At 64.4% G+C, this 54,726-nt stretch carries 56 protein-coding genes and 2 pseudogenes (1 of these 58 cut by a window edge); 24 read left to right on the top strand and 34 right to left on the bottom strand.

What is annotated here, in order from left to right; all coding sequences use genetic code 11:
• Positions 1–48: 48 nt before the first annotated feature.
• Positions 49–450 carry a hypothetical protein gene (locus tag MNBBLIKP_RS16195; protein ID WP_088311301.1) on the bottom strand — a complete coding sequence of 134 codons (402 nt, stop codon included), beginning with the start codon at positions 448–450 and terminating at the stop codon, positions 49–51.
• A gap of 176 nt (positions 451–626) precedes the next feature.
• Between MNBBLIKP_RS16195 and MNBBLIKP_RS16190 the strand changes: the two genes are divergently transcribed.
• Genes MNBBLIKP_RS16190 through MNBBLIKP_RS16180 form a run of 3 tightly spaced genes read left to right on the top strand, consistent with a single transcriptional unit; the run spans position 627 to position 4,064 of the window.
• Complete coding sequence (locus tag MNBBLIKP_RS16190; RefSeq protein ID WP_088311300.1) at positions 627–1,988, top strand: flavin-containing monooxygenase; 1,362 nt, start codon at positions 627–629, stop codon at positions 1,986–1,988.
• A 2-nt stretch (positions 1,989–1,990) separates the two neighbouring features.
• Complete coding sequence (locus tag MNBBLIKP_RS16185) at positions 1,991–3,202, top strand: cytochrome P450 (RefSeq protein WP_088311299.1); 1,212 nt, start codon at positions 1,991–1,993, stop codon at positions 3,200–3,202.
• A gap of 1 nt (position 3,203) precedes the next feature.
• Positions 3,204–4,064: an enoyl-CoA hydratase-related protein gene (locus tag MNBBLIKP_RS16180; protein WP_088311298.1), complete on the top strand. Its 861-nt coding sequence runs from the start codon at positions 3,204–3,206 to the stop codon at positions 4,062–4,064.
• Here MNBBLIKP_RS16180 and MNBBLIKP_RS16175 read toward each other — a convergent pair.
• A complete protein-coding gene (locus MNBBLIKP_RS16175) occupies positions 4,061–4,906 on the bottom strand; it encodes a MipA/OmpV family protein (RefSeq protein WP_088311297.1) in 846 nt (281 codons plus the stop codon). The two genes, MNBBLIKP_RS16180 and MNBBLIKP_RS16175, sit on opposite strands and share 4 nt — an antisense overlap.
• A gap of 92 nt (positions 4,907–4,998) precedes the next feature.
• Here MNBBLIKP_RS16175 and MNBBLIKP_RS16170 point away from each other — a divergent pair, with 92 nt between their 5' ends.
• Complete coding sequence (locus MNBBLIKP_RS16170; RefSeq protein ID WP_088311296.1) at positions 4,999–5,982, top strand: glutathione S-transferase N-terminal domain-containing protein; 984 nt, start codon at positions 4,999–5,001, stop codon at positions 5,980–5,982.
• Between the two features lie 3 nt (positions 5,983–5,985).
• On the opposite strand, the gene MNBBLIKP_RS16165 is transcribed toward MNBBLIKP_RS16170, so the two are convergent.
• Both MNBBLIKP_RS16165 and MNBBLIKP_RS16160 read right to left on the bottom strand, forming a co-directional pair.
• Positions 5,986–7,809 carry a DUF885 domain-containing protein gene (locus MNBBLIKP_RS16165; RefSeq protein ID WP_088311295.1) on the bottom strand — a complete coding sequence of 608 codons (1,824 nt, stop codon included), beginning with the start codon at positions 7,807–7,809 and terminating at the stop codon, positions 5,986–5,988.
• Between the two features lie 144 nt (positions 7,810–7,953).
• Positions 7,954–8,496, bottom strand: coding sequence for a DUF3558 family protein (locus MNBBLIKP_RS16160; protein ID WP_088311294.1), 543 nt, complete (start codon positions 8,494–8,496; stop codon positions 7,954–7,956).
• 128 nt (positions 8,497–8,624) lie between these two features.
• On the opposite strand from MNBBLIKP_RS16160, the gene MNBBLIKP_RS16155 reads away from it, so the two are divergent.
• The 4 genes from MNBBLIKP_RS16155 (at position 8,625) to MNBBLIKP_RS16140 (ending at position 13,480) form a co-directional block, all read left to right on the top strand.
• Positions 8,625–9,788, top strand: a complete 1,164-nt coding sequence (locus MNBBLIKP_RS16155) for a helix-turn-helix transcriptional regulator (protein ID WP_088311293.1) — start codon at positions 8,625–8,627, stop codon at positions 9,786–9,788.
• Between the two features lie 78 nt (positions 9,789–9,866).
• Positions 9,867–10,928 (top strand): PAN domain-containing protein, encoded by a 1,062-nt coding sequence (locus MNBBLIKP_RS16150; protein WP_088311292.1) that lies wholly within the window; start codon positions 9,867–9,869, stop codon positions 10,926–10,928.
• Positions 10,929–11,515: 587 nt separating this feature from the next.
• Positions 11,516–11,857 (top strand): PAN domain-containing protein, encoded by a 342-nt coding sequence (locus tag MNBBLIKP_RS18435; protein WP_441339288.1) that lies wholly within the window; start codon positions 11,516–11,518, stop codon positions 11,855–11,857.
• Positions 11,858–12,061: 204 nt separating this feature from the next.
• Positions 12,062–13,480, top strand: coding sequence for a L,D-transpeptidase family protein (locus MNBBLIKP_RS16140; RefSeq protein ID WP_254913088.1), 1,419 nt, complete (start codon positions 12,062–12,064; stop codon positions 13,478–13,480).
• On the opposite strand, the gene MNBBLIKP_RS16135 is transcribed toward MNBBLIKP_RS16140, so the two are convergent.
• From MNBBLIKP_RS16135 to ispG, 6 genes are all read right to left on the bottom strand, one after another.
• Positions 13,477–13,866, bottom strand: a complete 390-nt coding sequence (locus MNBBLIKP_RS16135) for a hypothetical protein (protein WP_088311290.1) — start codon at positions 13,864–13,866, stop codon at positions 13,477–13,479. The two genes, MNBBLIKP_RS16140 and MNBBLIKP_RS16135, sit on opposite strands and share 4 nt — an antisense overlap.
• A complete protein-coding gene (locus tag MNBBLIKP_RS16130; RefSeq protein WP_254913087.1) occupies positions 13,863–14,564 on the bottom strand; it encodes a murein L,D-transpeptidase catalytic domain-containing protein in 702 nt (233 codons plus the stop codon). Before MNBBLIKP_RS16130 ends, MNBBLIKP_RS16135 begins: the two co-directional genes overlap by 4 nt.
• Positions 14,565–14,630: 66 nt before the next feature.
• Positions 14,631–15,116, bottom strand: a complete 486-nt coding sequence (locus MNBBLIKP_RS16125) for a GNAT family N-acetyltransferase (RefSeq protein ID WP_088311288.1) — start codon at positions 15,114–15,116, stop codon at positions 14,631–14,633.
• Entirely contained in the window at positions 15,113–16,012 is a 900-nt protein-coding gene (locus tag MNBBLIKP_RS16120) for an EamA family transporter (RefSeq protein WP_088311287.1), read from the bottom strand. The genes MNBBLIKP_RS16125 and MNBBLIKP_RS16120 overlap by 4 nt, the downstream gene beginning before the upstream one ends.
• Positions 16,013–16,043: 31 nt before the next feature.
• Positions 16,044–16,562 (bottom strand): retropepsin-like aspartic protease family protein, encoded by a 519-nt coding sequence (locus MNBBLIKP_RS16115; protein WP_088311286.1) that lies wholly within the window; start codon positions 16,560–16,562, stop codon positions 16,044–16,046.
• Positions 16,563–16,594: 32 nt separating this feature from the next.
• Positions 16,595–17,704 (bottom strand): flavodoxin-dependent (E)-4-hydroxy-3-methylbut-2-enyl-diphosphate synthase, encoded by a 1,110-nt coding sequence (gene ispG, locus MNBBLIKP_RS16110; RefSeq protein WP_088311313.1) that lies wholly within the window; start codon positions 17,702–17,704, stop codon positions 16,595–16,597.
• 130 nt (positions 17,705–17,834) lie between these two features.
• Between ispG and MNBBLIKP_RS16105 the strand changes: the two genes are divergently transcribed.
• The gene (locus tag MNBBLIKP_RS16105; protein WP_088311285.1) at positions 17,835–18,644 is read left to right on the top strand and encodes a hypothetical protein; all 810 of its coding nucleotides are present in this window, start codon (positions 17,835–17,837) and stop codon (positions 18,642–18,644) included.
• On the opposite strand, the gene MNBBLIKP_RS16100 is transcribed toward MNBBLIKP_RS16105, so the two are convergent.
• The 10 genes and pseudogenes from MNBBLIKP_RS16100 to phhA all read right to left on the bottom strand — a co-directional run bounded on the left by MNBBLIKP_RS16100 (position 18,641) and on the right by phhA (position 27,831).
• Positions 18,641–19,162 carry a GNAT family N-acetyltransferase gene (locus MNBBLIKP_RS16100; RefSeq protein WP_369678921.1) on the bottom strand — a complete coding sequence of 174 codons (522 nt, stop codon included), beginning with the start codon at positions 19,160–19,162 and terminating at the stop codon, positions 18,641–18,643. The genes MNBBLIKP_RS16105 and MNBBLIKP_RS16100 overlap by 4 nt on opposite strands.
• On the bottom strand, positions 19,159–19,623 hold the full coding sequence (locus tag MNBBLIKP_RS16095) for a GNAT family N-acetyltransferase (protein WP_088311284.1): 465 nt from the start codon (positions 19,621–19,623) through the stop codon (positions 19,159–19,161). Before MNBBLIKP_RS16095 ends, MNBBLIKP_RS16100 begins: the two co-directional genes overlap by 4 nt.
• Positions 19,616–20,283: pseudogene (locus MNBBLIKP_RS16090) on the bottom strand (RDD family protein); the annotation flags it as partial. The pseudogene MNBBLIKP_RS16090 and the gene MNBBLIKP_RS16095, both read right to left, overlap by 8 nt.
• A gap of 308 nt (positions 20,284–20,591) precedes the next feature.
• Positions 20,592–21,650: a stage II sporulation protein M gene (locus tag MNBBLIKP_RS16080; RefSeq protein ID WP_088311281.1), complete on the bottom strand. Its 1,059-nt coding sequence runs from the start codon at positions 21,648–21,650 to the stop codon at positions 20,592–20,594.
• A gap of 13 nt (positions 21,651–21,663) precedes the next feature.
• On the bottom strand, positions 21,664–23,001 hold the full coding sequence (locus MNBBLIKP_RS16075; protein ID WP_088311280.1) for a DUF58 domain-containing protein: 1,338 nt from the start codon (positions 22,999–23,001) through the stop codon (positions 21,664–21,666).
• Between the two features lie 4 nt (positions 23,002–23,005).
• Entirely contained in the window at positions 23,006–23,962 is a 957-nt protein-coding gene (locus tag MNBBLIKP_RS16070) for an AAA family ATPase (RefSeq protein WP_088311311.1), read from the bottom strand.
• A 524-nt stretch (positions 23,963–24,486) separates the two neighbouring features.
• Positions 24,487–25,170, bottom strand: a pseudogene (locus tag MNBBLIKP_RS18430) (DUF4350 domain-containing protein); the annotation flags it as partial.
• Between the two features lie 101 nt (positions 25,171–25,271).
• Positions 25,272–25,916 carry a hypothetical protein gene (locus MNBBLIKP_RS16060; protein WP_254913086.1) on the bottom strand — a complete coding sequence of 215 codons (645 nt, stop codon included), beginning with the start codon at positions 25,914–25,916 and terminating at the stop codon, positions 25,272–25,274.
• A gap of 60 nt (positions 25,917–25,976) precedes the next feature.
• Positions 25,977–26,870, bottom strand: a complete 894-nt coding sequence (locus tag MNBBLIKP_RS16055) for a prephenate dehydratase (RefSeq protein WP_088311278.1) — start codon at positions 26,868–26,870, stop codon at positions 25,977–25,979.
• 37 nt (positions 26,871–26,907) lie between these two features.
• Positions 26,908–27,831 carry a phenylalanine 4-monooxygenase gene (phhA, locus tag MNBBLIKP_RS16050; protein ID WP_088311277.1) on the bottom strand — a complete coding sequence of 308 codons (924 nt, stop codon included), beginning with the start codon at positions 27,829–27,831 and terminating at the stop codon, positions 26,908–26,910.
• An 89-nt stretch (positions 27,832–27,920) separates the two neighbouring features.
• On the opposite strand from phhA, the gene ppk2 reads away from it, so the two are divergent.
• Positions 27,921–28,703 (top strand): polyphosphate kinase 2, encoded by a 783-nt coding sequence (ppk2, locus tag MNBBLIKP_RS16045; RefSeq protein WP_088311276.1) that lies wholly within the window; start codon positions 27,921–27,923, stop codon positions 28,701–28,703.
• A gap of 4 nt (positions 28,704–28,707) precedes the next feature.
• On the opposite strand, the gene MNBBLIKP_RS18135 is transcribed toward ppk2, so the two are convergent.
• Together MNBBLIKP_RS18135 and MNBBLIKP_RS16040 are read right to left on the bottom strand one after the other, a co-directional pair.
• Entirely contained in the window at positions 28,708–28,845 is a 138-nt protein-coding gene (locus MNBBLIKP_RS18135; protein WP_176399810.1) for a hypothetical protein, read from the bottom strand.
• A 92-nt stretch (positions 28,846–28,937) separates the two neighbouring features.
• Positions 28,938–29,246, bottom strand: a complete 309-nt coding sequence (locus tag MNBBLIKP_RS16040) for a GNAT family N-acetyltransferase (RefSeq protein ID WP_088311275.1) — start codon at positions 29,244–29,246, stop codon at positions 28,938–28,940.
• Between the two features lie 55 nt (positions 29,247–29,301).
• Here MNBBLIKP_RS16040 and MNBBLIKP_RS16035 point away from each other — a divergent pair, with 55 nt between their 5' ends.
• Positions 29,302–30,297 (top strand): threonine aldolase family protein, encoded by a 996-nt coding sequence (locus MNBBLIKP_RS16035; RefSeq protein ID WP_088311309.1) that lies wholly within the window; start codon positions 29,302–29,304, stop codon positions 30,295–30,297.
• Entirely contained in the window at positions 30,294–31,196 is a 903-nt protein-coding gene (locus MNBBLIKP_RS16030) for a DMT family transporter (RefSeq protein ID WP_088311274.1), read from the top strand. The genes MNBBLIKP_RS16035 and MNBBLIKP_RS16030 overlap by 4 nt, the downstream gene beginning before the upstream one ends.
• On the opposite strand, the gene MNBBLIKP_RS16025 is transcribed toward MNBBLIKP_RS16030, so the two are convergent.
• Together MNBBLIKP_RS16025 and MNBBLIKP_RS16020 are read right to left on the bottom strand one after the other, a co-directional pair.
• Complete coding sequence (locus MNBBLIKP_RS16025) at positions 31,149–31,955, bottom strand: NAD(P)-dependent oxidoreductase (protein WP_088311273.1); 807 nt, start codon at positions 31,953–31,955, stop codon at positions 31,149–31,151. The genes MNBBLIKP_RS16030 and MNBBLIKP_RS16025 overlap by 48 nt on opposite strands.
• Positions 31,952–33,250: a M48 family metallopeptidase gene (locus tag MNBBLIKP_RS16020; RefSeq protein ID WP_088311272.1), complete on the bottom strand. Its 1,299-nt coding sequence runs from the start codon at positions 33,248–33,250 to the stop codon at positions 31,952–31,954. Before MNBBLIKP_RS16020 ends, MNBBLIKP_RS16025 begins: the two co-directional genes overlap by 4 nt.
• 112 nt (positions 33,251–33,362) lie before the next feature.
• Here MNBBLIKP_RS16020 and pepN point away from each other — a divergent pair, with 112 nt between their 5' ends.
• From pepN to MNBBLIKP_RS15995, 5 genes are all read left to right on the top strand, one after another.
• Positions 33,363–35,978 (top strand): aminopeptidase N, encoded by a 2,616-nt coding sequence (gene pepN / locus MNBBLIKP_RS16015; protein WP_088311271.1) that lies wholly within the window; start codon positions 33,363–33,365, stop codon positions 35,976–35,978.
• Positions 35,971–36,738 (top strand): peptidoglycan editing factor PgeF, encoded by a 768-nt coding sequence (gene pgeF, locus MNBBLIKP_RS16010; protein ID WP_088311270.1) that lies wholly within the window; start codon positions 35,971–35,973, stop codon positions 36,736–36,738. The genes pepN and pgeF overlap by 8 nt, the downstream gene beginning before the upstream one ends.
• Positions 36,739–36,977: 239 nt before the next feature.
• Complete coding sequence (gene petA / locus MNBBLIKP_RS16005; protein ID WP_088311269.1) at positions 36,978–37,544, top strand: ubiquinol-cytochrome c reductase iron-sulfur subunit; 567 nt, start codon at positions 36,978–36,980, stop codon at positions 37,542–37,544.
• Between the two features lie 11 nt (positions 37,545–37,555).
• Positions 37,556–38,836, top strand: coding sequence for a cytochrome b (locus MNBBLIKP_RS16000; RefSeq protein WP_088311268.1), 1,281 nt, complete (start codon positions 37,556–37,558; stop codon positions 38,834–38,836).
• A gap of 26 nt (positions 38,837–38,862) precedes the next feature.
• Positions 38,863–39,678 carry a cytochrome c1 gene (locus MNBBLIKP_RS15995; protein ID WP_088311267.1) on the top strand — a complete coding sequence of 272 codons (816 nt, stop codon included), beginning with the start codon at positions 38,863–38,865 and terminating at the stop codon, positions 39,676–39,678.
• Between the two features lie 84 nt (positions 39,679–39,762).
• On the opposite strand, the gene aqpZ is transcribed toward MNBBLIKP_RS15995, so the two are convergent.
• The 4 genes from aqpZ to panC all read right to left on the bottom strand — a co-directional run bounded on the left by aqpZ (position 39,763) and on the right by panC (position 42,802).
• Positions 39,763–40,449 carry an aquaporin Z gene (aqpZ, locus tag MNBBLIKP_RS15990; protein WP_088311266.1) on the bottom strand — a complete coding sequence of 229 codons (687 nt, stop codon included), beginning with the start codon at positions 40,447–40,449 and terminating at the stop codon, positions 39,763–39,765.
• A 106-nt stretch (positions 40,450–40,555) separates the two neighbouring features.
• Positions 40,556–40,993, bottom strand: coding sequence for an ester cyclase (locus MNBBLIKP_RS15985; protein WP_088311265.1), 438 nt, complete (start codon positions 40,991–40,993; stop codon positions 40,556–40,558).
• A 51-nt stretch (positions 40,994–41,044) separates the two neighbouring features.
• Positions 41,045–41,830, bottom strand: a complete 786-nt coding sequence (locus MNBBLIKP_RS15980) for a CsgG/HfaB family protein (RefSeq protein WP_088311264.1) — start codon at positions 41,828–41,830, stop codon at positions 41,045–41,047.
• A gap of 123 nt (positions 41,831–41,953) precedes the next feature.
• Positions 41,954–42,802 carry a pantoate--beta-alanine ligase gene (gene panC, locus MNBBLIKP_RS15975; RefSeq protein WP_088311263.1) on the bottom strand — a complete coding sequence of 283 codons (849 nt, stop codon included), beginning with the start codon at positions 42,800–42,802 and terminating at the stop codon, positions 41,954–41,956.
• A 107-nt stretch (positions 42,803–42,909) separates the two neighbouring features.
• Between panC and MNBBLIKP_RS15970 the strand changes: the two genes are divergently transcribed.
• The 3 genes from MNBBLIKP_RS15970 to pgmG are packed head-to-tail and all read left to right on the top strand — an operon-like array spanning position 42,910 to position 45,424.
• On the top strand, positions 42,910–43,722 hold the full coding sequence (locus MNBBLIKP_RS15970; RefSeq protein WP_088311308.1) for a division plane positioning ATPase MipZ: 813 nt from the start codon (positions 42,910–42,912) through the stop codon (positions 43,720–43,722).
• Between the two features lie 5 nt (positions 43,723–43,727).
• Complete coding sequence (locus MNBBLIKP_RS15965) at positions 43,728–44,024, top strand: molecular chaperone DnaJ (RefSeq protein ID WP_088311262.1); 297 nt, start codon at positions 43,728–43,730, stop codon at positions 44,022–44,024.
• Positions 44,021–45,424, top strand: a complete 1,404-nt coding sequence (pgmG, locus tag MNBBLIKP_RS15960; protein WP_088311261.1) for a phosphoglucomutase/phosphomannomutase PgmG — start codon at positions 44,021–44,023, stop codon at positions 45,422–45,424. Before MNBBLIKP_RS15965 ends, pgmG begins: the two co-directional genes overlap by 4 nt.
• Before the next feature lie 3 nt (positions 45,425–45,427).
• Here the strand turns inward: pgmG and MNBBLIKP_RS15955 are convergent, their stop codons facing one another.
• Positions 45,428–46,693: an MgtC/SapB family protein gene (locus tag MNBBLIKP_RS15955; protein ID WP_088311260.1), complete on the bottom strand. Its 1,266-nt coding sequence runs from the start codon at positions 46,691–46,693 to the stop codon at positions 45,428–45,430.
• A 100-nt stretch (positions 46,694–46,793) separates the two neighbouring features.
• Between MNBBLIKP_RS15955 and MNBBLIKP_RS15950 the strand changes: the two genes are divergently transcribed.
• The 3 genes from MNBBLIKP_RS15950 to MNBBLIKP_RS15940 are packed head-to-tail and all read left to right on the top strand — an operon-like array spanning position 46,794 to position 50,656.
• On the top strand, positions 46,794–47,102 hold the full coding sequence (locus tag MNBBLIKP_RS15950; protein WP_088311259.1) for a PadR family transcriptional regulator: 309 nt from the start codon (positions 46,794–46,796) through the stop codon (positions 47,100–47,102).
• Positions 47,099–48,172 carry an FtsW/RodA/SpoVE family cell cycle protein gene (locus MNBBLIKP_RS15945; RefSeq protein WP_088311258.1) on the top strand — a complete coding sequence of 358 codons (1,074 nt, stop codon included), beginning with the start codon at positions 47,099–47,101 and terminating at the stop codon, positions 48,170–48,172. Before MNBBLIKP_RS15950 ends, MNBBLIKP_RS15945 begins: the two co-directional genes overlap by 4 nt.
• A 30-nt stretch (positions 48,173–48,202) precedes the next feature.
• The gene (locus MNBBLIKP_RS15940; RefSeq protein ID WP_088311257.1) at positions 48,203–50,656 is read left to right on the top strand and encodes a ligase-associated DNA damage response DEXH box helicase; all 2,454 of its coding nucleotides are present in this window, start codon (positions 48,203–48,205) and stop codon (positions 50,654–50,656) included.
• Between the two features lie 48 nt (positions 50,657–50,704).
• On the opposite strand, the gene MNBBLIKP_RS15935 is transcribed toward MNBBLIKP_RS15940, so the two are convergent.
• The 5 genes from MNBBLIKP_RS15935 to MNBBLIKP_RS15915 form a co-directional block, all read right to left on the bottom strand.
• Positions 50,705–51,271: an ExbD/TolR family protein gene (locus MNBBLIKP_RS15935; RefSeq protein ID WP_254913085.1), complete on the bottom strand. Its 567-nt coding sequence runs from the start codon at positions 51,269–51,271 to the stop codon at positions 50,705–50,707.
• A gap of 65 nt (positions 51,272–51,336) precedes the next feature.
• Positions 51,337–51,795: an ExbD/TolR family protein gene (locus MNBBLIKP_RS15930; RefSeq protein WP_088311255.1), complete on the bottom strand. Its 459-nt coding sequence runs from the start codon at positions 51,793–51,795 to the stop codon at positions 51,337–51,339.
• 37 nt (positions 51,796–51,832) lie between these two features.
• Positions 51,833–52,366, bottom strand: a complete 534-nt coding sequence (locus tag MNBBLIKP_RS15925; protein WP_176399809.1) for an ExbD/TolR family protein — start codon at positions 52,364–52,366, stop codon at positions 51,833–51,835.
• A gap of 119 nt (positions 52,367–52,485) precedes the next feature.
• Entirely contained in the window at positions 52,486–53,253 is a 768-nt protein-coding gene (locus MNBBLIKP_RS15920; RefSeq protein ID WP_088311254.1) for a MotA/TolQ/ExbB proton channel family protein, read from the bottom strand.
• A 66-nt stretch (positions 53,254–53,319) separates the two neighbouring features.
• A complete protein-coding gene (locus tag MNBBLIKP_RS15915) occupies positions 53,320–53,973 on the bottom strand; it encodes an energy transducer TonB (RefSeq protein ID WP_088311253.1) in 654 nt (217 codons plus the stop codon).
• A 339-nt stretch (positions 53,974–54,312) separates the two neighbouring features.
• On the opposite strand from MNBBLIKP_RS15915, the gene MNBBLIKP_RS15910 reads away from it, so the two are divergent.
• On the top strand, positions 54,313–54,726 hold the 5' end (the start) of the coding sequence (locus MNBBLIKP_RS15910) for a hypothetical protein (RefSeq protein ID WP_088311252.1). 438 nt of this gene lie beyond the right edge of the window; the window shows 414 of its 852 coding nt (coding positions 1–414); it begins with the start codon at positions 54,313–54,315; its stop codon lies beyond the right edge, outside the window.

Below are 54,726 nucleotides of genomic sequence, written 5' to 3'. Positions count from 1 at the left end.
CCCGGCTACGCCGGGCCACCTCCCCCAGAGGGGGAGGATTTCAACCCATCAATGAAACCGCAGCAGCGCAGGCACCGACAGCGCAAGGCCGATCAGCACGGTCGTCATGGCCCAGCCGCGATGCATGTGGCTAAGGCTGCGCAGCCAGAACTGGGTGTAGATGTCAACAAAGCCCAGGATCGCCAGCGCTTCGATCATCATCAGCCCGCCCATGGCTTTCAGCACGCAGGCCAGAATGTCGCTCGGCAGCCAGGGGTTGGCGAGGTAGATCACGCCGCCGATCAGCAGTTCCAGCATGCCGCAGACGAATTGCAGCGCCGGGCTCTTCTCAACCTCTTCGATCATCACCCGCCAGGCGCCGGGTTTGCGCAAGGCACCGATCCCGGCGAACAGCGCAGTCAGCCCCATCAGCAGCGCCGACCAGGCGGTCGGATCAATTGTTGTGTCCATGGTCTCAAATCCTCCAGCCCGTTGGTTCTCCCCGGAGGTCTTATCTTGTTGGCGCGGAAGATGCGCGGGGCGGACCGACTTGTCCAGCATCCAGTTCTCCGCTGGACATTAATTGCGCGCTTAAACATACTCCGCGCCAAGGCCCGTCAGAAGGGCCGTGTGGAGAGCGTGCGAAGATGGCCTTGCCGAAAGTCTGCATCATCGGGGCGGGGTGTTCCGGGTTTACCACGGCCAAGCGGCTGAAGGATCACGGCATCCCGTTCGACGTCTATGAGGCATCAGACGACATTGGCGGGACCTGGTACTATGGCAATCCCAACGGCATGTCGGCCTGTTACCAAAGCCTGCACATCGATACCTCGAAATGGCGGCTGGCATTTGAAGACTATCCGGTCCCGGCGGACTGGCCCGACTATCCGCACCATTCGCAGTTGCTGCAGTATTTCCACGATTACGTGGATCACTTCGGCCTGCGCCCCTTCATCCGCTTCAACACCCGGGTAGAGGATGCGACGCGGCTGGACAGCGGCGGCTGGCAGGTCACGCTCTCGACCGGCGAAGTAAAGCATTACGATGCGCTGGCGGTGGCCAACGGGCACCACTGGGCGGCGCGCATTCCGGAATATCCGGGTGCGTTCGATGGCGCGCAAATCCATTCGCACCAGTATCGCAGCCCGTTCGAACCGGTAGATTGCGTTGGCAAGCGGGTGCTGGTGGTGGGCATGGGCAATTCGGCGATGGACGTGGCGAGTGAGCTGTCGCAGCGCCCGATCGCCCAGAAACTGTTCGTTTCCACCCGGCGCGGGATCTGGGTGTTTCCCAAGTATTACAAAGGCCAGCCGCTCGACAAGAACCCGGCCCCGGCCTGGCTGCCCAAGGGGCTCAAGCAGTGGCTGGGCGGGCGGATGATCAAGCAGCTGGTCGGCAAGATGAGCGATTATGGCCTGCCCGAACCCGAAATCAGCCCGTTTGAAAGCCATGGCACCGTATCGGGCGAATTCCTGCTGCGCGCCGGTTCGGGCGATCTGACGATGAAGGGCGGGATCGAGCGGCTGGACGGCGACGGCGTGGTGTTCAGCGATGGCAGCCGCGAACAAGTGGACGTGATCGTCTGGGCGACCGGCTATGACATCAGCTTTCCGTTCTTCAAGGACCCGGCGTTCAAGGCCGATGCCGATAATCGCCCGCCGCCGCTGTACAAGCGGATCATGCAGCCGGGGGTGCCGGACCTGTTCTATATGGGGCTGGCCCAGCCCTTGCCGACGCTGGTCAACTTTGCCGAACAGCAGAGCAAGCTGGTCGCGGCCTATCTTGCCGGGCAGTACCTGCCGCCTGATCCGGCGGAAATGACGCGGGTCATCGCGGCGGATGAGGACTATTACACCGGGCAATATTACCGGGCGCGGCGGCATACGATCCAGCTCGATTTCGATCATTATGTCCGCGCGCTCAAAAAGGAACTGGCCAAGGGTGCCGCGCGCGCCCGGGCCAAGGGCAATGCGCTGCCCGTTACAGCGCGCGAAGTGGAGAACGCCTGATCATGACCGCCCGAGCCCTGAACCCCGTCGATGTCAGCGACAGCACTCTCTACACCGAGGACAAGTGGCGCGAACCGTTTGCCCAGCTGCGTGCCGAGGCTCCGGTCAGCTGGCGCGCGGACAGCCCCTATGGCGGCTACTGGTCGGTCGCGACGCACGATCTGATCCAGCAGGTTGAACTTGATCCCGCGACCTACAGCTCGCAGACTGGCAACATCACCATTGCCGAAGGGGTGGCGGGCAGCGAGTTTCCCAACTTCATCGCGATGGACCCGCCGCGCCACACCGAACAGCGCCGGGTGGTTGCCGCCGCGTTCACTCCCAGCCAGATGCTGCAGCGCGAACGGCAGGTGCGCGAACGGACGAAGGAACTGCTCGATGCCCTGCCGGTGGGGGAGACGTTCTGCTGGGTCAATCAGGTGGCCGTGCCGCTGACCATTGGCATGCTGGCCATCGTGCTCGACTTCCCGTGGGAGGAGCGCGACAGCTTGCGCAAATGGTCCGACATGGCCAGCAACGTCTCACCCGAAGTGATGACCGAGGAATACACCCAGAAGTTCTTCGCCGAAATGGGGATCATGCTTGCCCGGTTCGATGCGCTGCTGGAGGAACGCCGCGTCCAGCCCCCGGCGGACGATCTGCTCAGCCGGATGGTCCATTCCGAAGCGATGGGCAATCTGACCGCGATCGAAAAGATCGCCAATATCGCCTTGCTGATCGTTGGCGGCAACGACACTACCCGCAATTCGATGGGCGGGCTGGTCGAGGCTTTGCACAAGTACCCCGATCAGCTTGAGCGGCTGCGCGCTGACCGCAGCCTGATTTCCAACGCCTCGCAGGAAATTGTCCGCTGGCAGAGCCCCGTCACGCACATGCGCCGCACCTTGACCAAGGATGCGGAACTGGGCGGGCAAAGCCTGAAAGCGGGCGAGAAGATCGTGCTGTGGTATATCTCTGGCAACCGCGATGAGAGCGTGTTTGCCGATGCCGAGCGCTATGATGTGGCCCGCGCCAATGCCCGGCGGCATGTCGGGTTCGGCCACGGCATTCACCGCTGCGTCGGCGCGCGGCTGGCGGAAATCCAGCTTGATACGCTGATCGAGGAACTGCTCAACCGCAATTGGCAGGTGGTGCCGCAGGCTGCGCCAACGCGGCTGGCGAGCCCGTTCCTGCACGGCTTTACCGCGATGCCGGTGCAGATTTCGGCTGGCTGAGATGAGCTACCGGAACCTGCTGGTTGAGCGTGAAGGCCCGATCCTGTGGGTCCGGCTCAACCGGCCAGAGATGCTCAACGCCTATACCAATGAATTGGGCGGCGAACTGGTGCGGGCGTTCGGAGAAGCCGACGCGGACGATAGCGTGCGGGTGGTGGTGTTGAGCCACACCGGCAGGGTGTTCTGCGCCGGGGCAGATGTTTCCGCCGGGGCCGGGGCCTTCGATACCGAAAGCGGCGATGGTGCGAAGAATTTCGGCGCACGCGATGGCAGTCGCGGCGACAGCAATTTCATCAAGGCGATGATGAATTGCCGCAAGCCTTCGATTGTTGCCTTCAACGGTTCGGCGGCGGGGGTTGGGCTAACCCTGACCCTGCCTTGCGATATCAGGATCGCGGCAGAAAACGCGAAGTTCGGTTGCGTCTTCACCCGGCGCGGGCTGGTGCCCGAAGCGGGATCGGCGTGGTTCCTGCCGCGGCTGGTTGGCCTTGCCACCGCGCTCAAATGGTGCCTGACCGGGGCGCTGGTCCCGGCGCAAGAGGCCGTGGCGGCGGGGCTGGTCAGCGAAGTGGTTGCCATCGGTGAAGCCGAGAGCCGCGCCCGCGAACTGGCGTTGGACATTGCCGCCAACTGCTCGCCGGTCGCATTGGCGCTGACCCGGCGGATGCTGTGGAAATTTTCGGCGCAGGAAGGCCCGGCGGGCGCACTGTCGGTTGATGCCCCGCTCAACATCGCGCTTGGGGCCAAGGGCGATGTCCGCGAAGGCGTTGCCGCGTTCCTTGAAAAGCGCAGCCCTCAATTCCCGCTCAGCGTCAGTGCGGACATGCCGGAAACGCCCTGGTGGCCCAGCGATCCGGCCTAGAGACTATAGGACAGCCCGGCCACGGCGAAGGCCTGGTTGGCGCTGCCTGCCGTGCTCACCACCGGGCTGCGGGCGAACTGGCCGTGCAGGCGCTTGTAGTTGGCCAGCATGAACAGGCCCCAGCCCTTGCGCGGTTCGCCCCCCAGATCATGGGTGTAAAGCAGCGATCCCGCCGTGCTCTTGTGGCCGCCGCCGCGCGTGGCATAGGGGGTCAGGGCATGGCCCGGGGCGACATCGAAATAGCTCTGCGCAAAGCCCTTGCCGACAAAGTCCGCCGAAATCCCCAACCGGGCAAAGCCGCGCGCCGAAACCGGAGAGCTCAGCGCCAGGGCGGGGGTGATGATGTGGCTGCGATGGGATCCGGCCACATCGCGCAGCCAGGTGACATCGAACGACAGGCTGGCGGGCGGGATCAGGATACCGCGCTGGCTGATCCCGGCAGTCAGGCCCAGTTCCACCGCAGTCTTGCGATCACCCAGCGCGGCAACGCGTGGGTCGGCGATGTCGCCGCCCCGATCCAGCCGCACTTGCGCGACCGGGCCCAGCACCAGCCGGGTGCGCGCGCCCGGCGCATCGCGCAGCACATCGGTGTAGAGGTTGAGCCCGCGCATCTGGAACTCGATCCCCGCCACGCGCCCTTGCAGAATCCCGCCGGGCTGCAGCCGGTAATCGTCCGACCCTTCGTAATCGGGGGCAGCGCCCAGCCCGAAGCCGATGGTCAGCCGGTCTCCTCCATCGTCTCGCAAGCCGGCGGGCGGCCCGGCGGCGTCAGGCGTCTGGGCCAAAGCGGGAGCGGCGGCGAGCAGTGCGGCGAGGCACAGGGGGATGGTGGCTCGGGGCATGGTCTGTCATTCTCCGCAAAGGCCCCCGCACCGCAATATGGGCACGGACCGGCGCGGGACAAGGACCGATCGGCAAGGAAGGTGGAATCGACATGACCTACACACTCTATGGCGCGCTGGGTTCGCCCTATTCGCAAAAATTGCGCGCGGTGCTGCGTTACCGGCGGCTGACGCATGTGTGGAAGGATGGGGCAGCCACGCGCGGCGCACTGGGTCAGGTCCGCGCCCCGGTGATCCCGGTGCTGCAGTACCCCGATGGCCATTTCGACAACGATTCGACCCCGGTGATCTATGACCTGGAGGCCCGCCATGCCGAGCGGCGGATCGTGCCGGAGGACCCGGCGCAGGCCTTTATCGCGCACCTGCTCGAAGATTTCTCTGACGAATGGCTGACCAAGGCGATGTTCGGCTACCGCTGGCTAAAGGACGTCGATCAGGTGCAAATGAGCCGCTGGCTGGCTTTCGACAACCTCAAGGGCGGGGGGCTTGCCACCAGCCAGGCCTTTGCCGAGCAGTTCCGCGCGCGGCAGGTTGGCCGCATGGCGCTGGTCGGCTGCACGGCGGAAAATTTCCCGCTGATCGAAGCGAGCACGCGCGCAGTGCTGGCCGCGCTGGAAGCGCACGTGGTGGAACGCCACTGCCTGTTCGGCACCCGTCCCAGCCTGGCCGAATTCGGAATCTTCGGTCAGCTCTCGCAGCTTGGCACCGATCCCACGCCGCAGGCGATGATGCGCGCGGACTATCCCTATACCTACCGCTGGCTGGCCCACGTCGATGACATGAGCGGGGTGGACGGCGAATGGGAAGCCGGGTTCGCGCCGCTCGTGCGCGAATTGGTGCGGCTTGCGGGCGAGGTCTATGTGCCGTTCCTGCGCGCCAATGAACTGGCGGCAGAGGCCGGGGCCGAAACGTTCCGGATGCAAGCCATGGGTCTGCCCTATGAACAGGGCACTTTCAAATACCAGCTCAAATGCCTGCGCGAATTGCGCAGTCGGCACGCGGCGCTGGATGGCGCGGCGCGTGCGGCTGCGGATGAGGTGTTGGGGCCGGCATGGCTTGGCCTGCTGGCCCCGTGACCCTTACTTAGAAGCCTTGATCCAGTCCTGGATCTTGCTTTCCAGCACCGACAGCGGCAGCGCGCCGGTGCCCAGCACCTGGTGGTGGAATTCGCGGATGTCGAACTTCGGGCCCAGTTCCTTTTCGGCCTGGGTCCGCAGCCGCTGGATGGTCAGCGCGCCGACCTTGTAGGCCAATGCCTGGCTGGGGATCGCGATATAGCGTTCAACCTCGGCGGTGGCGTCGGTCTTGCCCATGCTGGAATTGGCCAGCATGTAATCGATCGCCTGCTCGCGGCTCCAGCCTTTCCAGTGGATCCCGGTATCGACCACCAGCCGCATCGCGCGCAGCATTTCGTCATCGAGCGTGCCCATGCGCGACCACGGGTCCTTGTAGAACCCCATCTGGTAACCCAGCGTTTCGGCATAAAGCGCCCAGCCTTCGACATAGGCGGTGTTGCCGCCAAACCGCATGAAGGCGGGCAGCGCTTCGTTTTCTTGCGCCAGGCTGATCTGGAAATGGTGGCCCGGCGCGCCTTCGTGCAGGTACAGCGTCACTTCGCCGGGAGTGGTCCGGCTCGGCAGGTCATAGGCGTTGAAATAGAACGTGCCCGGGCGGCTGCCATCGGCCGTGCCCTGCTGGTACGAACCGCCCGCTTCGAACTTTTCGCGGAACTCCTCATAGGGGCTGATCTTCAGCGGCGCCTTGGGCAACACCTTGAACAGCGCAGCGGTCTTTTCATCGACCAGCTTGCCGATGTCGTAATAGCGCTGGGTCAGCTCCTCGCGGCTCTTGCGTTTGAACTGCGGATCGGTGCGGACGAACTGGAAGAATTCGGGCAGAGTACCCTTGAAGCCGACCTCGGCCTTGACCTTTTCCATCTCGGTCAGGATCCGCTTGACCTCGCTCAGGCCCAGGTTGTGCAGGTAATCGGGCTTGAGCGGCAGGGTGGTGGTGCTTTCCACCTGCTGCAGGTACAGCGCCTTACCGCCCTTCATCTGCGACAGGCCATAGCTGTCACGCGCCTTGGGCAGGTACTGGTCGCGCAGGTAATCGCGCAGCCGCTGATTGGCAGGATAGATCTGACCCGCCACCATCGCGCGGTAGCGTGCGGTCAGGCGGTCCTTGTCTTCCTGGCTAAAGCTCGCCGGCAGGTTCTTGATCGGCTCCCAATAAGGGCTGTCTTCGGGCGTGAGCTTGAGCTGGGTATCCAGCTGTTCAATGACGTTGCGGATCGTCATTTTGGTTTCGACCACGCCGCTCTTTTCGCCTTCCTTGAACTTGGCGATCGAACGGTCGATCAGCGCGACATAGTCGGCATGCCGCTTGAGGTTGTTTTCATAGTCGAGCACCGTCGCGAACGGGATCCCGCTCTTGCCGCTGGCCAAGGTCGGGTAAAAGGTGTGGAACCCGAAGAAGTGGTTGATCGGGCGCACTTCGGTCAGCGCCAGGATTTTCGGGGTCAGGCCCTTCAGCGTTTCCAGCCGGTCGCGCTTGAACACGTCATAGGCGATTTTGTCAGTAGGGTTCAGCTTGGTGCGGGGGATTTTCAGCAACTGGGCCAGTTCGTCCTTCGCGGCCTGGCGTTCGGCATCGTTGTATTGCTTGGTCAGGAAATCGCCCAGCCGGTCAGCATAGCGCATGTCGCCACGGAACAACGCTGAGATCGGATTGCGCTTGAGGCTGGCTTCATCCGATGCAGCGAACAGCGCGAACAGCCGGTCATGCTCGCTTTGCAGGGCAGCGGCGGCCGCAGCGGGGGTGGCGGTGGTTTCGGCATGCGCGGCCTGCGGCAGGGCGGTTCCGGCCAGCAGGGCCAGGGCAAGCATGGAACGAAGCTTGGTCATCGGGCGGATCCTCATCGATTTTGGCAACGGCTGTATTGCAGATGTAATACGCCGCTATCTGATCGACAAGTCCTTCAATTCATGTCGCCTTGCGCCAAGCGACGCTCGACCAACCGTTCGCCCGCTTCGACCGGCGGCGCGCGGTCAGGGTACGCGCGGCAGCTTGAGCAGGGCGGCCTGGATGGCATCGCGGCCGGGCGTGCTGATCAGCAAGGGAACCAACTCCACTTCCAGGTTCTTGCGGTAATAGTGCAGGTTGCCGCCGGTCGGACCATCGAACTGCATCCAGGCCTTGTCGGCATCGCCCGGCAGATCAATCTTTTCGCCTGGCCGGCTGCCCCGGGTCATCTGGGTGGCCTGCTCGAAATAGACCGGATCATGCCAGATCAGGTTGAGCCGCAAGGACCCCTTGGCTCCCTGATAGGTACAGCCCGCCATGTCCCCCATCGTTTCAGGTGTAGCGCTGTCAACTGCCAGGTTCAGTGCACTTGCGACTTGTTCCTTGGTGAACAGGCAGGGCTGGGCCAGTGCTGCCTTGTCTGCCTGGAGCACCGGAGCGGCTGGCGCGGCTGGCGCGGAATTGCTGGCCGGGGCGCTCGCAGCGGCCTCGGTCACGCTCGCCTGCTCTGCACCCTGGCCGCAAGCAGCCAGCAGCAGAACGCCCAGCATACCGCAAGAATTGCGCATCGTTCGAACTCCAGTTGCATGCCGCTTGCGGGCCCGCTGCCCAAGGTCCGGCTGCACAACCTTTTTGTCGCCTGGCGTGCCGCAGGCGCTACCCAAACGGGTAGAGCGGTGTTACCCCTGCAATCCGCATGGCGGGATTGATCGAAACTGCTGATTTCAACGCGGTTGTCTCGGACATATACGAGGCTTCGCTCAGCCCGGCGCACTGGGATCTGGCGCTGACCGGGCTGGTCAACCGGTTTGGCCGCGAGCGGTGGGACGTGGCGATGCTGGTGTGGGAGCGGGTCGAACCCGGCGGCGGCCGGTTCATCGCCGCCAGCGGGGTCCATGAAATGGCCCGCGCGGCCTATCTTCAGCTGTTTGCCGGGCGCAACCTGTGGTCGGTCCATGGCCACCACATGCCGATCGGATCGGTCACCCATTCCGACCAGCTGGTCGCGCGCGCCGATTTTCTCGCCAGCCCGTTCTACCGCGATTTCCTGTCGATGTTCGGGATGGAAGTGGCGCTGCTGGGCTCGCTGGATCGGCAGGCCAGCGATCACCTCGGGCTGTGCCTGCCGGGGCCGTCGGGCTGCGATGTTTCCCGCTTGCAAGAGGCGACCGGCCTGCTGATCCCGCACATCCAGCGCGCGGTGCGGATTTCGCGCCGGATTGGTGAGGCAGAGCTGGCTGCGGCCAATTCACAGGCGGCCCTGGACCATGCCCCATCGGCCGTGCTGCTGCTCGATGAGCGGCTGGGGCTGGTCTATGCCAATCCCAACGGCCGGGCGCTGATCGAAGACTTTCATCTGGCCGACGCGGCCGGCCAGCTGCACCTGCCCAGCCGGGACCTGCGCGAAGCACTGCTGCAACTGACCGGGACCGATTCCGCGCGCTATTGCCATCCCTTCCGCTTGCAGCGCGGCGGGCTGGACGGGCTGGCGGCCATGGCCATGCGGATTAACCCTGACCGTGTTGGCGGTGCCCACACGGCGGGGGGCACCGCTCGGGTGATGGTGGTTGCCGCTCACAATCCCAAGGTCAGCGAGGAAGGGGTGGACCGGGTGCGCGAATGGTTCGGCCTGACCCATGCCGAAGCCCGGCTGGCCTTGCTGCTGGCCGAAGGCGGACGGATCGAGGATTACTGCGATCTGCGCGGTGTTTCGGTCAATGCCGCACGGTTTCTGCTCAAGGGCATCTTTGCCAAGACCGGGTGCAACCGCCAGGCCCAGGTGGTGCAGCTGATCAATGCCAGCCCGATCCACTGGGCCAGCGGCCTGCCGGTTTCAGACCTGCCGCAACCGGTCGCCTGATCCCTATCCAAACAGGTAGCGTCGCGATCTTCGCGCCGTGGCAACCAGTTCCCGTCACCGGGAAAGGGAGTTATTGCCATGCGTGCCACCTATTACTTGTCCGGCGCAGCGTTCCTTGCTTTGTCGCTTGCCGGAGCGGCGCTTGGGCAGGTCACGCTCAAGGCTCCGCCGGTATTCCGCCCGCAGGCTGTGACGAGCACTCCGCCCGCCCCGGTGGCGCAGCCCTTTCAGCCGTTGACCGCGGGTCAGGAACGTGCGCTCAATCCCAGCGGCAAGTTGCGGCCGGGCTGGTATCGGATCCGCTCGCAATTGTCCGGCCTGTGCCTGACCGTCCAGCCGGGCTTTGATTTCGATCGCAACCACCATTTCCGCCAGTATCCCTGTACGGATGACGGGCAAATTGCGGTGGCCCAGCGGATAGCCTTGCTGCCGCAGCGTTCGGGCACCTATACGCTGCGCACCAACGAAAATGTGATGGACGGACGTGCCGTGGTGCCCGGCACGATCTCCAATTGCGCCACGGTCGCGCGCGGGGTCGTGGTCGGCCCGGCGCGGATCGATCTGCGGGGCTGCGATTTGCCGACCGGCAATGGCGATTGGGCCGCTGCGGGGGTGGATGACCAGCAGTTCCAGCTGGTTGCGGCTGGCGGCAACAGTTTTGAACTGCGGCCGAAAGATACCCAGCTTGTGGCAATTTTCCGCCAACCGACCAACTGCGTGGCCGTGCGCGATGCCAATCATGACAGCGGCGCAAACATGATCAAATGGCCCTGCAACGGCAATGGCGAACAACGCTTCATGTTCGAATACCTCGGGCCGATCGAAGCGGGGGTGGAAGAACCGCTGCTGACCGCCCAGAACTGGGCCTTCAGCCCGACTGGGCAAGTGCGACTGGTATCAGCGCCGGGGGTCTTGCTGTCGGGCGTGGACTTCAACAGTTTTGAAACGATCGACGATGGCGGAGCCTACTGCATGCGCAGCTGTGCGGGGGATAGCCGCTGCACCGCCTGGACCTGGTCCGGCACCGGTTTTGCCGGGGCACCCAAGCCGATGTGTCGCTGGAAACAGGCCCCCGGCACAGCCACCAACCAGGGCGCGGCGGTAGCAGGCCTGATCGCCAGCGGAATTGTGCGGCCGTGAACCGCCGCAAGCGCGCCCTGACCGCACTCGCTCTGGCGGTTCTGCCCACCGCAGTGCTGGCAGATTTCGTCACCGGCGGGTTCCTTGGGCCGGACTTGTGGACCGATCCGGCGCCGGGGGGGTATTCGTTCAAGCTGGCAGGCACCAACCTATGCGCCCAGCGTGAAGCCGGGGCGACCCGCGCGATCCAGCCGCATCTGGTGCTGCGCACCTGCAATGCGGCTCTGTTCGATCAGGACATTGAACTGGTGCCGAACGGCACCACCCGAAATCCGCTGACCCTGGCAAGCCCGGTGACTTGGCGGATCCAGACCCGCCAGAAATGCATGACTGTGGCGCGGTTCGTAGTGTTTGGGCCGCCTGCTGTGGATGAACTTGATTGCGGCACCCGCGCGGAAGCAGCGGACAATCCGGCACGGATCGGAGCGGACGACCAAACCTGGCGGCTGCGCCAGCGCGGCGGGACCGACCAGTTTGAGATCCGCGCCCAGGACAACCGTTGCTGGACCGCGCAAGGATCGCAACCGCGCGATGGGGTGCAGCTGGTGATGGAACCCTGCAACGATAGCCTTGTCCAGCGCTTTGAACTGGCCCGGCCGCGTTCCGGTGTCATTACCCCGGTCAATCGGCGCGCGGCCGAGGATTTCGGATGGTTCAGCCTCGACCGGCAGTTCTCGCCGTTCCTGTTCCGCTCGCTGCCCCGGCTCAACATTGAATCCAACGATCTGCCGGGCGGGGCCGGGCCAACCGCCAACGATTCGGGCCTCGCCTGTGCCCGGGCCTGTGCGCAGAACTTCCAGTGCCGGGCCTATACCTGGGTCGATCCGCGCGCGCGCGGCGGCACGCCGATGTGCTACCAGAAAAGCGGGATCAACGCCCTGCCGGTTGCAGACAATTTCACCATGTCCGGGATCGTCGTTCCGCACTGATCGCGCAGTCTGTCCGGTTACGGCGGTCCGGCACGCGACCCATCGGCCCGCCGCACCTCTCGGGGGGATGCCTTGCGGTGTCCCCCCGGTTTTTTCGCTGGGCACATCGCCCGGTTCATCGCTGTGCAATGCTTGAAGCGCGAAGGGTTAGCGGGCAAAAGGGGGACAAAGCCGGTGGGCAGACCCCGGCCATGGAGCAAGACGATGATGAAGCGGGGCATGACCTTTCGGACCATTAGCGCAGGCACGGCCGTGCTGGCGGCGATGCTGGCAGGCGGTTCGGCGCTGGCCGCGCCCGGCGCGGCGCAGGCCCCCAAGACGCCTGAAAGCATTCTGCCCAGCCCCGCCCCCAGCCCGAGCGTGCGCGCCAGTGAACCTGTCGTCACCGCCCCGGCGGTGGTGCCCAGCCCGGTCCCGGTTGTTACCCCCGCGCCGCCGCCCATGCCGCTCTATCCGGTGATGAGCTGGACCCTGGCCGATGCCCAGGCCTTGCTTGGGGTGATCGGTGCGGCCGATGAAGATGGGCTGACCTCGGCCGATTATCAGCCCGATGCGCTGCGCGCTGCAATCGCTGCCGGGCCCGGCGCGGCGCTTGATGCCCAGGCCAGCAAAAGCTTCGCCTGGCTGGTTGAGGATATGCGCGATGGCCGGACCCGAATGGATTCGCGCCAGCAGTGGTTTGTGGTCGATCCCGATGTCGATCTGCACCCGACCGCGCAAGTGATGACCCAGGCGCTGGCCAGCCATGACATTGCCGGGGCCATTGCCGGGCTTGCCCCGACCCACCCCGATTACAAGACGCTCAAGGCCGCGCTGGCCGCCGCGCCCAAGACGGACAAGGCCGCCCGCAACCTGATCCGCGTCAACCTTGATCGCTGGCGCTGGCTGCCGCGCGAAATGGGCAAGTATTACCTGCTGACCAATCTGCCCGAATTCCAGCTGCGCCTGACGGTCGATAACTCGATCATCCGTTCGTACCGCACCGTGATCGGCAAGCCCGGCAAGACCCAGACCCCCAATTTGGCCGAACAGGTCGAAGCTGTGGTGTTCAATCCGACCTGGACTGTGCCGCAATCGATCGTGAAGGGCGAAGGGCTGGGCGCACGGCTGATCGGCAACCCCGCTTCTGCCGCGCGGCAGGGTTACAAGGTTTCCAAGGCCAAGGACGGCACCATCACCGTGGTCCAGCAGCCGGGAGATAACAATTCACTCGGCCGGATGAAGATCGACATGCCCAACGAACATGCGATCTACCTCCACGATACTCCGGCCAAGGCGCTGTTCAACGCCCAGGTCCGTGCATTCAGCCATGGCTGTGTGCGCACCGAACGCGCGGTGGAGCTTGGCATGACCATGGCGATCCTTGGGGCGGGGATTACCCCGCAGCAGGCGGTCCAGTACAACATGTCGGGCAAGTACACCAAGGTGCCGATGACCAAGACTTTCCCGGTTTATCTGACCTATTTCACCATGGCGACCGACATTTCGGGCAAGCTCGGCAAGTTCGCCGACGTCTATGGCCGCGACGTGCCGGTGCTTGCCAGCCTGGCCGCCCCGCGCGCCGCCTGGGACGGCAAGCGCAAGAGCAGCGAAGCGGTGGTAAAGCTGGACAACCCGCTCTAACCGGCGTGTCGGTCCAGACACTGCAGCAAGTGCAGGATTTCTCCGGGGCGGAGCGTGGTCTCGCCCCGGCGCCAGGCTCGAATGATCCGGAAATCACCCCGATTTTCGATCCGAACCAATGTGTGTCGGGCCTGGTTGACAAGGTCCTCGCTAGGTTTGCCAAACAGGCCTCGCTCGGGTTCAGTCAGTGCCAGTCCGCCGTGTCGCTGCTCGAGCAAGCAGGCGCGAAGCTCTGGAACCGAGCGATAGGAATGATCGCGGAACAGCACGATGCGTTCTGCTAGATCGCGGGCAGCGGACATTTCGGAAACCTGGAATAACCAGCCAACCAGCGCCAGCATGATTGCCACCATGCCGCCCAGCACCAGCGGCTTTGCCAGCTTCAAGCGATCTCGATCCGGTCAGCGTAAAGCAGGCGACCGCCTGAAAGGTGCCACAAGGCTTCGTTGAACTGGTCCGGGGCCATGGCAAAGCAGCCTTCGCTGCGACCCAGTTTGCCGAATTTGGCGATGTGGCTGGGGGCGGCATAGGCAGCCGGGTGCATTACGATCGCGCGTTCCAGCGCATGCGAATTGTCCTGATCCAACCCGAGCAGGCGGATCGAGGTGCCATATTTGCCCTTGTACCACTCTGCCGTGAGGTAGCCCCCGCGCGAAGTTGCCTCGGAACCAGGGACATTGGAAAAGGCCTGCAGGAACCCGCTGTGTTCGGGGTCCGAACCGCGTCCATGGGAAACCAGGAAGCTGCGGATGGTCCCGGCTTCCAGATTGACGAAGTGGAACCGCGGCAATGTGCTGGGCCGGGCGAAATCGGCCACACCAACGATGTCTTGCCGCCAGACGGCATTGCCAGCGCGGCCCAGTTCGCGTTTGGCGATCTCGACCAGCCTGGCGTCATAGGCCGGGTTGGGGGCAACGCTGACCGGCAGGGCCGGTTCTACCGGCGGGACAGGCGGCGGCACGGCGGGATTTGATCCGAACGCCTGGTCAAATTGCTGCGACAGATCCTGGGCAAGGGCGCGCGCGGGCAGGGCGAGCGCTGCGCCCGCTGCCAATCCACCCCGGATCAAATCGCGTCTGTTCATGACCCCCGCCATAGCGGCCTGTGGATAAAGCAAGTCTGAACGAGTCGCCAAGAGGGATTCGGCGGATCAGTGCTGAGCTGCGCCCAATTGCGCCAAAGCCGGGCCATCCATCCGCATCACGGTCCATTCGTCCATCAACCGCGCTCCCAGAGCCTGATAAAAGCCGATCGCAGGCGTGTTCCAGTCGAGCACTGACCATTCAAGCCGCGCGCAGTCCCGCTCCAGCGCCAGTGCGGCAAGCCGCGCCAGCAGGCTCTTGCCCAGCCCGCTGCCGCGCGCCTCTGGCCGCACGAACAGATCCTCCAGATAGATTCCGGGCTTGCCTTCAAAGGTCGAGAAGTTGTGAAAGAACAGCGCAAAACCCTGTGCGGTTCCATCGATTTCGCCAATCAGCACTTCGGCATAAGGGCGCTGGCCAAACAGCTTGGCCCCCAGCACGCCTTCGTCAAAGCGGACTTCGTGGGCCAGCTTTTCATAGTCGGCCAGCGCCCGGATCAGATCAGCGATCAGCGCCAGGTCGGCGGGAGTTGCGGGGCGGATCGTGACAGTCATCGGTTCATCCTTCTGGCCAGTTCAGGCCACATTACACCCAGCGCCAGTCCGGCCATGACCAGCACGAAAGCCAGCATTTTCCATCCCGGCAAGGGTTCATCCAGCAGCTGGGCAGATGCGCCCATGCCGAACACCGGCACCAACAGCGCCAGCGAGGCGACACTGGCGGCGGGGTGCTTGCTCAGCAGCCAGCCCCAGGCGCCATAGCCGAACATGGTGTTGCCCACCGATTGCCACAGCACCGCCGCCCAGGTCGTCGCATCGGCGGCCATCACGCCTTGCCGGATCGCACCCCAGCCCTCGGTCAGCAGAGCCAGGCCAAGCAGCGGCGGCACCGCAAACAGGCTCGACCAGACCACATAGGCCAGCATATTGACCGACCCTGCCGCGCGCGAGGTCATATTGCCGAGCGCCCAGCACAGCGCCGCCGCGACCACCAGCGCCAGCCCAAGCGGAGTGGCGGTCGCATCGGTGTTAAAGGCAATCACTGCCAGGCCGCAGACGGCCAATGCCAGCGCCGCCAGTTGCCACCAGGCCACCCGCTCGCCGGTCAGCCGCATCGACAGGCCGATGGTGAAGAACACCTGCACCTGCACCACCAGCGAGGCGAGCCCAGGGGTAATGTCGGCGCGCATCGCGGTGAACAGCAGGCCGAATTGCCCCGCGCCGATCAGCACGCCATAGGTCGCCAGATTGGCCCAGGACACCGCCGGGCGTTTCAGGACCAGCGCCAGCGGCAAAAAGGCAAAGGCAAACCGCAAAGTGGCCAATGTCAGTGGCGGCAAATGCGCCAGGGCCAGTTTGATTACCACGAAATTGGTGCCCCACACTGCCATGACGGCAAGCGCCAGCAGCAGGTGCAAAGCGGGCAGAGGCTGGCCGTGGGCGCGATTCATCGCGCGGCTTTAGCGAGTGCAACGCGGCTTGTCAGCGGGGCTGGATCACCATCCGGTCGCCTTGCAGCGTAACCTTGCCCATCTTGCGCAGCACGTTCTGGCCCAGCAGGTTGACCCCCAGCCCCTGAACCACCACCGCATCGACATTCTGGAATTCGCTTTCGCCCAGTTTCAGCGTGTCGAGCACCACCGGCGCGCCATAGCCGGTGCCGGAGGCCGTCTGCATGATCGGCTGGAACGCCCCGGCCTCGATCACGATCCCGGCGATGTCGGCGCTGTCCTCGGTCAGGGCGACCGTATCGGCCCCGGTATCGACCAGGAACCGCAGGCCCTGTCCGTTGACTTCGCCGTTGAGGTGGAACTGGCCGCTTTCATCGCGTTTCAGCGCCAAGGCACTGGCGGGCAGGGGGCGGCTCGGCTGGCTTTCCGCAGCCGCGACTTCGGTGCTCCGTTCAGCAGGCGCGCCCGCAGGATCGGAGCGTCCGAGCAGTCCGGCTACGGCCATCATCAGCAAGACGGCGCCCAGTGCAATGCCATAGAGGCGGTTCATGCCGCCCGGTTTACCGCAAAAGGCTTACGGCTTTATTGCGCCGCTGCGGCTTCCAGTTCGGCCGCCTTGGCTTCGACCAGCGACACGATGTGATCCAGCATCGCTTCGCTTTGCACATGATGGTCGGTCACGCCCGACAGATAGACCATGTGCTTGCCATTGCCGCCGCCGGTCAGGCCAATGTCGGTCTCTCGTGCTTCGCCGGGGCCGTTGACGACGCAGCCCAGCACCGAGAGCGAAAGCGGGGTCTTGATGTGGCTGAGCCGGCTTTCCAGCGCTTCGACCGTGCGGATCACATCAAACCCCTGCCGCGCGCAGCTGGGGCAGGAGACAATCCGCACGCCGCGGGTGCGCAGGCCCAGCGCTTTCAGGATCTCGAACCCGACGCGCACTTCCTCTTCGGGTTCGGCGGACAGCGAGACGCGGATCGTATCGCCGACCCCGGCCCACAGCAGGTTGCCGATCCCGATCGCGCTTTTCACCGTGCCGCCGATCAGCCCGCCAGCTTCGGTGATCCCCAGGTGCAGCGGGCAATCGACCGCATCGGCCAGGCCCATATAGGCGCTGACCGCCAGGAACACGTCGCTGGCCTTCACCGCCACCTTGTATTCGTGGAAATCGTGGTCCTGCAGCAGCTTGATGTGATCGAGCGCGCTCTCGACCAGCGCTTCGGGGCAGGGCTCGCCGTATTTTTCGAGCAGGTCTTTTTCCAGACTTCCGGCGTTGACCCCGATCCGGATTGCACAGCCATTGGCCTTGGCGGCGCGGACCACTTCGGCCACGCGGTCGCTGCTGCCGATATTGCCGGGGTTGATCCGCAGGCAGGCCGCGCCCGCATCGGCAGCTTCCAGCGCGCGCTTGTAGTGGAAATGGATGTCCGCGATCAGCGGCACGCGCGCGGCCCTGGCGATCTGGCGAAAGGCACGGGTACTGTCTTCATCCGGGCAGGATACGCGGATCAGATCGGCCCCGGCATCCTCGCAGCGGCGGATCTGGTCGATCGTCGCCACCGGATCGCTGGTCAGCGTGTTGGTCATGGTCTGCACGGTGATCGGCGCATCGCCGCCTACGGGCACATTGCCCACCATGATCTGCCGGGACTTGCGCCGCGCGATATCGCGCCAGGGTCTGATCGATGACATGGGCAGCCATATAGGCGCGGCCCGGCGCGGGCGCAAACCGTCCCGCAATTGGACAAGGCCGAAAGTGCGGTTGCCGCCCATGCCGCTTTGGAGCAGCGGTGTAAAACGTCGCAATTACAGGGGAATAGGGATGAAGCGCTGGTTTGCCATGTTGGCCGCCCTGCTGATGCTGGTACCTGCCGCCGCGCAGGCGCAGCTCGCCACGGTCGAGGTCAAGTTCGTCGGTACGATCACCGGATCGGCGGCGGACACGCTGATGATCAATGGCCAGAAATGGACCGGGCCGCTGCCCGACTTCCCCTACAAGGCCGGGGATCAGATCACGGTTTCGATGAATGTCCGCCCAAGCAGCGAATACCTCGATCCCAATTATCCCAGCAAGCCCGTGGACGGGATCTATCGGTTTTCGGTGATCGGGGCGAGCCAGTTGCAGAACTTTCCTTCAGCCACCGCGATCGCTCCGATTACCGCTATGGACGTATCGGGCCCGATCAGCGCGGCCGGTGGCTTGCAGACCTCACAAGGCCTGGTCATGACCTACAATTCGAACAGCGGCACCTGGGGGATGGAAATGCCCACTGGCAGCTATTCGTTGTTCCAGTTTGACGGGCCGGGCTATCTCTATGACCCCGCCAGTGACAGCCTGTCACTGACTTCAACCACCCGCGATCCGGTCTATGGCTGCACCGATCAGGGTTCGGGCTGTTTCGGACTGTCGGGTTCGATGACTGACAGCGCGATCAGGCGCGCCCCGGTCTATGGCACCGATGGCAGCACGCGCGGGTTCTTCTCGATGCTGTTTTCGGGCGACTGGTTCGTCAACGGCATCAAGCAGGGCGGCGGATCGACCGAAGTGCCCGAACCGGGCCAGCTGGGCATGATGGCCCTGGCGCTGCTGCCGTTGCTGGCGCGGCAGCGTGGGCGTTTGGCCCGTGCTTAAAACATCCTCGCAAACAGGAATTCCGGGTCGATGTGATCACCGACCCGGAAGGTGATGTCAGCCACTTTGTCGAACCCGTAACGGCGATAAAAGCGGTGCGCGCCGTCGTTGTGGGCATAGACTGAAATCTGGACTTCATCTGCGCCGCGCGCGGCAAATTGCTCCATCGCCCAGTCCATCAGCGCCTTGCCGATCCCGCCCCCGGTGGCATCGGCGGCGGTGTAGAGCTGCTTGAGCTCCATTACCTGATGCCCGCGCGCATATTCGGGAAAGCCGCAGGTCAGCCCGATTTTGGCATAGCCAACCAGTGCCTCGCCGCGCTCGGCCAGGCGATAGACCCGGTCCGGGTTGCCCATTTCCGCCGCGATTGCGGGTTCGGACAGGCTTTCTGCCAGAAACATATTCAGGTTTTCGGCGCTGTAGAGGTGCCCGAATTTGGCGATAAAACTGTCAGTCGCGAGTTTGGACAGCGCGGGAATATCGTCGCGGGTGGCGGGGCGCAGGGTCAATTCGGTCACAGCACTCTCGTCATGAACACGCTGAAGGGATCTTCGGCATAGTCGCCGAACGGGCCGCATTCGGCAAATCCGTGCGCGGCGTAAAGGCCGCGCGCCGGCAGGAATTCATCCGGCACGCCGGTTTCCAGGCTAAGCCGGGCATAGCCGCGTGCGCGGGCGACCGCGATGAGGTGGTACAACACAGCCTTGCCCGCACCCCGGCCGCGATAGGCCGGATCGGCGCGCATCGATTTGAGTTCGCCGTGCAGCGGATCAAGTTGCTTGATCGCCCCGCAGGCGGCCAACCGCTCCCCATCCCAAGCAGCAAAGAAGGTCACGTCCGGTGCACGGAGCCGTTCGATTGGCATCGCATGGACGCTATCGGGCGGTGACCATTGATGCATCTCGTCCAGATGCAGCCGTAGCAGTGCGGCGATCTCCGGGCCGGTCAGGTCGTCTTCGATGATCCGGTAATCAGGCATGTTTGTCCGCTTTGCGCTGGCCCATCCGCATCCCGCTTTCAAGCCGGGCGCGCAGCTGGGTGTAGTAAGCCTCCAGAAAGGCGCGTTCATCACCCGTGCCGGGTTCCCAGCCGATCTTGCGGCAGATCGCGTCGTGGACCTTGACCATCGCCTCGGGGCGGCCCTCGCGCAGCACGCGTTCCAGCGTTTGCAGCTCGAACTCGCCATAAATCGCCAGTTCGGCCTCGCCAAAGCGGTATTGCGCCCCGGTGGCTTCGCTGGTGCCGCCCGCCGCCACTGCGCCCGCGGAGAGCACCGCTTCCAGCTTGCGGCGGGGGGCCTCGACCACCCAGGTCCCGGCGATCAGATCGCCCGCGCGCAGCCGGTCGCGGTTGAACAGCGGAAACAGCGCAAAGCACAGGAACCAGCCGGTCGCCGCCAGCCCCGCCGCGCCCATGTCATCCCCGCCTTGTGCGCTCATCAGCAGCATCACCGGCAGGAACAGTTCGATATCGCGCAGCAGGTTGCGCGCCAGCACCATTTCCGGGCTGAGCCGGCCTCCGTCGCGCGCGGCGATACGGATGCCGGTGATCCGCTTGCCCGGCGTCGCACCGCGCGGACCCAGTTCGAACAGCAGGAAATAGCCATGCCGGAACAGAAAGATCACCGCGATCCACACGANTCCTGTGCTTTGCGCTGTTTCCGCTGTTCAACCGCGATCCACACGATCACCAGGAATTCGACGGCATGTTTGGCCCCCGGCGAATCCTTGCCCGGCATGCCATCGGCCAATTCACTGACTTGCGCGGCGCTCAGCCCCAGCACCAGGGTGGTGACGATGATCGCGATCGAGATTAACAGCAGATCCAGCGAGAGCGCGCCGAACCGGGTGCCCCGGCTGGCCAGAGTGACCGGCAGGGCGATCCCTTCGGGCGTTACCATCACGCGGCGGCGGTCATCGACCGGGCGGGGTTTGCGGCGCAGCCACTTCACCGGGCCTCGCTCCCCTGCGGAACGCGGCGAAAGGCAAAGAAATAGACCAGCCACAGCGTCAGCATCGAATAGCCGACCACATAGCGGCCCATGGTATTGTCAATCAGCTGGCGGCCCAGCCCTTCCAGCATGCCCGCCAGGACCAGCATCAGCACCACCCCGGCCATGACCACGGCGGCGCGCTGACCCGCTTCGGCAGCGGCGGCCAGGATCGAGCGCTGGCCCGGAAAGGCCATCGACCGCCCGACATGCAGCCCCGCTCCGCCCGCCAGCAGGATCGCGAACAGTTCAGTCGTGCCGTGAATCGAAAGCCAGCCGACAAAGTCCACCGTCAGCCCCTGGCCATGGAACAGCCACAGCATCGCCCCCAGCGTCGCAGTGTTCTGGATCAGCAGCAGCAAAGGCGGCACGCCAAAGGCAAAGCCCAGCGCGAAGCACAGGATCGCGATCCCGGCATTGTGGCTGAACAGCGATGCGGCAAAGATCGAAAGCCCGTCCTTGTCCTGCATGCCGAACAGGGTCTGGCGCAGCACTTCGTGCGTGGCACCTGGCACGCGTTCGTCCTGGAACCCGCCGGGCACCAGCGAATAGTACCAGTCCGGATCCTGCGCGCACAGCAGCCAGCCCACCACGGTGCCTGCCACCATCAAGGTCAGCGCAACCAGCAGTTCGGGCCCGATGGCCCGCACCGCCGCGCTCCACTCCCCGCCAAAGAACCGCCGCAGCCAGCCCCACAGCGTGATGCGCGGGCCATAGACCTGGAACCATGCGCGCTGCACCAGCCCTTCGAGATAGGCCAGCGTAGCTGCATCAAGCGAGGTTTCGCGCGCTACCGACAGGCTGGAGGCGACCGTGCGGTACAGCACCGGCAGTTCCAGGACATCGGCATCGGACAGCTTGCGGAACCGCCCGCTTTCCATCCGCCGGACGATTTCCTCCAGCCGCTGCCAGTCGCGCTCACGCTCTTGCCGGAACCGGTCAGAGCGCAGCGCTGCCGCCACGATTGCCGCGTCCTGGGCGTCCGCCGTGCCGCCGAACAGGCCAAAGATCGCCATCAGCTCTGCCCCCTCATCCAATCGCTCCCTTGCGCTTGATCGCCAGGTAGCTGTCGATCAGCCGGGTGCCGATCCGATCATGCGGAGCCTCGATCACGTCCACCCCCATCGCGCGCAGTTTCGACAACACCAGCGCACGCTGGCGCAGCAGCGCATCGGCACTGACCGCCATGGCCAGATCCTGCATCCCGTCGGGCTCGGCTCCGGCCAGGCTTTCCAGCTCTTCGTCGGCCATGGTCACAAACAGCACCAGGTGGCGCCGGGTCAGGCGGCCGATGCTTTCGATCATCAGTTCGGCGCTGGTCGGGTCTGTGAAGTCTGAAAACACCACCACCAGGCTGCGGCGCTGAAGACGCCCGGCCAGGCTGGCCAGTGCGAGCGTGAAATTGGGTTCCTGCGCGTGGTAATCCAGCCCGGCGGCGGCCTGCTGCAGGCGGCGAAATTCGCGCGCGTCGCCCACGAACGGCGTGAACAGTTCGGGCCGCGCGGCAAATCCAAACAGCGCCACCCGGTCTCCCGCTTTCAGCGCGACATAGGCTGTGGTCAGCGCCGCGCTGACCGCCCGGTCGATCCGGGGCAATCCGCCCACCGGCTCGCACATCGCCTGTCCGCAATCGAACGCGAAGACGATCTGGTTGTTGCGCTCGGCCTCCATTTCCTTGGCATAGAGGTGCATGTGGCGCGCACTCGATTTCCAATCGATCCGGCGCTTGTCCATCCCCGGCTGGAATTCGGCGAGCGCTTCGAATACCGAGCCTTCGCCCCGGATCCGCCGTGCGATCAGGCCGAACTGCGCGTCCTTCAGGAACATTTGCAAGGCGGGGGAGCGCACCGCCGCGACATTGGGCCAGACCCGCACTTGCGCGCTCAGCGGGCGGTTGAGCTGGCGCGAGCCCAGCCCCAGCGGGCCGGTCCAGCTCAGCCACATTCGTTCGATCACGCCTGTTCCGCGCCGTGACGGGCGATAGACCAGCCCGCCTTCCCACGGCCCGTCCGGCTCGATCGGAGGCTCGATCGTCAGTTCGCCGCGCCCCGTTGCCAGCAGGCGACCATCGGTGGCCAGCGCCGCCCTGACTGTATGGGGGTAACCGCCAGTGAACCTGGCGCGAGCAATGAACCAGGCCTCCTCGCCCACCTCGACATCGGGGGGCATGGTCAGCTCAGCCTCGCTGACTGTGCCTGCCAGCATGGCATCAAGCAGCACCAGCAGCACAATCCCCAGCGCCAGGATCGGCGCAGCTACCCAGGCCCCTGGCGCACTAGCCGCGATCAGCACCGCCACCGGCGCGCTGACCGCGATCAGCAGCGCCGCACGCGGCGTGGGGACAATCCGGGCGCGGGGCAAGGTCATCGGTTTAGCGCGGCGCCTCGGTGGCTTCGACCAGATCGGCCACCAATGCCTCGACCTGCTTGCCGTCGATCTCTGCCGCCGGGGACAGCAGCAAGCGGTGGCGCAGCACGGCGGTGGCGAGTGCTTTCACATCGTCAGGCAAGACATAGTCGCGCGCATCCAGCGCGGCGCGGGCGCGGGCGGCATTGGCCAGCAGCACGGCGGCGCGCGGACTGGCCCCGGCGGCCAGATCGGCGCTGTCACGCGTGGCGCGGACCAGACGGACCACATAGTCGATCACGCTGTCGGCCAGAGTCACGCCTTTGACAGCCTGTGCGGCGGCGGCGATCAGATCCGGATTGGCGACGGCCGCCACTCCGAAGTCGGCGGGTCGCTGTGGCCCGGCGCGCTGGCCAAAAGTGCTAACGATCCGGGCTTCCTCGACCGCGCTGGGATAGGGCACCAGCAGCTTGAACAAGAACCGGTCGAGCTGCGCCTCGGGCAAGGGATAGACCCCCTGGCTTTCGATCGGGTTCTGCGTTGCCACAACCAGGAAATTTGCAGGGAGTGGATGCGCGGTCCCGTCCAGCGTCACGCGGCGTTCCTGCATGGCCTCCAACAAGGCGGCCTGGGTCTTGGGCGGGGTGCGGTTGATTTCATCGGCCAGCAGCAGTTCGCAAAAGATCGGCCCGCGCGTCAGGGTGAACTGGCTGGTCTGGAAATTGAACAGGTTCGATCCCAGAATGTCCCCCGGCATCAGATCGGGAGTGAACTGGATCCGCCCGAAATCGAGCCCGATCGAGGCTGCGAAGCACTGCGCAAGGAAAGTCTTGGCAGTGCCCGGCGGGCCTTCCAGCAGGACGTGGCCCTGCGCCAGCAAGGCAATCAGCAGGCTGTCGATAGTATCGGTCTGGCCAACCACGGCCTTGCCCACTTCGCCCCGGATCGAGGCTGCAAGCGCGCTGACCTGGCTCAGGGTCATGGAAGTCATCGGATCAGGGTCCTTTCAAGCGAGTGGAGTGCCTGCGCAGCGCGCAGCAGTTCACGAGGGCTGCGCGCCGCACGCAGGCGTGCGGCAGCCTGGGAAAAGGGTTCGGCTTGTGGCGCGCGGGCGGCAAGCGCGCGGTCAATGGCCTGCTCGGTCGCCTCGGGGTCAAGCCGCTGCGGCAAGGCCAGCGCCCGCGCCAGCCGTTCGCGCGCCCGGTCCGCATAAGGCGGAGCGACAAGATAAAGTCGCCCCGTGCGCCGCACCAGCCCAGCCGCATTGCTGACCAGCGCGCGCTTGCCAAAAGCCAGGGTGCGCGTGGCCAGACGCGGTGGCCCAAATCGGTTGAACGCCCGCCACCCGGTTACCAGCGCGGCCAGCAGCAGGCACAGCGTGGCGGCCAGGAACGGCGGAGTGAAGGCCAGGGTCAGCAGGTTCTGCGAGCGAGCGAAGCCGTTGAGCGTCAGATCGAACATGACTTTCTTTTCGGCCCCGTCCAGGCTGGCCTGGACCAGCCGTTCGGCCAGCCGGGCATTGGCCGCATCACCAAAGCCGTAATTGTTGACCAGGTCCGGTTCATACACGAAGACCAGCGGATAGAGCCCGTCGTCATCACCCGGTTCGATCTCGTCTTCAGTCTGGGCAATGGCATCAAGCGAATCCGTCATTCCGCCATCGTTGCCGGCATAGCCCGCCAGCATCCGCCCATCCTGATCACCCGTGACGAGCGGGATCAGATTGTCGCCCTTGGCTGACATCACCGATTCGGAATTGGGCAGTTCGCCCATGGTCCCGCCGCCGGTCCAACGCGCGGTCCTGCCACCGGCGCGCATCGGACTGATCTCGACGCTTTCGGCGTCATGGAATCCGCCCCAGCCGGGGGCCATGGCCCCTTCCAGTGCGGTCCAGCCGGGCTGGGCCTTGGCGCTTTCCTGCGCGCTGACCTGACGGGTTATCCATTTGGGCAGGATCACCAGGGTCGGGCCGATCCGGCGGCGTTGCTCGACAATCCGGCTGATCACTTTGGCATCAGCATTACCCGGCGGGGTCAGCACCAGCAGTCCGCCCTGCTTGAGATTGGCTTTCGACTGCACCCGGCTGACAGCATAGCCGCGTGCTTCAAGGTAATCGGCCATCGCGGCATAGCCGGTCAGCCCTTTGCCGCCGACGGTGGCCTGGCCGTTATTGGTGTTGCCCCCGGTCATCCCTGCGCCGATCAGCCACAAGAAGGCGATGAAAGCCAGGCCGCCGACCACCACCATGCCCAGCACGGTACGCGGGCTGAACGGGCTGGCGGCGCGTTCGGTCATGCCGGGATCCGTTCCAGCGCGAAGCGGGCATAGGCCTCGCGTGCGGCGTGCCAGTCAGTCTGATCGAGCGCGCTCAGCGCAAACAGGCTGCGTTCCACTCGCCCTGCGATCAGGGAAAAGGCCGTTCGCGCAGCTCCCGGCAACTGGGCAATGCCTGCAATTTCGCGCGCGGTGCTGGCGGGGTGGATCCAGTCAGGCCGCGCTTCGGCAATCTGGGCGACGCTGCGCTTGAGCAGCAGGTGAGTCGCTTCGTCAAACCGGCCCTGCCGGGCGAGCTGATCGGCATCTTCGAGCAGCGCCATCGCGGCGTCGCGGTCCGGCGTCCAGGCGGGTTCTTCGGCTGCGGGGCGATTGCGCCGTCCTTCCAGCAAGGGTTCGGCCAGCCGCCAGACGGCCCACAGCACGGCCAGCACCGCCAGCGCGAGCAGGATCCATTGGATCGTCGACCAGCTGGTGCCGATCACCCGGGCGACCGGCTCGAACAGCTCTTTCAGCCATTCGATCCATTCGGGCGGTTTGACCGGTTCGGGGTCGGGCAGCGGCTGATACTGGATCGCGGCGTCGCGGCGCACCTGCTGCCACGCCTCGGCGGCCTGCTGCGCGGCTTCTGCCCCCTTGATTGCCACCGGCTGCGTTGTCACGCCTGCACTGGTGGCATGGCGCAAAGCGCGGGGCAAGAACCGGAAAGCGGCTGTGACGGATTAACCGCGTGCCAGTTCCTGCGGATAGGTGCCCAGCATGCGCAGTTCCTTGCAATGGAACGCCAGCTCTTCCAGCGCGCGGTCCACCGCCGGATCGCCCGGCGCGCCGACGATATCGGCATAGAACGTGGTCGCGGCAAAGCTGGCGCCTTTCTGATAGCTTTCCAGCTTGGTCATGTTGACCCCGTTGGTGGCGAACCCGCCCAGCGCCTTGTACAGCGCGGCGGGGATGTTCTTCACCTCGAACACGAAAGTGGTCATTGTGGTCACATCGTGCTGGCTGGCAGGGTCAAGCGGCGTATTAGCCAGCACCACAAAGCGCGTGGTGTTGTCCGCGGCGTCCTCGACATGGTCTTCGATTACTTTCAGGCCATAAAGTTCGGCAGCGATCCTGGGCGCGACCGCGCAGGCATGCGGATCGTCCATTTCAGCGACATAGGCCGCAGCGCCTGCCGTATCGGCATAGGCCATCGGCACGATCCCGCGTGCGCGCAGGTAATTGCGCGACTGGCCCAGCGCCTGCGGGTGCGAATAGGCAGCGGTGAACGGGCCATCGCCTTTGGCCATCAGCGCCGCGTGGATCGGCAGGAAATGCTCGCCAACGATGCTCAGCCCGCTTTCGGGCAGGAGAAAATGTATGTCGGCGACACGGCCATGCTGCGAATTTTCGATCGGAATGATCGCCTTGGCGGCGCGGCCATCCTTTACCGCTTCCAGCGCGTCTTCAAAACTGAAGCATGGCAGCGGCAGACAATCGGGCGCATATTCCATCGCCGCGCGATGCGAATTGGCCCCGGGTGCGCCCTGAAAGCTGATCGCACGGGCCGGATCTGCGGCGGCGGCGGCAGCCATTTCCTGAACACGGGCGAGCGCTGGGGCAGGGTAACTATGCATCGCTTGCCCCTAAGCGCCGAAAATCGGGCCTGCAACCCTATACGGGCGCGGCGCCCGAACCGCGCCCGCCGCGCAGGAAATATTCCAGCGAGCCGCGATGCAATACATCGTCGACATCGATCACCGCGGTATTGGCATAAGTGAACCCCGGCGAGAGCGAACGGTACAGCCGGTCGAAATCCCGATCGACCGTGTCATGGAACAGCTCCGCAAAGCTTTCGATCACAAAATAGGTCGGTTGCAGATCGTCGATCACATAGTCGGTCCGCATCACCCGGTCGACGTTGAGCATGATCCGGTTCGGGCTTTCAGCCTCAAGGCAGAACACCGCCTCGGTCGGCCCGGACAGGATGCCCGCACCATAGGCGCGCAGCCCATCCGCTTCCTGGATCAGCCCGAATTCGACTGTGTACCAATAAAGCGCGCCCAGCGCCTTCAGCCGGTTATAGCGCATCGCCTTCCACCCGGCGCGGCCGTATTCCTGCATATAATCGGCATAAGTCGGGTCGGCCAGCATCGGCACATGCCCGAACACGTCGTGGAACACATCGGGTTCCTGGATATAGTCAAACGTCTCGCGCGTACGGATGAAGTTACCCGCCGGAAAGCGCCGGTTGGCAAGGTGCCAGAAGAATACATGGTCGGGGATCAGCATCGGCACCGGCACCACGCTCCACCCGGTCAGCGCGCCCAGTTCCTCGCTCAGCCGGGCGAAGTCCGGCACTCCGCCGCGCCCAAGGTCAAGCCGGTCGAGCCCGTTGAGGAAGGCGCTGGCGGCGCGGTCGGGCAACACTTCCATCTGCCGCGCGAACAATTCGTCCCAGATCGCATGCTCATCCGCAGTGTAGCTATGTTGCGCGGGTTCGATCCAGTCCTCCCCCAATCCCGCCGGACGCTTGAGCGGGGCGGTGAACACGTGGCTGCCCAGATCGGGCAGGCGGGCAAAGTCGGTTTCGGACATGGTTGCAATTGTAACTTTATCAAAGCGGGACGGCAACGCCCGATTTGCCATCTTGCCAGCATGGGGCCTGCGGCGCATTCCTGTCCCCCATGAAACAGCTCAAACGCAAGAAGTTCGACAAGCTCTATGCCCCGCTGGAGGAAGAGCTGGTGGCCATGGCCCGCTGGGCGGCGAAAACCGGGGCACGGGTGCTGGTGCTGTTCGAAGGGCGCGACACGGCCGGCAAGGGCGGGGCAATTCAGGCCGTTGCCCGCCCGCTCAACCCGCGCCAATGCCGCACCGTGGCCTTGCCCAAGCCCAGCGACCGCGAAAAGTCCCAGTGGTATTTCCAGCGCTATGCGGCACACCTGCCCGCTGCCGGGGAAGTGGTGCTGTTCGATCGCAGCTGGTACAACCGCGCCGGGGTGGAGCAGGTGATGGGCTTTGCCACGCCGGACCAGGTCGATCTGTTCCTCAAACAAGTACCGCAGTTCGAACAGATGCTGGTTGAAGACGGGATCCTGCTGTTCAAATACTGGCTGACCACCGATCAGGCGGAACAGGAAAAGCGCTTCAGGGAGCGGCTGGAAGACCCGCTCAAGCGCTGGAAGCTATCGCCAATCGATGCCGCTGCGCGCGAGAAATACGATGCCTATACGCTTGCGCGCGAAACGATGCTGAAGGCCACTCACACGCCCCAAGCGCCCTGGACCCTGGTTGATTTCAATGACCAGCGCCGTGGCCGCCTCACCCTGATCCGCGACTTGCTGGACCGCTTGCCTGATACCAAGGTTGAACCCGAGGAAGTGGATCTGCCGCCCTTAGGGCACGAACCATCGGATGAAGGCTATACCGTGCTCAAGCCGATCAAGAGTTTCGGCGAAGACCGGTGATCATTTAATCCGGCCGGGCCGCGCGCGGGCTTCCAGCCGCTGGAGTATCGAGCTTTCTTAGCACGGCGCGGCCATCGGCGGTGTTGTGGATCCAGACATAAAGCCCGGCCACGGCAGCCATGGCATAGAAGACGTAACGCACGGCATCCTCCTGACGGCGGACCCTGCACCCGGCCGGTTAACGCTGACCTAAGCAATAGCCCTGCGGGACATGGTTCACAGCGTAACCATTGTCTATGCCCGCAGCCCCGCCCAGTCGGGATGGCGATCGAAAGCGGCGGCGACATAGCTGCATGCCGGATCGATCCTGAACTGCTGGGCCTGGGCATCGGCGATCAAGGCCTCCACCAGCCGGGCCGCCACGCCGCGCCCCCCGATTTCGCGGGGCACCAGAGTGTGATCGGCCACGCGCACCGGACCAGCCGGATCATCGCGCCGCACCCAGGTAAGCCGCCCGACTGACGCCGCACCAGGGACATGGGCATGGTATTCGCCGCGTTCGGCATTGCCATGGCGGGTGATCGAGACTTGATCCTGGTCCATTGCCGCTCTCCTGCAAGCTTGACGCGGAGGGCACCCGCGCTCCATCAAGATGGTGATGCAATTCCTGTCCGACAATGCCGCTCCCGTTCACCCACAGGTCTGGGCCGCCATGCAGGCGGCCGACGCTGCTCAGCCGCCCTATGACGGTGACAGGCTGAGCCAGGCGCTTGATGAACGATTTTCTGCACTGTTTGAACAAAGCTGCGCGGTGCTGTGGGTGGCCACGGGAACGGCGGCGAACTGCCTGGCACTGGCAACTATGGTCCCGCCGCACGGCGGCGTGATCTGCCACAGCGAGGCTCATATCGAGACGGATGAATGCGGCGCCCCCGGTTTTTACACCCACGGGGCAAAGCTGCTGCTGGGCGACGGGCCCGGCGCAAAGCTGGATGGCGCGGCGATCCGCTCAGTGCTGGGCACGATCCGCAATGATGTCCATCAGGTTCAGGCCCACGCCCTGTCGATCACCCAGGCCAGCGAATATGGTCTGACCTACAAGCCTGATGAACTGGCCGAGGTGGCCGGAGCAGCGCGCGCGGCTGGGCTGAAACTGCATATCGATGGTGCGCGGTTCGGAAATGCCGTCGCCTCGCTGGGGTGCAGCCCGCGCGTGGCCTGCCTGGGAGCCGATGCGCTCAGCTTCGGCTGCGTCAAGAACGGAGCGATGAGCGCGGAGGCGATCGTCTTTTTCGATGAAAGCCTCGCCGATCTGGCGCGTCTGCGCCGCAAACGCGCCGGGCATCTGCAATCCAAGGGGCGGTTCATGGCCGCGCAACTGCTTGCCATGCTTGATCAGGACCTGTGGCTGGCCAATGCCCGCGCGGCCAATGCCGCGGCGCAGGAACTGGCCACGGCGGCGGCGGGGCGGCTGCTCTATCCGGTTGAGGCGAACGAGGTGTTCCTGCATCTGTCCCCGGCGGAGCGTGAGGCGCTGCGCGCGCAGGGCTTCTCCTTTTATGACTGGGGCGCAGACGCGGCGCGGCTGGTCACGGCGTGGAATGCCCGCGCCGAACATGTCCAGGCGCTGGCCCGCGCGATCGCCGCGCTGTGAGCGCTGCGCGCGGTAACGCCAGTTCGGTCGCCGCCTTCCTGCTGATCGCGCTGATCTGGGGATCGACCTGGCTGGTGATCAAGGACCAGATCAGCGCCGTTCCGCTAGGCTGGACTGTAACCTGGCGGTTCCTGCTTGCCGCGATCGGCATGTTTGCCCTGGCGCTGGTGCGGCGCGATCCCCTGTGGCTGGAACCGGCGGCGATGCGGCTTGCTCTGATGGTCGGGCTGTTCCAGTTCTTTGGCAATTTCCAGCTGGTCTACCGTTCGGAACACTACCTCGCGTCGGGTCTGGTCGCGGTGATGTTCGCGCTGCTGCTGGTGCCCAATGCGGTGCTGGCGCGGGTGTTTCTGGGCGCGCGGATGACTGCGCGGTTCCTGGCGGGCAGCGCCGTGGCGCTCGGCGGCATCGCCATGCTGCTGATCCATGAATACCGCGCCGCGCCAGCGGGCGAGGCTGTGCTGACCGGCGCGGCCCTGGTCTGCGGCGCGCTGCTTTGTGCTTCCACTTCCAATGTCTTGCTGGCCGGACCGCTGGCGCGGCGTCAGCCGGCCGTGCCGCTGATCGGCTGGGCGATGGTCTGGGGCACATTGGCCGATGCACTGTTTGCCTGGGTCACAACCGGCGCTCCGCAGTTCGATCCGCGCCCGCAATATGTCTGGGGCGTGGTCTATCTCGCGCTGATCGGATCGGTGGTCACCTTTCCTTTGTATTTTGCGCTGATCCGCGATTGGGGGCCGGGCAAAGCGGCCTACAATGGCGTGCTGGTGCCGGTGGTGGCCATGGCGCTGTCGACCGCGTTCGAAGGCTACCGCTGGACCGCACTGGCCGCGGCGGGTTCGGTTCTGGCCCTATCCGGCCTGCTGATCGCGCTGGGCGGCCGCGAGGCACGCGGCTAACCCTTCGCGGTAGGTCGGATAGCGCGGCTGCCAGCCCAGCACCCGCTTGGCCTTGCCATTCGCAACCCGGCGGTTTTCCGCATAGAATGCGCGGGCCATCGGGCCGAGCCCGGCTTCGTCCAGCGTCTGCACCGGCGGCGGGGCCAGGCTGAGCAAGCGGCAAGCCTCCTCGATCACCGCATTCTGGCTGCACGGTGCATCATCGGCCAGGTTGTAGGCCCCGGCAGGAGCGTCCAGCGCGGCCATGGCACCGCTGACGATGTCATCCACGTGGACCCGGCTGAACACCTGCCCCGGCAAGTCGATCCGGTGGGCCCGCCTTTCACGTACCCGCTCCAGCGCGGAGCGGCCCGGGCCATAGATTCCCGGCAGCCGCAGCACCCGCGCGCCGCGCGCCAGCCACTGGGCATCAGTCTCGGCCCGCGCGGTGCGGCGGCCTTGCCCGATGGCGGCGCTTTCATCGACCCAGGCCCCGCCGGTGTCGCCATAGACCCCGGTCGATGACAGGTAGAGCAGCACTTTGCCGGCGAGGCCGCCGCCATAGGCATCCAGCACCGGATCGCAGCCTTCGCCCGATGGCGGGACCGAACTCAGCACGTGGCTGGCATCGGCCAGGGCCAGGCGGACATTGCCCGCGTCTTCAAAGCGCAGCGTTCCCGACCGGCCGGTCGAGACGACGTCCCAGCCTTGCTGTTCCAGCGCGCCTGCAAGCCGGGTGGCGCTATAGCCCAGCCCGAAGATGAAAAAGCGGGGCTTCACTTCGCTTCGGGCTGATCCTGCTGCATCGGTGGCGGCACGACCATCTGTGCGCCGGGCACATGATCCTTCTTCCACTGCATCGACATCCGCACCCGCGTTGCGCCCGACGGGTGATCGAAGAACAGCATTTCCTCGATCGGGCCGGGTTCGATCTTGCGGTATTCGGACAGCTTCATTGCGGTCAGGGCAAAGCCATCGGGCTCGCGCGCCACATCCAGGCCAAAGGCATCGGCATCGCTTTCGTTGACGCGCACCAGCGTGTTGGTGATCGGGGTGACCAGCAGGCCCGCCATAGCCAGCAACATTCCGAACACCGGCATCGAAGCCGGATCGGCCAGGTCTCGCACGCCCCACCGTTCGCCATAGCGGGCGATCAGGGCTGGCGCTGCGCGAGAAATCGCGAAGAACACCAGTGCCGCCAACAGCGACATCACCAGAATTCCGCGCCAGACATGGCCCAGCACATAGTGACCCATTTCATGCCCCATCACCGCTGCCGTTTCGGGCAGAGTGGTGCGGTTGAGCAGATTGTCGTTCAGGCTGATCCGGATCGTCGGTCCCAGGCCGCTGACATTGGCGGAAATCCGCTTGGTCTGCTTCGAAGCGTCGAACAGGTAAATGTGCTCGGCCGGAACATCGCGCGATTTGGCCATGGCGACGATCCGGTCACGCACCGGCCCGGCAGGCAGTTCGGTGTATTTGTTGAACAGGGGCGCGATATAAACGGGGGCGATCAGCGCGCCCAGCATGACGAAGAACAGCACTACGCCGGTCGCCAGCATCCACCAGTTCCTGGGAAAGCGGCGGATTACGGCATAGATTGCCACGACCATCAGCGGAAAGAACACCAGCGAGATTGCCGTGGCGGTAATCTGGTCACCCAGCCAGCCACCAAAGCTCTGGTTCATCAGGCCATACTGCTGTTCCCGCAGGAAACCGGTGTAAATTGCCCAGGGAAAGGTCACTATCGAGCCCCACAGCCCATAGAGCAGCGCCGTCCCCCAGACCACCAGGTTGGGCCGCGCGAACCGGCCCGAAACCTTGTCGCGCACCCAGGCGGAGATGCGAAACCGCAACATCAGTGCATCGGTCAGGAACGAAACCAGCGCACCCCACAGGATCAGCCAATAGCCGCCTTCGAAATAAGCGTCTGACTTGGCCCGCGCTGCACCTTGCAGCGTATCGAGATAGGCCCGCGTCGCGGCTTCGACATCGAAGCTCTGGGCATGGGCCAGCCCCGGCAGGGCCAGTGCGGCCAAAGCGGCGAGCGAGAGGGCAATTCGGCGTTTCTGCATCGGCGTAATCCCCACCTGTCTTATCTGACTAATACGGGTGGAGCGTGCTCGCCGGACTGTCAAGTGCAACAATGCCCTTGGCCATGGCCCCCTTGCCCCGGTAGACAGGGGCATGATCGACGCCAGCCTCCAGATTCCCGCCCCGCCCCAGGTGATTTACCGCGCAGACTATGCGCCGCCCGAATGGCTGATCCCGCAAACCCGGCTGAACTTCGCGCTGGGCATCGAAGCGACCCGGGTTCAGGCCAGCCTTGATGTCACGCGCAACCCGGCCGGGGCCGGCGAAGGTCCGCTGCGGCTGAACGGTGACGGGCTGACCGCGCAGGGTGTCTGGATCGACGGCCTGCTCAGCAATGCTTGGCGGATGGAGGGCGACGATCTGCTAATCGACCTGCCCGGCGAGGCGCACAATGTAAGGATCGAAACTCTGATCGATCCCAAAGCCAATACCCAGCTGATGGGGCTCTATGCCTCAAACGGAATGCTGTGCACCCAGTGCGAGGCCGAAGGGTTCCGCCGGATCACTTTCTTCCCGGACCGGCCCGATGTGCTGTCGGTCTATACCGTGCGGATGGAAGGACCCAGGGATCTGTTCCCGGTGTTGCTGTCCAACGGCAATTGCACCGCCCGGGGTGAAGGCGCAGACGGCCTGCATTGGGCCGAATGGCACGATCCCTGGCCCAAGCCGAGCTACCTGTTTGCGCTGGTAGCGGGCGATCTGGTTGCCAACCATGATACCTTCGTCACCTGTTCGGGCCGCACGGTCGATCTCAATATCTGGGTGCGCGATGGCGATCAGGATCGCACTCAGCATGCCATGGCTGCGCTCAAGGCCAGCATGAAGTGGGACGAAGAGGTGTTCGGGCGGGAATACGATCTGGACCTGTTCAACATCGTCGCCGTGTCCGATTTCAACATGGGTGCGATGGAGAACAAAGGGCTCAACGTCTTCAACACCCGTTACATTCTGGCCGATCCCGATACCGCGACCGACCTCGATTATGACGGGATCGAAGGCGTGGTCGCGCACGAATATTTCCACAACTGGTCGGGCAACCGCGTGACCTGCCGTGACTGGTTCCAACTGAGCCTCAAGGAAGGCTTCACCGTGCTGCGTGACCAGCTGTTCAGCCAGGACATGGGCAGCGAAGCGGTCAAGCGGATCGAGGATGTGCGGGTGCTGCGCTCTGCCCAGTTCCCCGAAGACAGCGGGCCGCTGGCCCACCCGATCCGGCCTGACAGCTTTCAGGAAATTTCCAACTTCTATACCGCCACCGTCTATAACAAGGGCGCGGAAGTGATCCGGATGATGCGGACCATGGCCGGGCCCGAGCGGTTCCGGCAAGGCACCGATCTCTACTTTGAGCGGCACGATGGCGAAGCGGCGACCTGTGAAGACTTCGTCCTGGCGATGGAGCAGGGCGCAGGGCTCGATCTGGCGCAGTTCCGCCGCTGGTATTCGCAAGCCGGCACTCCCAAAGTCGAAGCGCGGCTGACGCATTGCGGCGATGTGGCCACGTTGACGCTGAAACAAACGGTGCCGCCGACCCCCGGCCAAAGTGAAAAGCAGCCGATGGTGATCCCGCTGCGGATCGCGCTGTTCGATCGCAAGACCGGAAAACACCACGGCGAACAACTGATTACGCTGAACGAGCCGCAGGCGAGCTTTACCTTTACCGGATTCGGCGAACGCCCGGTGCTGTCGATCAACCGGGGTTTCTCCGCACCTGTGGCGATCGATGCCGACCTGGCGAGCGCCGATCTGGTGTTCCTGGCGGCGCAGGATGACGATCCGTTTGCGCGCTATGAGGCGATGCAGCAGCTGGTTGTCCAGCATCTGGTCGCGGTAATCGGCGGCGGGACGCTGTGCGATGCCGAGAAGCAGGCCGGGCGCGAAGCGATCCGGGGGGCGCTGGCGGCAGTGATCGGTGATCCGGGGCTCGACGATCTGATGCGCGGCGAACTGATGATCCTGCCGGGTGAAGCCTATCTGGCCGAACAGTTTCTCGTTGCCGATCCGGGTGCGATCCATGCCGAGCGTGAGGCGCTGAAGGCCTGGCTTGGTGCCAGCCTCAAGGCAGAGCTGCGAGAACTGCATGCGCGGGCCAGCGCGGTGCCCTACAGCCTTAGCGCAGCGGCGCGGGGCAGCCGCAAGCTCAAGACCCAGGCGCTGGTCTATCTCGCTGCCGGGGCTCCGGACGAAGCTGCCATCCTCGCTGCGGCCCAATATGATGCGGCCGACAACATGACGGACCGGCAAGGAGCCCTGATGGTGCTGTGCGGGCTCGACACTCCGCTGCGTGAAGATCGGCTGGCCCATTTCCACCAGCGCTTCGCCGGTAATGCCCTGGTGATCGACAAGTGGTTTTCACTCCAAGCCGGGTCGCTCAGCCCGCAGGTGCTTGGCCATGTCAAGGCGCTGGCCTGTCATCCGGACTTCACCATGACCAATCCCAACCGCGTTCGTGCGCTCTACATGGCCATGGCGGTGAACCCCGGCGCGTTTCATGTGGCTAGCGGGGAAGGATACCGGATCATTGCCGATCTCATCCTCGCGCTCGATCCGGTCAACGCGCAGACTGCCGCACGGTTTGTTGCACCCTTGGGGCGGTGGAAGCGGATCGAGCCGGGCCGTTCGGCGCTGATGCGCGCCGAGCTTGAGCGAATCCTCGCGGCACCGGGACTGTCGAAGGACACCTTTGAACAAGTGAGCAAGAGCCTTGGCTGAAGCAGTGGAAGTGTTTCGCGCCGAGGTGCTGGCCGCAGTGCCGCACGGCTTCCTTGGACGGCGCGGCGGTGTGTCGACCGGGCTGGTCGCCGGGCTCAATGTCGGACTTGGTGCCGGGGATGAAGACGGGGCGGTCCAGGCCAATCGCGCGCTGGCTGTAGCGGCGGTATCGCCAGGGGCGCGGCTCGCAACGGTCTATCAGGTTCATTCTCCGGAATGTGTGGTGGCACGCGCACCCTGGCCCGATGCAGAGCGACCGCATGCCGATGCGCTGGTTACCGATCAGCCGGGCCTGCTGCTCGGTATCGTCACTGCGGATTGTGCCCCGGTGCTGCTGGCCGATCCGGAGGCCGGCGTCGTCGGTGCGGCCCACGCCGGGTGGAAAGGCGCGGTCGCCGGGGTGACCGATCAGACGCTCGCGGCAATGGAGGCCCTTGGCGCGCGCCGTGAACGAATCAGCGCTGCGATTGGACCCTGCATCGCTCAGCCGAGCTATGAAGTGGACGCCGCGTTTCGGGATCGGTTCGTGGCGAACAACGCCGAATCCGCGCATTGCTTCGCTGCCGGACGGGCGGACCATTACCAGTTTGATCTGGAGCTCTATGTTGCCGCCAGGCTCCAGAATGCCGGAATTCGGCGGGTTGAGCGGCTTGCACTCGACACCTATCCCGCTCCAGAGCGCTTCTTCAGCTACCGCCGCGCAACCCATCACAACGAAGCGAATTACGGTCGGCAGATCAGCCTGATCGGGCTTGCCTGAGCGCTCTGCGAAAAGCTCCACAATTGGTGTAAAAAACGCTGTTGGCAGCGCGGCCCTTCGCGTCTATCAGGCCCCCCAAACCGTTCGCGCGCCCTGCGTTGCGTGGCGCATGCGCGGTTGGTCCAGGGGGGTTTCAGGCTATTGCGGCTTAACGCCCCGAAGACAGGATTTGGTGCGGGTTGTCGCAGGTGCAAGGGGCCTCTGCGGGAATTCCGGCAAAGAGCAGGATAGGTTCGACCATGGCACAAGATGCTGGCACCGACACTCCGGCCGCGGAAGGCGGCGAAGGGGTTCGTCGGCGCGATTTCATCAATATCGCTGCGGTAAGCGCGGCCGGAATCGGCGGCGTTTCGCTGGTTTACCCGCTGATCAGCCAGATGGCCCCTTCGGCCGACGTGCTGGCTGAAAGCTCGACTGAGGTCGATATCAGTGCGGTCCAGCCCGGCCAGACTATCAAGCGTATCTTTCGCAAGCAGCCGCTGTTCATCCGTTCCTTGACGGCCAAGGAAATCGAAGAAGCGAACGCGGTGGACGTCACCAGCCTGCGCGACCCGCAGACTCTGGCCGAACGCACCAAGGAAGGCCATGAAAACTGGCTGATCACCATGGGCGTCTGCACCCACCTGGGCTGCGTGCCGCAAGGCGCGGGCGAAGGTGAGGTCAAAGGTGAGTTCGGCGGGTATTTCTGCCCATGCCACGGCTCGTCCTATGATACGGCCGCGCGCATCCGCAAGGGTCCGGCTCCCAAGAACCTGGAAGTGCCGCCCTACGAATTTACTTCCGACACTGTCGTCAAGATCGGCTGAGGGTCCCGACCATGAGCTTTCCCTGGGCAAACGAATATAAGCCGAGCCACCCCTTCATGGTGTGGATGGACGAAAAGCTGCCTTTGCCGCGGCTGGTCTACAACGCGGTCGGCGGCGGCTATGAAGTGCCGCGCAACCTCAACTACATGTGGAACTTCGGTTTCCTGGCAGGTCTCTGCCTGGTCATCCAGATCGTTACGGGTGTGGTCCTGGCGATGCATTACGGCGGTGATACCCGCGTGGCATTCGATTCGACCGAACACATCATGCGCGACGTCAACTGGGGCTGGATGCTGCGTTATGGCCACGCCAATGGCGCTTCGGCCTTCTTCGTGGTGGTCTATGCCCACATCTTCCGCGGCTTCTATTACGGTTCGTACAAGGCCCCGCGTGAAATGGTCTGGCTGCTTGGCGTCGTTATCTTCCTGTTGATGATGGCCACGGCTTTCATGGGCTATGTGCTCCCTTGGGGCCAGATGTCCTACTGGGGCGCGCAGGTGATCACCGGACTGTTCTCGGCAATTCCGGTGGTTGGCGATGGCCTGCACACCTGGCTGCTGGGCGGTTTCGCACCCGACAACGCCACGCTGAACCGGTTCTTCTCGCTGCACTTCCTGCTGCCCTTCGTGATCCTGGGTGTCGTCATCCTGCACGTCTGGGCGCTGCACATCCCGGGTTCGTCGAACCCGACCGGCGTGGAAGTGAAGAGCCAGAGCGATACCGTGCCGTTCTATCCCTACTTCGTAGGCAAGGACGGGTGGACGATCGGTCTGTTCATGATCCTGTACAGCGCGATGGTGTTCTTCATGCCGAACGCGCTGGGCCATCCGGACAACTACATTCCGGCCAACCCGATGCAGACCCCGGCTGAAATCGTGCCCGAATGGTATTTCTGGCCGTTCTACGCGATCTTGCGCAGCTTCACCCAGGACTTCTTCATGGTCCCGGCGAAGCTGATGGGTGTGCTGGCGATGTTTGCCGCGATCCTGGTCTGGTTCTTCCTGCCCTGGCTCGACAAGTCGCCGGTACGTTCGGGCACCTATCGCCCGCTCTACCGCAAGTTCTTCTGGGTCCTGGTGCTGGATGTGCTGGTACTCGGTTATTGCGGCGGCAAGGCTGCCGAGCAGCCTTATGTGCTGATGGCGCAGTTGGCTTCGCTTTATTACTTCCTGCACTTCTTCGTGATCGTGCCGATCGTTTCGTCGATCGAGCGCCCCGATCCGTTGCCGTTTTCCATCACCGAGTCCGTTCTGGGCCAGGATGATGCGGCAACTCTGGGCGCCAAGAGCTGAACGGCAGCGAGAGGGAAACAGACACCATGACCCGTATCATCTCCATTCTCGTCGGCCTGTTCTTTGCCGGTGCACTCGCCTGGTCACTGCTGTGGGACACGCTTGGTCTTGCCCATGACGGCCTGCCGCACACTGTCGAAAAGGCGTTCCATGAACACCCCAAGCCGCTGGCGCTGGCCAGCGACGGCTGGTTCGGCAAGTTCGATCGCCAGCAACTGCAGCGCGGTTTCCAGGTTTACCAGGAAGTTTGCGCGGCCTGCCATTCGATCAAGCATGTCGCGTTCCGTGACCTGGCCGATCTGGGCTATCATGAAGCCGAAGTGAAAGCGATTGCCGCCAAGGCGACGATCAATGCCAAGGATCCGCTGACTGGCGAGCTCAAGGACCGTCCGGGCCTGCCCAGCGATCGCTTCCCGCCGGTGGTCTATGCGGGGCAGGGCGTTCCGCCTGACCTTTCGCTGATCACCAAGGCGCGCCACGGCGGTGCTGCGTACATCTACTCGCTGCTGATCGGCTACCAGGCGCAGCCAGCCAAGCTGCTCAAGGAATTCCCTGACGCCAAGACGCCAGAAGGGCTGTTCTACAACCCGTACTTTGCCAACCTCAACCTCGCCATGCCGGCTCCGCTGACCAGCGAAGGTCAGGTGACCTATGGCGATGGCACCAAGGCGACGGTTGACCAGATGGCGCAGGACGTTTCGGCCTTCCTCGTCTGGACCGCCGAACCCGAACTGGAGAAGCGGCATCAGACCGGGCTCTGGTGGCTGGGCTTCCTGCTGTTCGCCACCGTGCTGGCCTATATGTCGTACCGCAATATCTGGGCGGAGAAGAAGGGCCACTAAGCCTTTCGACTCCCCCGATTGCGGTCATGAAAAAGCCCCCGGTACCATGTGGTGCCGGGGGCTTTTCCGTTCAGGCTGCGGCGATCAATCGCGCGCGAGCAGGCTGCGATAGAGCCAGCCGCCCAGTGCCCCGCCGATCAACGGTGCCAGCCAGAACAGCCACAGCTGTTGCAGGGCGATCCCGCCCTCGACCAGCGCCGGGCCGGTGCTGCGCGCCGGATTGACCGAAGTGTTGGTAACCGGGATCGAGATCAGGTGGATCAGGACCAGCGCCAGTCCGATCGCGATCGGCGCAGCACCGGCAGGCGCGAGACTATCGGTCGATCCCATGATCACGATCAGGAAGAACGCGGTCAGCACCACTTCGATCACGAAGCCGGCCGCCACGCCATAGCCGCCCGGCGAATGCGCTTCTGTCCCGTTGCTGGCCAGCGCCCCGGCCTGCAGGGTGAATCCGGCTTTGCCGCTGGCAATGAAATAGAGCGTGAAGGCGGCGATGATCGCGCCGACCACTTGCGCCAGCACATAGGGCGCAATGTCCTTGGCCGGGAACCGTCCGCCAGCCCACAGCCCGACCGTGACCGCCGGGTTGAAATGCCCGCCAGAAATATGCCCGACCGCATAGGCCATGGTCAGCACGGTCAGCCCGAAAGCAATGCTGATCCCCAGCGTGCCCACGCCCTGCCCGGCCAGCACGGCCGTACCGCAACCGCCCAGCACCAGCCAGAATGTTCCGAATGCCTCCGCCAGGAGACTCTTGGTGTTGTTCATTTTTCCCCTCCTTCGTCGACTGATCGCGACAAGGGGAAGGCTGCGCCTCTATCGCGGTTAGGTAAAGCTTGATTTTCTTGCAGGTTGGCGGGGCCGGTGTGCCGGGTCAGGACAGCAAATCGAGTGCCTTGAGCACGGCGTTCTGGTCATAATAGGGTCGTTCACAGACAATCAAGTCACTGCCGGGCGCAAATTCGAAGGTCGCGGCCATCCTCACTTTGAAGGTTCGCCCGGTCGGTTCCAGAGTGCGTCCACCCAGTTGCAAAGGACCAAGATGCGTCCCGGTCAGCCAGAACTCTACCAACACCGTATCGCCATCGGCGGCAATCGCGATCACTTCATTGCCCTGATCGGGAAAAGGCACGCGCGATGCGCAAAAATAGCGCCGCACGGCTTCTTCACCATCAAACACCGTGCCAGGGCCGAGCAGTTCATAGCGCGGGTGAGCGAACGTTGCGATCACCCCGTCCCAATCGTGCGTGATCTCCAGCGCCATATGGCGGCGCACGGTCTCAATCCGGCGGTCCTGCAGTCTGTCAGTCATGACCGCAGCCTAACGGGCGGGGATGCACGCGCAAGCCCGCCCGTATGACGATCACGGCTTGGCTTGCGGCGCTGCGGCCGAGGCGTCGTCGGGAAGGCCGCCAAGCTGGCCGACCAGCTTGGTATAGGCATCGAGATAGGCCAGCACGATCACCTGCCCGATCTCGGTGTTCTGATAGCCGCCACCGGCCGCACCGCCAAAAGTGCCGCCGCTGAACATGCCTCCGCCAGCACCCCAGCTGAGGTCCGACTTGCGGTAATAGCCTTCGACCAGTGCCTCTTCCACGGTGGTGCGGGCATTGACGATCGACAGGGTGACGTTGGCTTCACCCTTCTTGACGCTGATCCCGCCCGCAACCGCGCCAAAGGCACGGCCTGCGCCGCCGAACAGGCCGCCGATCCCGCCGAGCACGGCCCCCGCGCCGCCGCCGCCGGAATTGCGGTTGGCGGTAACGATGTCAGGCTGGAGGAAGTAATCGGCAGCCTTGACCTGGCCCTTGCCGATGTTGGAACCGTCCTGCAGCTCGCCATTGTCGGCCAGTGCGCGCTCCATCGCGCGGTTCTGCATCGAACGGCCCCGGTTGACCAGGCTGAAGCAGCCTGATTGCTGCACGAAGATCCGCAGGATCGCCTCGGGGCTGCCCAGGCTCATTTCCCGCCACCACTGGTTGTCAGGCTCGACGATGGCAACGGTGCCGAGGTTCTTGGTGCAGTGCGGAATGTCGCGCGTGCCCTTGGACTGGGCCTGGCGGCCCGAAGAGCCCTTGTCTGCGGCAAGCAGCGGCTGGGCAGTGATGGTCAGCGCCGCAGCGGCGATGATAGCGATGGTTTTGCGCATGGCTGTCTCCGATAACTGCGGGAGCCCTGTTGACCCCCCGCATGGCGCGACCCATTGCCAGGAACATAGGCACAGCTCGGCCAGGTTGACTTGCACATACGCGCCACGGCGCTGTGACCTTGATCACACTGGCAAATTATCGATCAGCCGGGTCGATCCGATCCGTGCGGCCACGAACAGCCGGCCCGGTTCGTCACCCGGGCCTTGCTGCAAGGCAATGCTGTCTGCCCCGCGCACTTCGGCGTAGTCGATTGAGGCAAAGCCGCCTGCGAGCAGATCGGCCTTGAGCGCTGCCAGCGCTGCTGCATAGGTTGCCCCGCCCTGCATCGCCGTGATGGCGGCCCGCGTCGCGCGCGGCAGGCAGGCGGCCTGGGCGCGCTGATCAGCGGTGAGGTAAGCATTGCGCGAACTCATCGCCAGCCCATCCGCCTCGCGCACGGTCGGCACGCCGACAATCCGGTCAACCACTGGCCGGGTCAGATCCAGATCGCGGGCCATGCGCCGGATCACGGCCAGCTGCTGCCAGTCCTTTTCCCCGAACAGCGCCAGATCGGGGCGGACCTGGTTGAACAGTTTGCACACCACGGTCGCCACCCCGTCAAAATGCCCGGGCCGCGCCGCCCCGCACAGGCCCGCGCTGACCCCTTCGACTGCTATGTTGGTGGCGTAACCCGCCGGATACATCGCCTCCACCGTCGGAGCCCACAGCAGGCTCACCCCTTCGGCTTCGAGCAGCGCCGAATCGCGGGCCAGCTGGCGCGGATAGGCGTCCAGATCCTCATTCGCGCCGAACTGGCGCGGGTTGACGAAGATCGAAACCGCGACATGCGCGGCCTGCCGCCTCGCCTCGCGCACCAGGGTCAGGTGCCCTTCGTGCAGGGCCCCCATGGTCGGCACCAGCGCCAGCGGACCGTCCTGCCGAAGCGTATCGACTGCACTGCGCAGTGGAACAAGCTGGCTGACTGTTTGCACCCGTAATTCCCCTTGGAGTAAGAGCCTGATGCAGCCTGCCCTAGCCGCCCTGGGGGCGGGACGGCAACCACACTCAAGAAAGCCCGGAACCCGCCGTGTCGAACCCCATTGTGCCTCACCGAATCGTCTTCGCCAACGAAAAGGGCGGCACCGGCAAATCGACCACGGCGGTCCACGTGGCGATCGCGCTGGCCTATCAGGGCGCGCGGGTGGCCGCGATCGATCTCGATCCGCGCCAGCGCACCCTGCACCGCTATCTGGAAAACCGGGCGGAGACGGAACGGCGGCGGTCGATCGATCTGCCCAATGCCCGGTTTGCCGTGTTCACCGGTGATACCGTGGAGGAACTTGACGCGCTGACCGCCGAAATGGGGCAGGGCATGGACTTCCTGCTGTTCGACACCCCCGGGCGTGACGATCCCTTTGCCCGCCATGTCGCGACCGAGGCCGATACCCTGGTGACGCCGCTCAATGACAGTTTCGTCGATTTCGATCTGATCGGGCAGGTCGATGCCGAAACCTTCAAGGTGCGCCGCCTGTCGTTTTATGCCGAACTGATCTGGGAAGCGCGCAAGAAGCGGGCGATGGCGACGATCAAGGAAAAGCGCCGCGAAATGGACTGGGTTGTGGTGCGCAACCGCACCCAGCACACCGAAGCGCGCAATATGAAGCGGCTTGACGGGGCCCTGACCGAACTGTCCAAGCGGGTCGGCTTCCGGATTGCCCAGGGTCTGTCCGAACGGGTGATCTATCGCGAGCTGTTCCCATCGGGGCTGACCCTGCTGGACAAGGGGCACCTGGGCGAACTGGGCACCAGCCACCTGGTGGCCCGGCAGGAACTGCGCAGCTTGCTGCAAGGTCTCAACCTGCCAGTTCCGGTCCGGCGGGAGCCTGAACTTACCCTGGCGACCCAGGTTTAGCGGCGATGGGCCGGCTGGTCCTCTATGCCGTTTTGGCCATGCTTGCTTGCAAGGCCCTGACCGGCAAGTGGCCATGGGAGCTGTGGGCCAATTCCGAACGATCCCAAAAGGAAGCGCAAGCACGCGCCTTGCTTGGACTGGACCGCTCGGCTAGTCGCGATGCGATTGTCGAGGCGCATCGGCGGCTGATTTCCCGGGTCCATCCAGACCGCGGCGGCACGTCGGAACAGGTCCATGCTGCCAATGCAGCGCGTGATCTGCTGCTGGCGCGGCTCGACCGGCAGATTACGGAGCAAGCATGACACATCAGTTCCACCCGACAGTGCTGCGCGAATACGATATTCGCGGGATCATTGGTGAAACGCTGGGGGCGGAAGATGCCCGGGCGATCGGGCGCGGCTTTGCCACGCTGCTCCGCGCAGCAGGCGGGACCAAGGTGGCTGTGGGCTATGACGGCCGGGTCAGCTCGATCATGCTGGAAGAGGCGCTTGTCGCCGGGCTTAACGCCAGCGGGGTCGATGTGGTGCGGGTGGGCATGGGGCCAACCCCGATGCTGTATTATGCCGAAGCATCAATGCCAGATGTGCAGGGCGGCATTCAGATAACCGGCAGCCACAATCCCGCCAATTACAATGGCTTCAAGATGGTATTTATGGGGCGCCCGTTCTTCGGTGCCGACATCCAGGAACTCGGCCGAATCGCTGCTGCGGGTGCCTGGCTGGACGGTCAGGGCGGCCATGAGCACCGCGAGATCCTCGGCGCTTATGTCGACCGGCTGGTCGATGGACTGGCCGGGATCGGCCACGATCGGCTGTCCGCTTTTCGGATCGGCTGGGACGCGGGCAACGGGGCTGCCGGTCCGGCGCTGGAACTGCTCACTCAAAAGCTTCCTGGCGAACACCATCTGCTCTTCACCCAAGTTGACGGGACTTTCCCGAACCATCATCCGGATCCCACTGAGGAAAAGAACCTAGAAGACCTGCGGGCGCTGGTCGCGGCCAAGAACCTCGATTTTGGCATAGCTTTCGATGGCGATGGTGACCGGATCGGAGCGATCGATGGGCTGGGCCGTGTGATCTGGGGCGACCAATTGCTCATGATCTATGCCGAAGACCTTTTGAAAATGGTGCCCGAAGCCACGATTATCGCGGATGTTAAGGCCAGCAGGGCTCTATTCGATCAGGTTTCAAGGCTGGGTGGACACCCGGTTATGTGGAAAACCGGACACAGCCTGATTAAGTCCAAAATGAAGGAAACAGGTTCCCCGCTGGCTGGCGAGATGAGCGGTCACGTGTTCTTCGCCCACGAATACTATGGCTATGACGATGCGCTTTATGCTGCCGTGCGGCTGATCGCGGCTTCGGTCCGGCTGGGCAAGAGCGTTACCGAACTGCGCGGGGCCATGCCAAATCTGATCAACACCCCGGAAATGCGCTTTCAGGTCGATGAAAGCCGCAAGTTCGCCGTGGTGGACGAGGTCAAAGAGCGTCTGGCTAGTGCCGGGGCCGATGTCAACGCGACCGATGGGGTGCGGGTCAACACGCCCGATGGCTGGTGGCTGCTGCGCGCCTCCAACACCCAGGACGTGCTGGTCGCCCGCGCCGAGAGCGAGAGCGACGCCGGGTTAGAGCGGCTGATGGCGCAGATTGATGAACAGCTGGCGGCATCGGGCCTCAAACGCGGGCCCCAAGCCGGGCACTGATTTTTAGAGCAGCAACGGTAATGTAGCCAGCGACGCGCCCAGACTGGCCAGCAGCACGGCTGCGCCTGGCCAGCCTTTGCGCCAGCCAGCAATTCCGATCGCCGTGCCGGCTTTGATTGCGGTGTTGAGCAGCACCGGCGGCATCAGCACCAGCGCGCCGGTGGCCGGGGCCAGGCTGCCGGGGGGCAGGTTGCCCATGGTGATGATCGCCGAATCGACGTCCATCATGCCCGACAGCGCCAGCACCGTGGCCAGCCCGGCATCGCCCCACCGTTCCTGCACCCAGCGCGCCGCCGCGGTCAGCACCATGACCAGCAGCATCAGCAGCAAGGCCGGGCCAAGCGCAAAGGGATTGCGCAAGGCAACGGCATTGTCCTGAATGCCGCCTGCGTGGCGGCTGCGATGGACCAGCCAGCCCGCGCCGCCCAGGCTGACCAGCAGCCCCGGCACGGCCCACAGCGCCATCAGCGGCAGGACATAGCCTGCCAGCGCCCCGGTCAGCACCATCACCCGGGCAAACATCACCGCAGAAGCCAGCGCGATGGCGGCATTGACCACGCGCGGATCACCCGCTTCGTCGCGCAGCTTTTCCGCCATGGAAGCGGTCACGGCAGTGCTCGATACCACCGATCCTGCCGCCGCCGTGGCCAGCAGCCCGCGCGATGCGCCCAGCTTGCGCGCGGCGATATAGCCCGCAAAGGAAAAGCCGCAGACCAGCACCACCACCAGCCACAGCTGGCGCGGATGCCACGCGAGGTAAGGGCCGAACCGGGTGTCAGGCAGCAAGGGCAGTACCACCAGCGCGATCAGTGCAAATCGGGCGATGGCCTGCATCTCAGCCTCGTCGATCGCGCGAACCCAGCCGTGCAACTGGTTGCGCATCGCCAGGACCAGCACCATCACCCCGCTGGCGGCGCTGGCCATGGCATAATTGCCGCCGCCGGCCAGGAACCCGCAGGCCATGGTCAGCAGGCCAACCATGGCGCTGGTGCCCGAAATCGAGCTGCTGCGCTGGGTCGCGCGCCAATATCCGATCACCACCAGCGCGGCGCTTGCGGCCAGCAGCACCGTGGCCAGACCTTCGGCATTGCCGTGCAGCGCCCCGGCAATGCCCCCGGCCAGCCCCAGCAAGCCAAAGGTCCGCACCCCGGCAAAGCGGCTGCCGGGCGCGCCATCGCGCAGGGCCCAGCCGCGCTGAATGCCGATCAGCAGGCCCAGCGCCAGGGCCAGCCCCAGCCCGGTCAGGTCTTCAAGATCAAGTGGCAGCATCGAGCGGTGTGATGGCAGGCGCGCGGCGGCGGGGGAAGGGGCAATCGGCAGGTGCAATATCGCGCTTGACTCTAAATCTATATAGGTAGAATTAATCCGCATGGTTCGAGATCGCACTTTATCGCCCGTCGCCCGCCGGGTTCTGGCCGCACTGGCCGAAGCCGGGGCCGATTGGTCCCATGGCTATGACCTGTGCCGCAGCGCCGGGGTCAAATCCGGCACACTCTATCCCCTGCTGATCCGGCTGGAGGCGCAAGGCCAGCTGGAGGCGGAATGGCAGGCCCCGGTCGAACCGGGTCGCCCGCCTCGCCACGTCTACCGCCTGACGGCCCGCGGGCGTGCCCTGGCTGCGGACCATCCGCCACTGGATCAGGCCGCCCCGACAGCGCCGCAAGGGATTCCGGCATGAACGCGTGGCTCCACCGGCTGGCGCTGATCATCGCGGGCATTGCCCTGCGTCTGCTGCCACCTGATCAGCGCCCATGGGGCGCTGCCATGCTGGGCGAACTGGTAACGATCCCGCGCGGGGGTGAAGCCGTGCGGTTCGCTCTCGGCTGCCTGGGTCATGGGCTGCGCACCGGGCTGGCGGCGCGGCCGCTGCTGATCGGCGTGCTTTGCGCCATCGGGGCGACGGGGCTGGGGCTGGTCCATCTGGCGCTGACGGGGGCGCCGGGTAGCCATCTGGCGATCAACGCGGCGGCGCTGGTGATCGGCTTGCTCGCACTGGCCAATCTGCGCTTGCTGGCGCGGCTGGTGCCTGTGACGGCCGACAATCTGGCCTTGCTGATCTGCGCAATGCTGGCCGGTTCGACCATGCTGGGCAATGCTGCACAAGGGGCGCAGCGCTGGTTGACGGTGGGCGGGGCCACGATCCAGCCTAGCCTGATCCTGGTGCCGCTGCTGGTCTGCGCCCTGGCCCGCAGCACCGGAAACCGTGCGTTGCTGGCGCTGACAATCGCGGCGCAGACTCTGGCCTGGCAGCCCGACCGGGCCATGGCCGGCGCGCTGGCGGCCAGCATGGCAGGGCTGTTCTGGCGTGAGCGGACCGGGCCGCGCGCTCTGGCGGTGGGTATTGCCATCAGCGCATTTGCCGTAACGCTGGTTCGCCCGGATCTTGGTGAGCGGGTGCCCTATGTTGATCAGATCGTGTGGCTGGCCTTTGCCCAGCACCCCCTGGCGGGACTGGCGGTGTGGATCGGTTCGGCCTTGCTGCTGGTTCCGGCAATAGTGGCGCGGCCGACCGATCGGTCCAGTGGCCTGGCATTTGGCTTGTTCTGGGGCGCGGCGATCCTGGCCGCCGCGCTGGGCAATTACCCCACGCCGCTTGTCGGCTATGGTAGCAGTGCTGTGATAGGCTATTGTCTGGCATTGCTGGGGATTGCGCCCCGCCAAAGCGCGTCGGTGGGCTGTGCGCCGACCCTTGCCCCGCGCAAGAATGAGCGGAGTGACGGAGTTTGGCGGCGTTTGGCTTTGCCCTAGCCCGTCGATCCGTGCCACTCAGGCGCGGAGATGGAGCAATTGCCCCCCGAACTCGATCAATGGTTTGCCGCGCGCGGCTGGCAAGCGCGTCGCCACCAACGCGCCATGCTGGCCGCTGCGCGGGCTGGGCAGCATGCCTTGCTGGTTGCCGATACCGGGGCGGGCAAGACTCTGGCCGGCTTCCTGCCGACATTGGCGGATTTCTGCCCATCGGTCCTGTCCGGGGCTGCGCCGCCTGATGGACTGCACACGCTGTATGTGTCGCCGCTCAAGGCGCTGGCGCATGATGTGCAACGCAATCTGCTTGCGCCGATTGCCGATCTTGGCCTGCCGATCCGGGTCGAGACGCGCAGCGGTGATACGCCGTCCGACCGCAAGGTTCGTCAGCGCAACCGGCCTCCGCATGTATTGCTGACCACGCCTGAATCGCTAAGTCTGTTGCTCAGCTACCCGGATGCGGATGCCATGTTTGGGTCGCTTCGGCGGATCGTGATCGATGAAGTCCATGCCTTCGCCAGCGGCAAGCGTGGAGACTTGCTCGCATTGGCGCTGACCCGGCTTCAGGCGCTAGCCCCAGATCTCCGCCGCGTCGCTCTCTCCGCTACGCTGGCTGAGCCTGAGCAGTTTCGGGCCTGGCTCGCCCCGGATGGCGTTGTGGATGATGTGACGCTGGTTGCAGGAGAGGTAGGGGCCAGCCCGGAGCTTGCGATTCTGCTGCCGCACGAAGCCCGCATCCCCTGGGGAGGGCATGCTGCGGCCTGGGCGGTGCCGCAGCTGTACCAGGCGATCGGCGATAACCGCACCACGCTGATCTTTTGCAATACCCGCTTTCTGGCTGAATTTATCTTTGAGAAGCTGTGGGATGCGAATGAGCACAAGTTGCCGATCGGCATCCACCACGGATCGCTGAGCAAGGAGGCAAGGCGCAAGGTTGAAGGGGCGATGGCGCGCGGCGAATTGCGCGCGCTGGTGGCCACGGCCAGCCTTGATCTGGGGGTGGACTGGGGGGACGTGGACCTGGTGGTGCAGATGGGCGCGCCCAAGGGATCGTCGCGATTGTTGCAGCGGATTGGGCGGGCGAACCATCGGCTTGACCAGCCCAGCCGGGCCCTGTTGGTGCCTGGCAACCGGTTTGAATTTCTGGAAGCGATCGCCGCCGAACAGGCCGTGGCCGAGGGGCAGCGCGATGGCGAGGCCTTTCGGCCCGGGGGGCTTGACGTGCTTGCGCAGCACGTCATGGCCTGCGCCTGCGCTGGGCCGTTCGATAGTGATGATCTGTTGGCCCAAGTCCGCTCTGCGGCGGCTTATTCCTGGCTTGCTCCCGGGCTGTGGGAACGGGTGCTGCAATTTGTAGCAAGCGGCGGCTATGCTTTGAAAGCCTATGACCGGTTTCAGCGGATCGTCAGGGGGCGGGACGGGCTCTGGCGCTTGACCCATCCCGAACATGCCGCGCGGCACCGCTTGAATGCCGGGATCATCCTGGATGCCGAGATGATCGAGGTGCGTTTTCGCAACGGGCGCTCACTCGGCCGGGTGGAAGAAGGGTTCGCGGCAAGCCTGACAGCCGGTGATACCTTTCGCTTTGCCGGGCTCGACCTGGAGGTTGAATCGATGCGCGAGACCGAACTGCTGGTTCGTGCTGCGAAAAAGGGCGGACAGATCCCGAGCTATATGGGTGCGCGCATGCCGCTGACCACTCATCTGGCGGAACGCGTGCAAGGCCTGCTGGCCGACCGGGCGGGCTGGGCCCGGTTTCCCGATGATGTGCGCGAATGGCTGGAAGTGCAGGACTGGCGCAGCGAGCTTCCCGAACCCGGTACGCTGCTGACTGAGAGTTTCCCGCATGAAGGCCGGCACTATACCGTGTTCTATTGCTTTGAAGGCTGGCCTGCACATCAGTCACTGGGAATGCTGCTGACCCGGCGGATGGAGGAGCGAGGGCTCGCTCCGTTGGGCTTTGTGGCCAACGATTATGCGCTTGCAGTCTGGGGTTTACGCCCCATTCCCGACCCAGCCGACTTGCTTTCGCCCGATATCCTTAGTCACGAATTTGTCGAATGGGTGCAGGACAGTTACCTGCTGCGCCGCGCCTTCCGCGAAGTGGCAGTGATCGCGGGTCTGGTCGAACGGCAGCATCCGGGCAAACGCAAAACCGGGCGGCAAGTAACCTTTTCGACTGACCTGATTTACGATGTGCTGCGCAAGTATGAGCCTGATCACGTTCTGATCGAGGCCGCTTGGGTCGATGCCCGTGCCCGGATGACCGATGTGGGCCGATTGGCAGGGGTGCTTGACCGGGCGGCAGGGCAGTTGCGGCATGTCAGGCTTGATCGGGTCAGCCCCCTGGCAGTCCCGGTGCTGGTGATGATCGGCCGGGAAAGCGTGGCGCAAGGGTCTGCTGATGATGAGCTGCTGTTTGAAGCGGAAGGCCTTGCCGCGCAGGCGATGGATCCGGGTGAGCGGCGCGGCCTTGAAGGCGAGTGATCGGCGCGCGCGCGGCGAGGCGTTGCACACAAGGCCGCGCTCGCCGGTTCAAGGTTGGGGCATGGCCTTGTCAAAAGCTTCGTAGCGCTCGTTGCCGACGAATCCGAAGCTGGCAATGCCTGAACGCTTGATTCGGCGAACCACTTCGGCAGCCGTGCCATAGGGGGCCGCGCCTGCCGGTTCGAACCGGACTTCAGGTTCAGGATTGGTGCGATGCACGGTGTTAAGTGCAGCGTCGAGTTGGGGCAGGGTGATCGGTGCGTCGTTCCAGGTGAGGTTGTTGCCCTGATCCAGCGCGATCCGGTTGCTTGGGAGGATCGGGTGATTTGGGCTGCCTGGTGCAGCTGGCAGGTCTATGTCGAGGGTGTGGTTCGCAATCGGGATGGTGATTACGAACATGATAAGCAGGACCAGCATGACGTCGATCAATGGCGTTGTGTTGATTTCGGCAATGGGCAGAAGTTGCGCGGTGGTTTCCTGGTTCTGGTGGCGGAAGGGCATGGTTCCAACTCCCTTATCAGGCCGGCTCGTGCCGTGACTATGGCGAAATAATATACCATACCAAGAGCGGCGCAAGAACTTTGGTCCGGTGATGTTTGAATGGCGGCTGATCATCAGGCGCTAAACAAAAGGGGGCGGATTGCTCCGCCCCCTTGGGTTTTGATCCGGACTGAGCTGGCTCAGTTGGTCGACTTACCTGCATTCGCGGGCTTGCCGAATTCCGAATACTGTTCGTTGCCGACAAACCCGAAGGCCGTCACACCCGAGCCCTTGATGATGTTCAGCACTTTGGCCGACATGTCATAGGGCGCTTGCGGATCGGGCTGGAACTGAAGTTCCGGCTCGGGCTTGATCGCCATGGTCGCCTGAAGCGCCGAGACGAGTTGCGAGTTGTTCAGCGTGGTGCCGTTCCACTGCACTTCGCCCGCCGGGGTGATGGTGACCTTGTTCTTGTCTTTCTTGATCTGCGTGTCCGGCGGGGTTGCCGACGGAGAAGGCAGGTCAATATTAACCGCGTGGGTCGCCACCGGGATGGTGATGATGAACATGATGAGAAGAACGAGCATGACGTCGATAAGCGGCGTCGTGTTCATTTCCATCATCGGCTCGCCATCGTCATTGCCGCCTGACATTGCCATTGTGGTTTACTCCTGAAAAATGCGGTCAGGCCTGATGTCAGCCGTTCGGATCGACCGGGGTCGAGATGAAGCCGACAGTCGGATAGCCCGAAATCTGCACGTTGAAGATCGCACCGGCCACGCAGCGCCACGGGGCGTTGACGTCACCACGGATATGGACCTGCGGGACCAGTTCCGGGTTGGTACGAAGTGCTTCGGGACCACCAGCGCGCTTCACGATGTTGTCCAGCCGCTTGTAGGCCTGATCACGCAGTTCGACCGAATCGACCGGCGTTATGTTGTTGAAATAGATCCGGCATTCGCCGCCCAGATTCGCACCTTCGAAGCCCGGGTCACCAGCGCTGCGGCCAGCCGCATCGGTGGTGCTGACAGTCAACAGCAGGTTCTCGACCTTGTCCTTGGATTCAACCGAGACCATGATCGGGATGCGCAGCTTCTGGATGGTCTGAATCGCGATCGGAACGGCGATGAGGAAGATGATCAGAAGCACCAGCATCACGTCCACAAGGGGCGTGGTGTTGATGTCCGACATCGGCTTCTCTTCGCCGCCGCCGCCCATCGAAATCGCCATGGGTTACATCCTATTCTAGCGTTTGACCTGGGAAGGGTAGTTGCCGGTTGGCAGCACCCTTCCCGGTCGGAGGCCGGCGCAGCGGCATGGCAGGGCCATCCACGCGCCGGCTCGGCGACTTACTGCTTGGCAGCCGGAGCGGCGGCAGCGGGCTTGGCAGCAGCAGCCGGAGCGGCAGCAACCGCAGGCTTCACGGCACCCTTCGAGCTGATGTAGGCCAGCACGTCGGTCGAGAAGCCCGAGAGCAGACCAGCGATGGTCTTGTTGCGGCCCTGCAGGTAGTTGTAGGCGAGCACGGCCGGAACCGCGACGAGCAGACCGAGCGCGGTCATGATCAGCGCTTCACCAACCGGACCAGCGACCTTGTCGATCGAGGCCGAACCGGCGATGCCGATCGCGATCAGCGCGCGATAGATGCCGACCACGGTACCGAACAGACCGATGAACGGTGCGGTGGCGCCAACGGTGGCGAGGAACGGCAGACCGCCAGCGAGGCGAGCGTTGATCTGGCTTTCCGAACGGGCCAGCGAACCGTGGAGCCAGTCATGGGCTTCAAGGGCGTCACCCATCTTGCTGTGAGCATCTTCAGCCGCGATGCCGTCATCGACGATCTGGCGCCAGGCGCTGTTCTTTTCGAGCTTGGCGGCGCCGTCCTTGAGGCTCGAGGCCTTCCAGAAGCTGCCCTTCATCGCGCCGTACTGACGCAGGATCTTCGACTGGTCGATCCACTTGGTGATCAGGATGAAGAACGAGCCGAACGACATGACGCCCAGGATTACGACGGTGGCATAGGCGATGAAACCGCCCTGCTTCAGCGCTTCGGCGAAGCCGAACTTGTTCTGCGGCGCGGCTTCTGCGGCGGCGGCCAGGATTTCAACGATGGTCATGCGATAGTCCTCTCAAGAAGAATAATGTGAAATGATTCCGGTCCTCAGACCGGGAACAGCAACTGATCAATCCTTAGGAATCACCCAGCGGATACGGTTGGAATAGCTACCCGAAGTCGGGTTGCCTTCGCCGTCCATGGCCGGAGTGAACCGGGCACGGCGCGTGACGTTCGAGCAGGTCGCCTCGTCAAGGTCGGAGCTGCCGCTCGAGCTGGTTACGTCGCAGCTGGTGACACGGCCGTCAGGACCCACGGTGACGCGGAACCCGGTGGTACCTTCGCGTTCTTCACGCAAAGCACGGCTGGGATAATCGTTGGTCGTCGCCCAGTTCGCGGGATTGCCCTTGGGAGCAGCCCCCTTGGGCTGGAACCGCGGCGGCGGCGGAGCCGGTACCGGGGCCGGCGGCGCGATGATCGGCGGCGGCGGCAAAGGCGGCGGAGTCACCACGGTCTGCACCGGCGGCGGAGCTACGCTGACGTTGATCTTTGGCGGCGGGGCCACGATCGGCGGCGGCGCAGTCAGCTTTTTGGGCGGCGGCGGCGGCTCCTTCTTGGGCTCGTCCTTCTTGATGTCGATGGTCGTAACCTTTTTCATGATCTGCTTCACGCCCTCGTAAGCGAGGCCGGTCACCAGAGCATAACCGAGCACCAAGTGGAGCAGAGCAACGATTATAAACGCGGTAATGCGATTACCGCTCATCTGTTGGTCAGCGTAGGCCATTCGATTGCATCACTCCATTACAGTCCCCCCGGGCCTGGACCCGGACCGGGCAAACACCCCCCGCACAGCGGAGCGCGCCCACCCAAAAACTTAACTTCCACCCTGCGGTTCAATCCGGGAAACCATGCTGACGCCCGACGCCCACACAGCCAGATCGCGGACCTATTTTGTTTTTTGGCCCGGTTTTCCTAGCGTATTAACGGGCTTGGCCGACTGGCGCAACGCTTTATCCATTAACCAGTGATTCACCTGTGTTAACATCAATGGGCTTGAAAACACCGCTGAATCCTGCGTTTCGATGGCGGGTCCGATCTGCCGGGCGACGTTGCGGAGAGCACCATGACTACACCTAATGCTCTTGTTGCCACCTTGATCGCGCTCTGTGCGGGGGCTGTTTGCCCTGCCTCGGCGCGGGCCGATTCGCGCCCCGCACCGCCCCCGCCAGTCGCAGCGCCCTATCCCGATCTGGCCGATCTGGCCGATGGTGCTCCGCTGGTGCTGCGGGCGCAGGTGCGCAAGCTTGTGCCGGTCGAACCGGCCCGCGCCGCCGCGGTCAGGCCGGGCCAGGGCCGGTTCTATGTCGAAGCGAAGACTGAATTGCTCTATGCCGGCCGTTCAGCGCTGGGTGAGGCTCTGCGGTATCTGGTGGATCTGCCACTTGATGCCAAAGGCAAGCCGCCAGCGCTGAAGAAGCAGACCGTGCTGTTGTTCGCCCGCAGTGTGCCGGGGCGTCCGGGGGAATTGCAACTGGTT

This window comes from Novosphingobium sp. B 225 (genome assembly GCF_002198665.1).
Lineage (GTDB): Bacteria > Pseudomonadota > Alphaproteobacteria > Sphingomonadales > Sphingomonadaceae > Novosphingobium.
This window is presented reverse-complemented; position numbering and strand designations above follow the sequence as displayed.

Bases quoted from the DNA above. Each gene is read 5' to 3' on its own strand.
- MNBBLIKP_RS15930 (WP_088311255.1), bottom strand. From the start codon at position 51,795: ATGGCAATGTCAGGCGGCAATGACGATGGCGAGCCGATGATGGAAATG.
- ppk2 (WP_088311276.1), top strand. From the start codon at position 27,921: ATGAAACAGCTCAAACGCAAGAAGTTCGACAAGCTCTATGCCCCGCTG.
- aqpZ (WP_088311266.1), bottom strand. From the start codon at position 40,449: ATGAACAACACCAAGAGTCTCCTGGCGGAGGCATTCGGAACATTCTGG.
- MNBBLIKP_RS16195 (WP_088311301.1), bottom strand. From the start codon at position 450: ATGGACACAACAATTGATCCGACCGCCTGGTCGGCGCTGCTGATGGGG.
- MNBBLIKP_RS16075 (WP_088311280.1), bottom strand. From the start codon at position 23,001: ATGACCTTGCCCCGCGCCCGGATTGTCCCCACGCCGCGTGCGGCGCTG.
- MNBBLIKP_RS16105 (WP_088311285.1), top strand. From the start codon at position 17,835: ATGAAGCGCTGGTTTGCCATGTTGGCCGCCCTGCTGATGCTGGTACCT.
- MNBBLIKP_RS16170 (WP_088311296.1), top strand. From the start codon at position 4,999: ATGACCTACACACTCTATGGCGCGCTGGGTTCGCCCTATTCGCAAAAA.
- MNBBLIKP_RS16055 (WP_088311278.1), bottom strand. From the start codon at position 26,870: ATGCATAGTTACCCTGCCCCAGCGCTCGCCCGTGTTCAGGAAATGGCT.
- MNBBLIKP_RS16080 (WP_088311281.1), bottom strand. From the start codon at position 21,650: ATGGCGATCTTTGGCCTGTTCGGCGGCACGGCGGACGCCCAGGACGCG.
- MNBBLIKP_RS15925 (WP_176399809.1), bottom strand. From the start codon at position 52,366: ATGGCGATTTCGATGGGCGGCGGCGGCGAAGAGAAGCCGATGTCGGAC.
- MNBBLIKP_RS16000 (WP_088311268.1), top strand. From the start codon at position 37,556: ATGAGCTTTCCCTGGGCAAACGAATATAAGCCGAGCCACCCCTTCATG.
- MNBBLIKP_RS16125 (WP_088311288.1), bottom strand. From the start codon at position 15,116: ATGACTGTCACGATCCGCCCCGCAACTCCCGCCGACCTGGCGCTGATC.
- MNBBLIKP_RS15985 (WP_088311265.1), bottom strand. From the start codon at position 40,993: ATGACTGACAGACTGCAGGACCGCCGGATTGAGACCGTGCGCCGCCAT.
- MNBBLIKP_RS15965 (WP_088311262.1), top strand. From the start codon at position 43,728: ATGGGCCGGCTGGTCCTCTATGCCGTTTTGGCCATGCTTGCTTGCAAG.
- MNBBLIKP_RS15920 (WP_088311254.1), bottom strand. From the start codon at position 53,253: ATGACCATCGTTGAAATCCTGGCCGCCGCCGCAGAAGCCGCGCCGCAG.
- MNBBLIKP_RS16120 (WP_088311287.1), bottom strand. From the start codon at position 16,012: ATGAATCGCGCCCACGGCCAGCCTCTGCCCGCTTTGCACCTGCTGCTG.
- MNBBLIKP_RS16175 (WP_088311297.1), bottom strand. From the start codon at position 4,906: ATGCCCCGAGCCACCATCCCCCTGTGCCTCGCCGCACTGCTCGCCGCC.
- MNBBLIKP_RS16020 (WP_088311272.1), bottom strand. From the start codon at position 33,250: ATGCAGAAACGCCGAATTGCCCTCTCGCTCGCCGCTTTGGCCGCACTG.
- MNBBLIKP_RS16040 (WP_088311275.1), bottom strand. From the start codon at position 29,246: ATGGACCAGGATCAAGTCTCGATCACCCGCCATGGCAATGCCGAACGC.
- MNBBLIKP_RS15980 (WP_088311264.1), bottom strand. From the start codon at position 41,830: ATGCGCAAAACCATCGCTATCATCGCCGCTGCGGCGCTGACCATCACT.
- pepN (WP_088311271.1), top strand. From the start codon at position 33,363: ATGATCGACGCCAGCCTCCAGATTCCCGCCCCGCCCCAGGTGATTTAC.
- MNBBLIKP_RS16180 (WP_088311298.1), top strand. From the start codon at position 3,204: ATGAGCTACCGGAACCTGCTGGTTGAGCGTGAAGGCCCGATCCTGTGG.
- MNBBLIKP_RS15940 (WP_088311257.1), top strand. From the start codon at position 48,203: ATGGAGCAATTGCCCCCCGAACTCGATCAATGGTTTGCCGCGCGCGGC.
- MNBBLIKP_RS16190 (WP_088311300.1), top strand. From the start codon at position 627: ATGGCCTTGCCGAAAGTCTGCATCATCGGGGCGGGGTGTTCCGGGTTT.
- ispG (WP_088311313.1), bottom strand. From the start codon at position 17,704: ATGTCATCGATCAGACCCTGGCGCGATATCGCGCGGCGCAAGTCCCGG.
- MNBBLIKP_RS16070 (WP_088311311.1), bottom strand. From the start codon at position 23,962: ATGACCCTGAGCCAGGTCAGCGCGCTTGCAGCCTCGATCCGGGGCGAA.
- MNBBLIKP_RS16155 (WP_088311293.1), top strand. From the start codon at position 8,625: ATGGCGGGATTGATCGAAACTGCTGATTTCAACGCGGTTGTCTCGGAC.
- MNBBLIKP_RS15995 (WP_088311267.1), top strand. From the start codon at position 38,863: ATGACCCGTATCATCTCCATTCTCGTCGGCCTGTTCTTTGCCGGTGCA.
- MNBBLIKP_RS16115 (WP_088311286.1), bottom strand. From the start codon at position 16,562: ATGAACCGCCTCTATGGCATTGCACTGGGCGCCGTCTTGCTGATGATG.
- MNBBLIKP_RS16035 (WP_088311309.1), top strand. From the start codon at position 29,302: ATGCAATTCCTGTCCGACAATGCCGCTCCCGTTCACCCACAGGTCTGG.
- MNBBLIKP_RS16140 (WP_254913088.1), top strand. From the start codon at position 12,062: ATGATGAAGCGGGGCATGACCTTTCGGACCATTAGCGCAGGCACGGCC.
- MNBBLIKP_RS15955 (WP_088311260.1), bottom strand. From the start codon at position 46,693: ATGCTGCCACTTGATCTTGAAGACCTGACCGGGCTGGGGCTGGCCCTG.
- MNBBLIKP_RS16160 (WP_088311294.1), bottom strand. From the start codon at position 8,496: ATGCGCAATTCTTGCGGTATGCTGGGCGTTCTGCTGCTGGCTGCTTGC.
- MNBBLIKP_RS16130 (WP_254913087.1), bottom strand. From the start codon at position 14,564: ATGAACAGACGCGATTTGATCCGGGGTGGATTGGCAGCGGGCGCAGCG.
- MNBBLIKP_RS16095 (WP_088311284.1), bottom strand. From the start codon at position 19,623: ATGCCTGATTACCGGATCATCGAAGACGACCTGACCGGCCCGGAGATC.
- petA (WP_088311269.1), top strand. From the start codon at position 36,978: ATGGCACAAGATGCTGGCACCGACACTCCGGCCGCGGAAGGCGGCGAA.
- MNBBLIKP_RS15950 (WP_088311259.1), top strand. From the start codon at position 46,794: ATGGTTCGAGATCGCACTTTATCGCCCGTCGCCCGCCGGGTTCTGGCC.
- phhA (WP_088311277.1), bottom strand. From the start codon at position 27,831: ATGTCCGAAACCGACTTTGCCCGCCTGCCCGATCTGGGCAGCCACGTG.
- MNBBLIKP_RS16150 (WP_088311292.1), top strand. From the start codon at position 9,867: ATGCGTGCCACCTATTACTTGTCCGGCGCAGCGTTCCTTGCTTTGTCG.
- MNBBLIKP_RS16165 (WP_088311295.1), bottom strand. From the start codon at position 7,809: ATGACCAAGCTTCGTTCCATGCTTGCCCTGGCCCTGCTGGCCGGAACC.
- MNBBLIKP_RS15915 (WP_088311253.1), bottom strand. From the start codon at position 53,973: ATGGCCTACGCTGACCAACAGATGAGCGGTAATCGCATTACCGCGTTT.
- MNBBLIKP_RS16185 (WP_088311299.1), top strand. From the start codon at position 1,991: ATGACCGCCCGAGCCCTGAACCCCGTCGATGTCAGCGACAGCACTCTC.
- MNBBLIKP_RS15945 (WP_088311258.1), top strand. From the start codon at position 47,099: ATGAACGCGTGGCTCCACCGGCTGGCGCTGATCATCGCGGGCATTGCC.
- pgmG (WP_088311261.1), top strand. From the start codon at position 44,021: ATGACACATCAGTTCCACCCGACAGTGCTGCGCGAATACGATATTCGC.
- MNBBLIKP_RS15935 (WP_254913085.1), bottom strand. From the start codon at position 51,271: ATGATCAGCCGCCATTCAAACATCACCGGACCAAAGTTCTTGCGCCGC.